The following is a 56281-nucleotide window of genomic DNA, read 5'->3' on the forward strand; positions in this document are numbered from 1 at the left end:
GCCTCGCCGACGGACCGGATGAGGTTCACAGGAACCAGATCGCGCGGCTGGAGCTGAAGAAGTATTCGAATGCCTGAGTGGGCGCTGGCTCGTCAGCGCCGCACTATGAAAGCATCGAATCCAAGGCAATGGGCCGGGTCTAATCGAAGCTCGGCGGCTCACGAGTGGACGCTGATACATTCTGCTTCGCAATTGCGTCGAGCATCGCTCCGAAGATTATGATCGGCAGGTAAAACACAAGCATGATCGCATTCCTCCTGTTGTGACAACCTCGCCTTTCACGGCCGAGTTCCTCGAATAGATACTCGCGGGCCTTGGAACACTCTCGCCGCTTACCCGACTACCGAGATGAAACCGGGTTCGCAGGAAGTATCAGGAGCGCATCGCGTCAATCGCATGAGCGATCAAAACCACTGCGCTCGCGGCGATGAGAAAAACAAACAACCAACTCACGTCCGCCTCCAATGCCGGGAGTGAACGCGCTCATCCATGCACAGTCAAAAACCATCCGAATGGAACCGCAATTCAGCGGTTCGCTGATGCTTCGCAGCAACAAGTGCATCCGCTGTCGGCCCTATCGGCAGAACGCCAAAAGGAGCAACGTGCCGACCACACAGGCCGCGAGGACTAAAAACCAAACGCCCAATGCAGCTCCCCCCGACTCACACACTTGAATCAGGATTAGCTCCGCCATTCGGCATTGAAACGTTTGTTACCGGTTTTTCCCCAAGGCAAACGCGACCCCTCTGCCGCCGCCGCGTAATCGCGTTAATCCAATACCTCCACCGTCGCCGAGCGGCCGGCGACGAGCGCCATGTTGTCGGGGACGTTCTCCAGCGCGATGCGCACGGGCACGCGCTGGGCGAGCCGCACCCAGCTGAAGGTCGGGTTGACGTTCGCAAGCAGGCTCGCGCCTTCGGCCCGATCGCGGTCCTCGATGCCGGCGGCGATGCTCTCGACGTGGCCGGTGAGCGTGGCCATCTCGCCCATCAGGCGGATCTGCACCTTGTCGCCGACACGGATGCGCGCGAGCTTGGTCTCCTCGAAATAACCCTCGACATGCAGCGTGTCGGTATCGACCAGCGCCATCACGCCCTTACCCGCCGTGACGTAAGCGCCGGGCCGCAGGTCCATGTTGGTGATCACGCCATTCACGGAGGCGCGGACCTCGCTGCGATCGAGATTGAGCTGGGCCACCGCACGGTCGGCGACGGCCTGATCAAAGGCTGCCTTGGCCTGGAGCTGGGTCGCCAGCACCTGCTCCTGCTTCTGCTGCGATACTGCATCGGTCGTCAGCGCGCTATAGCGCTTCAGGTCGGCGTTGGCCTGATCGAGAGTGGCCTGGTGACCGGCGACCGCGGCATCGGCCTGCCGCAATGCCAGCGCAAAACGCTCGCGGTCGATGCGAAACAGGACATCGCCGCGATGGACCTTCTGGTTGTCCTTGACCAGCACCTCCGTGACGAAGCCGGACACGTCGGGGGCGACCTGGACCACGTCGGCGCGCACACGGCCGTCGCGCGTCCACGGCGATTCCATGTAGTAGACCCAAAGCTCGCGGCCGACGGCGAGCGCTGCGATGACGATAATGACGGTCAACGCGAGGCGGCCCAGCCAGCCAAGATTCCCTTTCATGGCAGAAACTCCGAGAGATAGACGGCGCCGCCGAGAAGGCAGACGAAAATCGCGAAATCGAACAGCGCGCGATGCCAGACCAACCGGTAGAGATCAAAACGCTGCATGAGCCGGCGGAGCAGCGCGCTTAGTACATAGGCGACGATGATCCACAAGAGCAGCGCGGGCACCAGCACACCGTAGATGTCGATCTGATATCTCATGCAGCAACACTCTTGCCTGAGCTTGGCCGATAGGCCGGTGCGTCCGGAAACAGGCCACGCCGGATGCCGACGAGGCCAATCAAGGCATCTTCTCGCGCGCGGTCATTGGGATCCTTGACGGCGCGGGCCAGCGCCAGATCGATGCTCGTCAGCAGCTCGAACGGCATTCCACCGCCCGCATATCTGCGGCAGGCAATGGCGAGCTGATCGAGCATATCGTCGATGACGTGGATGGTCGTCGCGGCGAGACCATAACGGGCGCGGCGCAGGTCGATGATGTTCAGCCCGATGCGAAGTTGGACCAGGCTGTCGGCGTCGCGGCGATCGCTCTCGGAAAGGAAGGCGATGCGTTGTACCAGGAGTCCGAGCCGGTGCAGCATGAGGCCGGCAAACTCCGCGCGGTCGCGCTTGCCGCGACGCTCGGCGGCGACCGCGAGCGTCTTCCAGTTCGAGAGCACCAGGCGATTGGCGATCCACTCCGCCCCCACCCCGCGCGCGATCCTGGTCACGAGCTCGGCGATGACGACACCGACGAAGAAGGCGACGGCGGAATTGGCGTAAGACGCGAAATCCGCGTTGTAGGTCGATTGCAGCGCGAGCAGCGTCGCCGTGTTGGCCGCGAGCGCCATGCCCGTTCCCGCGGTTGCCGGTCGTGCGATCAAAAGACCATAGAGCAGGAAGGTCGGAGCCAGCGCGAAGATGAGGACCTCGATATGGGAGATCGCAGGCACCAGCGCGAACAGGTAGATCGCGACGACCACGATGGCGACCAGCGACCACAGGCCGAAGCTGCGGATGAAGCGCGCGGGCTCGTCCTGCGCGGCGAAGAACGAGCAGGCGACCGCTGCCATCATCGGCGCCGACGCGCCGTCCGGCCACCCGGTCCCGATCCAGAACGCGCAGCAGATCAGGATGGCGATGGCAGCACCGGCCGCCGACCACAATGCAAGGCCGCGATCCCTGTGGCGGACGGGCGCGGCGCCCGCCTCGGAATGGAACGCCAGATCGACGGTTGAGATGCTACGGCTCTCGGCGATCGCCTCGCTCAGCGCGCGGCAGTCGCGCGAGAGGTCGACGAGTTCGCGCAGCCGCAATAGGAGGCTCGTGGTGATGATCCGCTCCCAGGATGCGCCGCCATCGAGCGTCGCCTGCCGCTCGGCGATCGTGGCGCGGATCTGGTCGGCGGGCTTCCGCGCGTTGACGTCGCCGGCAATCCATTGCGCCAGATCCTCGAGAAGCCGCTTCAGCTCGGGCTGTCGCCGCAAGGCCTCCTCGCCGAGCGCAGCCAGCCGGTCTTCGAGCGAGGCGATCACCGGCAGCAGCATCAGCATGCGCAGCCGGATCTCACTGAGACCGCTTACGGCGTTGCTGTCGGACAACCGGTCATAGGCGAGATGGGTGGAGAGCGTGTCGATCTCGACGATGTCGGTCGCAAGCTGGAGGCGCCTCGCACGGCGCGTCTCGGTCGTGCCTTCGCGCAGCAGCACGGCCCGGCTGAGGCGGCGTGCATCCGACAGCCAGGCGTCGATGCGGCCGGCGACCGCGGGCGCAATGCTGCGTGGAAAAATAATGGTGGAGACGAGGCTGGCGCAGATGATGCCGAGGGAGATTTCCTCGAGCCTCGCCACCGCGGTATCGAAGATGTTGCCGGGCTCGGACACCGACGGAAAGCCGATCAGCGCAACCGTGTATCCGGCCAGCATGAAGACATAGCTGCGCGGCGTGCCGTCGAGCAGCGACAGATAGAGGCAGAGCCCGACCCAGAGCGCGATCGCGAGGCACAGGAGTTCCGGCGCATCGATGAGGTTGGGCACCAGCGCCACCGTCATCGTCGCGCCGACCAGCGTGCCCATCACGCGGAAGAACGCCTTAGAGCTGGTCGCGCCCGCCAGCGGTTGCGAGGTGATATAGACGGTCGCCATCGCCCAATAAGGCCGCGGCAGGTCCATCGCCAAAGCGATGACGAGCGCCAGCATCGACGCGGCAAACGTCTTCAAAGCGAAAATGAGGTCCGCGTGGCGGACCAGGAACGGCTCTTCGGCGCGCATGACTATTTCGCCTCTGAAGCAGTCTTGGCGTCATGCAGGCGACTGGCCCGCTGCTCGATCCGCTGGAGCGTCTCGAAGGTTACTGCAAGTTCTTCAGCTCCGATATCCTTCAACAGGCTCGCCCGCACCCGGCGCAGCACCCGATTGGTCTCCTCGACCTTGGCCTCGCCCGCTTTCGTGAGATGTAGCGTTTTGGCGCGCCGGTCGGTCGGATCCTCGCGGCGCTCCACGAGGCCCTCGGCCTCGAGCAGGTCGATCAGGCGGACCAGCGAAGGCCCTTCGATGCCCAATTCATCGGCGAGCACGCCCTGGCGGACGTTTTCGCCCTGGCGCGACAGCACCAGAAGCGGAATCGCGGTCGCATAGGACAGGCCGTGATCGGACAGCGCCTGGTCGGACTCGCGCCGCCAGATGCGGCCAAGGCGTGTGATGAGCCGGCCGATCTCGGCGTGGATATGGGCCTGCGAGGGAGCCATGCAAAATTAGATAGGACACGAACTATTAGCTTGCAACTATATAGTCCGACATAGGTCGGACGATCACGAGAAAGCGAACGAGACAGCACGATATGGGACCGGGTACCGCGACAGAGGCACGGGAACTGATTGCGGGCGAAAGCGCGCTGACGCTGATCCCGACCTTCGTCGTCGTGGCCGTGGATGCCACGGGGATGGGAATCATCCTGCCGCTCCTGCCGTTCTATTCGCAGCGGCTCGGCGCCACGCCATTCCTGGTCGGCGCGCTGATCTCGGTCTATGCCGTCTGCCAGCTCATCGCCGGCCCCGTGGTCGGCATGCTCTCGGACCGCTATGGCCGCAGGAAGGTGCTGGTCGTGAGCCAGATCGGGACCTTCGTCGGATTCGTGCTGCTCGCGCTCGCGGGCAACCTGACGCTGGTGTTCCTGGCGCGCATCATCGACGGCCTCACGTCCGGCAATATCTCGGTCGCTCACGCCTATGCCGCCGAGCACAGCGCGCCGGCGACGCGCAAGCAGGCGCTCGGCATGACGAGCGGCGCAATCGGAACGGGATTGCTGGTCGGCCCCGCGCTGTCGAGCCTCCTTGTCCACTACGGCGAAACTGCGCCGGTGTGGGCCGCGGCCGCGCTCTCATTGATCAGCATCCTCGCGACAATCGCCCTGCTCCCGCCGGATGATCCGGCCTCCGAGCCGCTCTACCAGCACCGCGTGCCCGAGCCGACGCTGACCCGCTCGATGCTCGGCATGCGTTACGCCTGGCGCCTGCTCGGCCTGCTCATCGTGTTCTTCTTCGTCAACTCGATGTTCCTGTCGCAGATCGGCCTGTTCCTGTCGGCGCGGTTCTCCTGGGACGGACACCCCTTCGGCGCGCGCGAGCTCGGCTGGATGTTCGCCTATGCCGGCTTCATCAACATGGTGGTCCAGGGCTTTCTGATCACGCGCTCGAACCTGATCGCCTCCGACCGCAGCATCGTAGTGGCGGCGTTCGCCTGCATGGGTCTCGGATTTGCTGGCCTTGGGGCCGGCAACAATATCAGCCTGCTCGCCATCTACCTGACGCTGATCATCGTCGGCGCCATGTTCGCCCGCAGCACGCTGACGGCGGAGCTGTCGCGCAGCACCGCGATCAACCGCCAGGGCATGATCATGGGCCTCAATCAATCCTTGATGTCAGGCGCAAACATCAGCGCGCCGCTCGTGAGCGGCGCACTGATCGGCCATCGGCTCTTCGTCGCCTGGGCGCTGGCGATGGCCGCGATTGCGGCGATTGGAGCGGCGCTGGCGGGCCAGTTGCTCGACACGCCGCGGACGCGATAGCGGAGACGAAATCGCGTGTTCACCTCTCCCCATCGGGGAGAGGTCGGATTGCGAAGCAATCCGGGTGAGGGGCCGCAGCGATCAGTGAGACCGTAACCCCTCACCCGGATCGCCTCTATCGATGCGATCCGACCTCTCCCTACGGGAGAGGTGAAGCGCACTCCTCGGCCCCCACCGATTCAACCAGTACCTTAGCGCCCTCGCCTCAATTCACCACGTACACGTCCGGATCGAAGCTCGAGCTCGGCTGCTTGAAGGCGTTGCGCAAGGCCGGAGACATCTGGACGTTGTAGTTGAGGCCGTTCGGCGGCGTCGGCGATTGCAGCCACTTCTTGTAGAGCACCTCGATCTCCGGGCTCTGGTAGAGCTCCGTGGTCGCGCGGTCGGCGAGCGCCTTGAACGGCGCATCCTCCCTTCGCAGCATGATCCCGTAGGGCTCGGGCTTCGAAAAGGTCTCTTCGCTGATCATGAACAGCGCCGGCTCCTTCGACCGCGCGATCGCGACCGCGAGCTGCACGTCGTCGAGCGCGTAGGCCTGGGCGCGGTCAGTCTCCAGCATCAGGAAGGCCTCGGCCTGGTCCTTGGCCGGCAGGATGTTGATGCCGAGATTGCGCTCGGTGTTGACTTTGGCGAGCTGCGTCAGATTGACCGATCCCGCCACCGCCGTGACCGCCTTGCCCTTGAGATCGTCGATGGTGTTGATCTTTGCAGCTTTCTTGGCGGCGAAGCGCGTTGCGCTCAGGAAATGCGTGTTGGTGAAGGCGACCTGCTTCTGGCGATCGGCATTGTTGGTGGTCGCCGAGCAGTGCAGATCGAGCGTGCCGTTGACCATCAGCGGAATGCGGTTCGACGACGTCACCGCAATGTAGTCCACGGCGATATCGGGCGTGCCGAGCTGCTTCTTCACGGCATCTACGATCTTGAGACAAATATCCATGGCAAAGCCGACCGGCTTCTGGTTGCCATCGAGATAGCTGAAGGGAACGGAGGCCTCCTGATAGCCGAGCGTGATCTTCTTCGTTTCCTTGACCTTCTGGAGCGTACCTGAGAGATCTTCGGCCGAGGCGGCGCTCGCAAGACAAGTCAGGGCTAGAACAACGGTAGGTAAGCGCATCGGGGGTCCTCAAGGGGGTCATTGCCTGCGCCTTCATGCCGGGCGCCGCCATCAAGTTGATACCGCAGCCGCAGACGGGCTGCCAGACCAGCCTGCGCCTATCAGCTATCGCGACTTTTTATACATCGTGACGGCGGTTGGTCTCCGCCGACGCGAGCGGCCCTTGCTCCACCCCGTGCTGCGGCGCGAGGTCCGGAAATGCATGCACACATTTTGACCATATCCCCGGCTCCGCTGCTGCCAAACTGGAGCTGCCGCACGTGGGCAACTTGCTATAAGTTGGCCCACGAAAGCCATGGCCATGACTGCGCAGACCGCCTTTGACCTGATCATTCGGAACGTGTTGTTGCGCGGAGCCGCCACACCCGTCGATATCGGCGTGAAGGGCGGCAGAATCGCCGCCATTGAACCTAAGCTCGCTTGCGAGGCCGCCGAGATCTATGCCTACGGCCAGCTCGCCCTACCCGGCTTCGTCGACACCCATATCCATCTCGACAAGGCCTGCCTGCTCGGCCGCTGCGGGCACAATCACGGCAGTCTCGGCGATGCCATCCGTGCCGTATCGGCGATGAAGCGCGACTTCACTGTCAAGGACGTCTATGCGCGCGGCGCCAAGGTGATCGAGCGCGCCATCGTGCAGGGCACGACGCGCATGCGCACCCATGTCGAGATCGATCCGCGCATCGGTTTGCGGAGTTTCGAGGCGGTGAAGGCGCTCAAGCGCGACTATGCCTGGGCGCTCGACCTCTCGCTCTGCGTCTTTCCGCAGGAGGGCCTGACCAACGATCCCGGCGCCGAGGAGCTCCTGGTCCAGGCGCTGCGCGACGGCGGCGAGGTGATCGGCGGCTGCCCCTATACTGACACCGACCCGAACGCGCATCTCGAACGCATTTTTGATCTCGCGCGGGAATTCAACGTCGATGTCGATCTTCATCTCGACTTCGATCTCGATCCATCCTGGTGGCACCTCGACGAGGTCTGCCGGCAGACCGAGCGCCACAACTATCAAGGGCGCGTGGCGATCGGCCATGCGACAAAACTCTCCGCGCTGCCGCCCGAGCGCCTGAAGGCGGCCATCGCACAATTGGCGAAAGCCGGCGTCGCCGTCACTGTGCTGCCCGCCACCGATCTCTATCTGATGGGGCGCGAGGCCACGCACAACGCGCCGCGCGGGCTGACGCTCGCCCACAAGCTCGCAGGCGATGGCGTCGTATGCTCGGTCGCCACCAACAACGTGCTCAACCCGTTCACGCCATTCGGCGATGCCTCGTTGCTGCGGATGGCGAATTTCTACGCCAATGTCGCGCATGCCTCCGTCGCCGACTTCGACACCTGCCTCGATCTCGTCACCGAGCTGCCCGCGCGGCTGATGAATCTCACCGACTACGGCATCAAGGTCGGTAATCCCGCCGACCTCATCGTGCTCGATACGCAGGACAGCCGCTTCGCCATCGCCGAGCTCCCGGACATCGTGATGGGCTTCAAGAACGGTCGCCAGACGTTCGAGCGGCAGAGGCCGGTCCTGTTTGGTCCCTCTGGGCCCAGCGCTCCACGCGCCTGATCTGCGCGCGTATTGCGTGGCGGCCAGGGCTGCGCGACTATTGCACTCACGACAAACGGAGGACGAACAGGATGGCCTTCGATACGATGTTCCTGAATGCCCACTTCGACGGCGGCTCCCGACATCACATCGCCGTCAAGGACGGCCGTATCGCCGCGATTACCACCACTGACGAACCTCCAGCCGCGACCGAGACGGTCGACCTCAACAATGCCCTCGTCGTCCCCGGCTTTGTCGAGGGTCATATCCATCTCGACACCAGCTTCTATGGCGACGCCTGGCGGCCGCACAAGCCATGCACCCATGGCTTCGACGTGCGCGAGCGCGTGGCCTTTCAGGCCCAGAACATGGCGGAAGCAGCTCCAATGGATGTTCGGGCACGCAATCAGCTCGACCTCTGCATCGGACACGGCTCCACGCAGATGCGCAGCCATGTCATGGTCGACGGCTCGGTCGGCCTAAAGTCGCTCGAGACGATCTTGCGGGTGCGCGAGGAATACAGAGGGCTGATCGACATCCAGCTCGTCGCCTTTCCGCAGAGCGGCATTCTGGCGAGCCCGGGCACGCCGCAATTGCTGGACGACGCCATCAGGTTCGGTGCGAATGTCGTCGGCGGGCTCGATCCCGCGAGCTTTGATCGCGACGTCGAGAAGCATCTCGATGTGGTGTTCGGCGTGGCCGGCAAGCACGGTGTCGATGTCGACATTCACCTGCACGACAGCGGCACGCTGGGCGCCTTCGAGATCGAGCAGATCGCGGCGCGCACGCGGGCGCTCGGCATGGAAGGCCATGTCGCGATCAGCCACGCTTACGGGCTCGGCGACATCACGCCGGACCATCTCAAAGGTGTCGCAGATACCCTTGCGCGCTCCGGCGTCGCCATCATGACGAACGCGCCGGGCGCACGTCCCTTCCCGCCGATCCTTGCCTTGCGCAATGCCGGCGTGACCGTCTTCAGCGGCAACGACAACATTCGCGACTCCTGGTGGCCTTACGGCGATGGCGACATGCTGCGTCGTGCAACGACCATCGGATATCGCTCGGGCTTCAACGTCGACGAAGAACTGCGCGTCGCATTCGATCTCGTCACCCAGGCCGGCGCGAAGGCGCTTCGGCTCGAGGATTACGGCCTGCGAGTCGGCGCCAAGGCCGATTTCGTAACGCTGAATGCGGAACATGTGCCCGAGGCGGTCGTCGGGCCGCCGCAGGCGCGCTCCGTCTACAAGGAGGGTAAGCTCGTCGCATCAAACGGTAAGATTGTCGGGAGACGCAGGTGACGGTCAGGCCGGACGGCCGCATCGTACCGTTGATCTTCCACAGAGTACCACTCCCGGTAGTTTCCCGGACCGTAGACTCTCGCCGAATCCCGATAGAACTGCGCGTTGCAAGTCCGGCGGCGCGGATCATACTTGGGCCTGCACTGACGTCTGCATTCAACGAGGAAGCATCGACATGTTCAGCGCATTCAGCAGCATCGACTATGATTCCATCCGGACGATGACTCCGGTCGATGCGGCCGTGAAACGGCTCGACGGCATCGGGCATGTGCTGTCGGGCCTCGACATTTCCGCGATCCACACGCAGGACGACATGACGCGCGCACTCTGGACGCTGGACGCAGCCGACAAGTGCGTCCGCGCGGTTTTGGCCGAATTCCGCACCGAGCCCGACACGGAGCAACTCGTGCGCAAGTCCAGGAACCTGATCGACCTGATCGAACTCGCCCGCGACGAGGTCACGAGCTATCGCGGCAGCGAGGTGCTGAGCTGAAGGCGCGTCACGTCTTTCGATTGATTTTCGCCAGGATGCGGTCCGCCTCGGTACGCCAATCGGCGCTGCGGGCGAATTCCTTCGTTCCCTTCCTGCCGAACAGGCCGTCGTCGGCGAGATCGGCGACCCAGGCCTGGCGCTCGGCGGTGCCTTGCGCCGACCACGGCGTCAGCCCCGCCTCGCGCACGGTCTCCGCGACCTCCCGCACCTCCTCGGCACGGCGGCGGCCGTGCTCGATCACGCGCTGGAAGAAATAGGCACCCTGCTTCTCCCAGTTGATGCCGGGAAAGGTCTCGGCGAGCGAAGCGAACACCGCATCCTCCACGCCATAGGCGCGCGCGGTGGTGAAGCTTTCGATGACCATGGCCTCCAGGCCCTTGATCATGATGCTGCGGCACATCTTCACCGCCGAAGATACGCCCAACTTGTCGCTGGCGACCTTGGCTGCGAAGCCGATCGCATTCAGGAGCGGCTCGAGCTCCTTCGCGCCGGGACCGCCGAGCAGAAGCGGCACCTTGATCCGATAAGGCGGCACCGAAGTCATCACCGCGCCCTCGACATAGCGCCCGCCGGCAGCGTCGATCGGCGCGGCGGCGCGCTGCTTGGCGCCGGGCGAGGCCGAGTTGAAATCGAGGAACCAGGTGCCCTGGTTGACCGCGGCCGCGCAGGCCTTGGCGACCGGCACGGCCTGGCTTGCGGTGACGGCCGAAACGATGAAGTCCGATTTCGCAGTCAGCTCGGCATGGGAGCCTGCGAGCGCCACGCCGAATTTAGCCGCGTGGTCCTTCAGCGGCGCGCCCTGTTCGCCTCCGAGCTTGATGTCATAAGCTGCGACCTTGATGTCCTGCTGGCGCAGGTCCTCGGCCAAAATCCTGCCGACCTCGCCGTAGCCGACCAGCCCTATCTGCCATCGCCTCGGATCCGACATCAGCTCAGCCTCTTGGTGGTCTCGTCAAAGAGCTCGTCGACGGTGAAACGGCGCGGGATCAGCGCCTGCTGGAATGCGTAGTCGATGATCAGCTCCAGCGGCTTGCGATTGGCCTCGACCCCGAACGGGACAAGGTCGGGTGTCGCCGCGGGTCCTGCCCGCTCCTTGTTCCGCTTGAGAAGATCATAGACGCCGGCGACCACGTCGGGATGAGCTATCGCGAGTTGCTCGGTCACGACCACGAGATGATTGACGGGAACGACGCCGCGGCGCGCGTACCATTTCGCCGCCTCCGCGGCCGGATTGGGGAACAGCGGCTTCAGGCGCGCATCGTTCGAGGTCTCACCGAGAACGGCGTCGAGCTCACCGTCAAGCAGCATCTGCAGGATCTTCTTGTCCTTCGGCGCGCGCTCGGTCGTATCGACATATTCGGCGACATGCGGATCCTCGAACGTCACCCAGCGAATGTTGTCAAGTTTCACGCCATAGTCGTTGGCAAGAATGCCCCTGATCCAGGCGCCCGTCGTCGTCGTGAACGAGCGGATGCCGACGCGCTTGCCTTCGAGATCGGAAGGCCCAAGCGTTCCGCGCTCCGGATTGTACAGCGCGTAGGCATGCTGGAAGCGGCCGAGCATGGTCGCCGGCAGCAGCACCACCGGCTTGCCGTGCGCCTTCGCCATCAGGTAGGTGACGATCGCCATCTCGCAGACGTCGAAGGCCTGCTCGCGCACCATCGGCTTGAACGCCGTGTTAGTCGGCGTGTACTCGATGAAGTCGAGATCGAAGCGGTCGGAGCGGAGCTCGCCGCTCTTCACGGCCTGGACATGGGGGTGACTGCCAAGCACAGCCCGCAGCTTGAGACGATCCATCCGCCCGCTCCGCTTCTCTTTCGTAGCTTTAGACGTCCTCAGGACTATCGACATAGACGAGCCCGGCTTTCGCCAGCGCCTCGCGCATATTGTACATGTCGAGACCGAGTTCGCCCGAGGCAAGCCGCTTGCGCTTGCCGCCCTCGTCCGCATTGCGCTTCTTCGCCTTCTCGGCGACCTCAGCGGCGTAGCGCTTCGGCACCACCACCACGCCGTCGTCATCCGCCACGATGATATCGCCGGGATCGACATTGACGCCGGCGCAAACCACGGGGACGTTGACCGAGCCGAGCGTCGCTTTCACCGTGCCCTTGGCCGAGACCGCGCGCGACCACACCGGGAACTTCATCTCGTGCAGCGCTTTGACATCGCGGCAGCCGGCGTCGATGATCAATCCCTGCACGCCGCGCGCCTGGAGCGAGGTCGCGAGCAACTCGCCGAACATGCCGTCGGTGTTATCGGTGGTGCAGCCGACGACGAGAATGTCGCCCTTTTTGCACTGCTCGACGGCGACATGGATCATCCAGTTGTCGCCGGGCTGCGCCAGTACGGTGACGGCGGGACCCGCAATCGCCGCGCCCGGCAAGACCGGCCGCAGATAAGGCTTCATCAGGCCGATGCGGCCGAAAGCTTCGTGCACGGTGGAGACGCCATATTCCGCCATCCCGGCGGGATCGGCGCGCTTGATGTTGCGAACGACGACCGGCTTCATGCCAGGACCTCCTCGACCGTCGGGAACAGGCGCTGATAGGCCTCGCCATAGGTCATCGGCACGCCGGTGTTGCGGCTGCCCTGGATGCCGCGGTTGAGTGCGACGCGCTCGTAATAACCCCAGAGATGCTTTTGCGCGGCGAGTATCTGGAACGCCTCGTACTTCTCCTTCCAGACCTCGTCGATCTTGAGGATCAGGTTCGGCTTGAAATTGCACATCTCCGGCTGGTGCGGCTCGAACAGGAACACCGGCGGCGCGGAATATTTGTACTGCGCACCGGGCTTGTGGCCCATGGCCTGCGCCACGACACGAGTCTCCTGCGCGAAATGCGCCGCGTTCGGATGGTCGAAATTATAGGGGTCTTCCAGCGCGTGCGTCAGCACGAAGCTCGGATTGAGCTCGCGGTAGATGTCGACCATGCGGTCGAAATGCGCCTCTGTGAGTTTCAGCGGATAGTCGCCGCAGTCGAAGAACTCGATCTCGGCGCCGAGCAGTTTTGCCGCCCGCTCCGCCTCGTCCTTGCGGCCGGCCTTGACCGATTCCAGCGTCGCGCCCGTCTCCTTCCAGGCGAACTGGCTCTCGCCGCGCTCGCCGAAGGACATGCACACGATCTTCATGCGAAAACCCTTCTTCGCATGCAGCGCGATGGCGCCACCGGCACGCCAGACGAAATCGCCCGGATGGGCGGTGATCACGAGACCTGTTTTCATGGGACAAACTCCCCTCTTTCTTCGTAAGCATCATAGGCTGCTTGCGTCATGCAAGCAGCACGTTCGTCAGACGGCTGCTTCCGCGGGTTCCTCTTCGTCGAGCGCACGCCTCAAGCGCTCGCCGTCGAGCGCGCCCTCCCATTTGGCAATCGCGATGGTCGCAACCGCGTTCCCGATCAGGTTGGTCGGCGTCAGCCCCTGCGACATCAGGCGATGGATACCGAGCACCAGCGCAACGCTCGCAACTGGAATGGTGCCAGTCGCTGACAGCGTCGCCGCCAGCACGACGAAGGCCGCGCCCGCGATTCCCGCCGCGCCCTTGGAGGTCACGAGCAGGATCAGCAGCAGCTCGATCTGCTCGGCAAGGCCAAGCGGCGTGTTGGTCGCCTGCGCCAGGAACACCGAGGCGGCAGCGAGATAAAGGCAGGTGCCGTCGAGATTGAAGGAATAGCCGGTCGGGATCACCAGCCCGACCACGCTGCGTTCGCAGCCGGCCTTCTCCAGCTTGGTCAGCATCCGCGGCAACACCGTCTCCGACGATGTCGTGGCAATGCAGATCAACAGCTCCTCCCAGATATAGCGGATCAGCTTGAGCAGCGAGAAGCCGCAGAGCCGCGCCACCGGGCCGAGCGCCACGATGATGAAGACCACGCAGGTGAGATAGAAGCCGCCCAGGAGCTTGCCGAGGGACGCGAGCGAGCCGACGCCGAACTTGCCGACCGTGAACGCGATGGCACCGAACGCGCCGATCGGCGCCGCCCACATCACGAAGCCGACGACGGCAAACACCATCCTGGCGGCGATGTCGATCAGATTGACCAGCGGCGCCGCGCGCTCGCCGAGCTGCACCAGCGCAAAGCCGCAGAGGACCGAGGTGAACAGGACCTGGAGAATATTGCCCTCGGCGAACGCGCCGATGAAGGTTGCGGGCACGATGTTCATCAGGAACGGCACGAAGCCGATGGCGCCGGTCTGCCTGACGTAAGGCTCGATCGCGCCGGCATTGATGGTCGCGGGATCGATGTTCATGCCGACGCCGGGCCTGAGCAGGTTGACGGCAATGAGGCCGATCACCAGCGCGATCGTGGTCATGATCTCGAAATAGACGATCGCCTTGATGGCGACGCGCCCGACACGCGCCATGTCGGCCATATGGGCGATGCCGTGCACGACGGTACAGAAGATGATCGGCGCGATCAGCATCCGGATCGCCTTGATGAAGGCGTCGCCGAGCGGCTGCATCTTGGCGCCCGCCTCGGGATTGACGATCCCAAGCGCGATGCCGGCCGCCATGGCGATGAGCACCTGGATCCAGAGCTCCTTCCACCAGGCGCGCGCGCGGTTTGTCGATCGCGAGCGCCGTCATTCGTCGAACCCGAACAGGCGTGCCGGATTGCTGACGAGGATTTTTTGCTGGAATTCGGCTTCCGGCGCGAACAGCGGGATCAGGTCGACGAGGTCGCCGTCGTTCGGCATCACCTTGACGTTTGGATGCGGCCAGTCGGTGCCCCAGATGACGCGATCCACTGCCGTCTCGACGATCTTGCGCGCAAACGGCACTGCATCGGTAAAGGGCGGACCGGCCGAAGAGACTCGCTCGGAGCCGCAGATCTTGACCCAGCACTTCTCGTCACGCTGCATCAGCTCGGTCAGGATCTTGAACGGAAGCTGATCGAGCCCGTCGGCGGCCTTCACGCGGCCCATGTGGTCGATGGTGTAGCTCAGCGGCAGCTTCGCCAGCATGTCGGCATATTCGGGCAGATCGATCGCATCAAAATGCAGGTCGATGTGCCAGCCGAGCGGCGCAACCATGGCGATGACGCGGTCGAAGACGCGCTTGTCGGGAACGCCGCCGAGATGGCGCACGAAATTGAAGCGACAACCGCGGAAGCCGCCCTCGTGCAGCTCGCGCAAGTCCCGTTCGGTGATGGTGTCGTCGATGTTGGCAACCGCGCGGTAGGCGCCGTTGCTTTGCGCAATGGCATCAAGCGCGACGGTGTTGTCGGTGCCGTGCACGCTGGCATTGACGATGACGGCGCGCTCCACCCCAAGCTTGGCATGCAGCGCGCGAAAATCCTCCAGCGGCGCGTCGGGCGGCGTATAGGAGCGATCCGGTGCGTACGGGTATTTCGCCCCGGGCCCGAAGATGTGGCAATGCGCGTCGCAGGACAGCTTCGGCAGCTTGAATTTTGGCGTGCGCGTGTTCGGATCGGGCGGCGGAATGGTCGGCGTGTACATCATCGTCATCAGGTGAACTTGAACAGCCGCGCCGGATTGTCGACCAGCAGCTTCTGCCGGACCTTCGCATCGGGCGCATACAGGGGGATCAGGTCGACGATCTCGCCGTCATTCGGCATGATCTTGACGTTGGGATGCGGCCAGTCGGTGCCCCACAGCACGCGGTCAGGCGCGTTGTCGATCAGCGCCTTGGCGAACGGCACCGCGTCGTGGAATGGCCTGCCCGCGCTGGAGGCACGCTCGAGGCCGGTGATCTTGACCCAGCACTTCTCGTCCTTCTTCTGAAGGTCGAGCGATGCGGTGAAGCCGGAATCGTCGAGCCCCTTCCCGGCCTGGACCGTCCCCATGTGATCGATCACATAGCGCGTCGGCAGCGCGGTCAGGATGGGCGCGAATTCGGCGATCGTGCCCGGCTCGAAATAGACGTCGACGTGCCAGCCGAGTTCGGCGATGCGATGCACGATGCGCTGGAACTTGGTTATGTCGCCGACACCGCCGAGGCGCTTCAGGAACGCAAAGCGGCAGCCGCAGATGCCGCCCCTGTCCAGCGCCGCGAGCTCCTTGTCGGACATCTCGTCATTGACGTTGGCGATACCCTTATAGGCGCCTTCGCTCTGCGCAATCGCGTCGGTGACGACGCGATTGTCGGTGCCGTGCACGGTCGCATTGACGATCACGCAGCGCTCGACGCCGATCTTCTCGTGAACGCTGCGGAATGCTTCCAGCGGCGCGTCCGCCGTGTTGTAGGGCCGGTTCGCCGCGAAGGGATAGCGGGCCGCGGGTCCGAAGATATGGGTGTGGGTGTCGCAGGATTTCGGCGGCAGCTTGAAGGAAGGTATCCTGGGATTCGGATCGGGCGGGGTAATCGTCGGGATCACCTTCTCGGCGCCTTGCGCGTGCGCCTCACCCGCCCACGCGGCGCCGGCGATCCCGGTCAGCAGTTGCAAGCATTCCCGCCTGTTCATTTCCTCAATACCCAGTCAAATCGTCCGCTTGCGAGCGGAAACGCGACCCGCGTCTCCCCTCGACGGTTTCTTTCAAGTCTTGCTGCTTGCAACAGCGCGCCGTCGTGCCGGCGCGGTCTGATCGAGCGCCGGCGCCTGGAACGCGGCGACGGTGGCCTGCACCAATTGCTCGATGGCACTGGCGGCATCGCTGCCGTCGGCCTCGCCGCGCGACAGGCGCGCGACGCGTTCCGGCGTCACCAGCGAATAATAGAGTGCGCCGAGCAGGAAGTGGCTGCGCCAGACGATCTCGGTGCGCGGAATGTGCGGCAGGCTCTCGTGGATGGCGTCGATGAAGGCGTGGCTGGTGTCGTCGAAGGTCTGCGCGATGATCCGCCGCGCGACCTCGTTACCCTCGGCCGACATCACGGCGCGCAAGCGCGTAAAGCGCGCGCCGCCGCCGGCGAGATCGCTGCCCGAGGTGAAGGCGGGCACCACATAGGCCCGCACGATCGCTTCCAGCCGGTCCTGGAGATCGCGCACGCGCTTGGCGGCCGCGAGAAGCTCGGATCGGCGCAGGTTCATCGGTCCGCAATGACGCCGGTAGATCTCCAGCAGCAGGCCGTCCTTGGTCTTGAAATGATAGGTCACGCTGCCGGGATTGGCGCCGGCGGCCTGCGCGATGTCGCGCACCGACACGGCGTTGAAGCCGTTGGTGGCGAACAGCTCCTCGGCCGCCGCGAGGATCGCCTCGCGCATGTTCGGCTTGCGGGCCGTTTCCTTGCTGGTGGGCTTGCGTACCATGTGATTTGTACTATCGTACAAAAGATCAGGTCTCGTCAACAAAAACCATGGGCAACGTCCGGGCGGCTCGAAAAGACCGCCGCAGGAACGCGAACGCCCTTAAGGAGTGCTGGGAAATGCTGGGTTTGAACAAGAAGATCGGCGGTTTGCTGCTCGGTGCCGGCCTGCTGCTGGGAAGTGTCAGCGCCCAGGCCGACAACTATCCGAGCAAGCCGGTCCACATCCTCGTGCCCTACGCGGCCGGCGGCGCGGTCGACGTGCTCGCGCGCACGCTCGGCCAGGCCTTGGCGAAGACCTGGGGCCAGCAGCCCGTGGTCGACAACCGTCCGGGCGCCGGCGGCATCGTCGCCTCGCACGCGCTGACGCAGGCCGCGCCCGACGGATATACGCTGATCCTGGTCGCGAGCGGTCATCCGCTCAACCAGTTCATCTATCCGAGCGTGCCCTACGACACGTTCAAGGATTTTACGGCGATCACCGAAGTGGCGTCCTCGCCGCTCGCGATCGTGGTGGCCAAGGACAGCCCGTACAAGACGCTCGGCGATCTCCTGGCCGCCGCCAAGAAGGAGCCCGATAAGCTCTCCTACGGCATGTCCGGCAACGGCACCTCGGCGCATCTTGCCGGCGAGCTCCTCAAATACATGTCCGGCACGAAGATCGTCGCGATCCCCTACAAGGGCGGCGCGCCGGCGCTGACCGCGGTGATCGCCGGCGAAATACCGCTCAGCATCAATCCGCTCGCGGAAGCCATCGGCCAACTCGAAGGCGGCCCGGTACGCGCGCTTGCCGTGACCTCGGCCGAGCGCTCCAAGGCGCTGCCTGACGTTCCGACCGTCGCTGAATCCGGTGTGCCCGGCTATGACGTCTCGGTTTGGTGGGGCGTTCTTGGTCCCGCAAAGATGCCGCCGGAGATCGTAGCGAAGCTCGAGGCCGACCTGAAGGCGGCGCTGCAGGACCCGAACGTGCTGTCGACGCTCGGCAAAATCGGCGCCGCACCGGTCGGCTCCTCCACCAAGGACTTTGACGCCTACATGCACGCCGAGGCGACCAAGTGGGAGCCGTTGGTGAAGGCCGCAAACATTCGCGCACAGTGAAGCGGAGCCGACGCATGACGATCGTCCCTTCTTCGCGGCGCCTTGCAGGCGCCGCCCTGCTCGCGCTTACGTCTCTCGGCCTGCTCGGCGCGCCCGCGAGGGCTGATGGCGAGGCAAAAATCCTGGCGCCGAGCGGCACGTTGCGCGTCGGCATCTATCCGGGCAGCCCGACCTCGATGGTGACGGACGCGGCCGGCAAGCCTCACGGCCTGAGCTATGATCTTGGTGCCGAGCTGGCAAAGCGGCTCGGCGTTGCCGTCGACTACATCCGGTTTCAGCGCGTCGCCGATATCGTCAGCGCGGTCCATGACGGCCAGGTCGACTTCACCGTGACCAACGCTACGCCGGCCCGCGCCAATGAGGTCAGCTTTAGCCAGCCCGTGCTGGCGATCGAGCTCGGCTATCTCGTTCCGGCGAACTCGCCGATCAAGGAGGTGAGAGACATCGACCGTCCCGGCGTGAAGATCGGCGTCACCAAGGGCTCGACCTCCGAGCGCACCCTGCCGGCGAAATTCAAGAACGCGACCATCGTTCCCGCCGAAAGCGTCAAGGTCGCAATCGCGATGTTCGGCCGCGGCGAGATCGATCTCTATGCGACCAACAAGCCGACGCTGTTCGAGATGTCCGACCAGATGCCGGGCGCGCGGATCCTCGACGGCAATTGGGGCCTGGAACACATGGCCATTGCGATCCCGAAGGGACGCGAGGACGCACTCCCCCTGCTCAACCGCTTCGCCACCGAGGAGCAGTCATCCGGCGCGCTGGAAGCAATCCAGCAGCAGGCCGGCTTGCGCGGCGCAACCAAGGCCACGCGCGAATAGCGCCTGGCCCGCGGCCCGGCCTTGCAAGATCGGCCGCTCCGTCAATTGTGCGCACTTGCCCGCGTCTTCTCCGACGCGGCGGGGCGCCGCAGGAAGTCGGCATCGTCGTCGCCTGACGGAATCAGGATCGCGCGCTCGCGCGGCAGGGCTTCCGGCCTCGTCGCGAAGGAAGGCCGCCAGCTTCTCCCTCATCTCGCAGCGCAGGTCCCAGGACTGCGGCGCGTTCCTGGCACTGACCAGCGCGCGAAGCTCGATGGTGCGCGAATCCGCATCGATCACCTGGAGATTGACCACTGCGCCATCCCAAAGCTTGGATTCTTTCACTGCCTCCTCCAGCCAGCGACTTATACGCGATACATCGGCGCGGTGATCGACGTGCAGCGCGATCCCCCCGGTGCAACCGTCGCTGAACTGCGCTAGCTTAAGGCGGTTATGACTCGACGTACCGGCAGCGCCGATCTTCCCTTGCACACTGGGCGGGTTCCCCAGTGGCTTGCAAACCGCATGGCGTCGCTTGGCGCGATCGTCACGCAGACGATCGTGCACCATTACGGCCGCGATGCCTTTCTTCAGCGCCTCTCGCATCCCTTCTGGTTCCAGTCGTTCGGCGCGGTAATGGGGATGGACTGGCACTCCTCCGGCATCACCACCTCCGTGATCGGAGCGCTGAAGCGCGGGCTCGGCCCGCTCCAGGACGAGCTCGGCATCTATGTCTGCGGCGGCCGCGGGCAGCATTCGCGCAAGACGCCGGACGAGCTGCTGCAGCTCGGCGACCGCGTCGGCTTCGATGGCGCGAAGCTCACGCGTGCCAGCCGCCTGGTGGCGAAGGTCGACAGCGCGGCGGTCCAGGACGGGTTCGACCTCTATCTCCACGGCTTCTTCGTCACCGCCGACGGCAAGTGGACGGTGGTGCAGCAGGGCATGAATGGCGACAAGCGCCAGGCCCGTCGCTATCACTGGCACTCCGAGGCTCTGAAGAGTTTTGTCGATACGCCGCATAGCGCGATCGACGGTCCGCAGCAGGGCGAGATCGTCAATCTCACCGACCATCGCGCCGAACTCTCGCGCGCCGCCCAGCTCGAGCTGCTGACGGACCTCGGCCCCGACCGCCTCGTCTGCGAATTCGAGCGAATCAGCGGCATCGAGCCGGCGCAGGCCATGCTGCCGCATCTGATCATGCCGGCGCATCACGATGTGCGGCCGAAGGATGTGTTCGCGCGTCGCCTGCATGGCACGCTCGCAGCGGCCGCCGAGCGCGGCCCGGTCGATTTCCCCGAGTTGTTGCTGACGCCCGGCGTCGGCGCACGCACCGTGCGCTCGCTCGCAATGGTCGCCGAGGTCGTGCACGGCGCGCCCTATCGCTTCAGGGATCCCGCGCGCTTCTCGCTCGCCCATGGCGGCAAGGACCGGCACCCCTACTCCGTGCCGATCAAGGTCTATGACGAGACCATTCGCGTGCTGAAGGGCGCGATCCAGAACGCAAAGCTCGGGCGCGAGGAGGAGATGCAGGCGATCAAGCGTCTCGACGATCAGGCGCGGCGGCTGGAGCGGACCGCGCGCGGACCTTCAGTGGAATCGTTCATCGCAGGCGAACGCGCAGTATCTCCAGACCTCGATGGCCGGTCCGTGTTCGGCTGGGAGCGCGATCTCGTCTCGACAAAAAAGCGGACCGGCTGAGCACCGGTCCGCAGTTTGTCGGGAGGAATCGACCTTCTCCTCAGCTTTCACCAGTCTCCGTTCCCTCATCCCCGAGCCGGTTGGCCGCGTGGTCCTGATACTGCTCGGTCTGGATGAACTTGCCGTCCATGCCGCGGATGTCCGAGTGCTGGGCCTTGTCGCGGTTGGACAAGATCATGTTGTCGCCGATCTTGTCCTTGGACACCTCAGCGAAGGCGCCGGTGCCGTCGCTCTTTCCATGCATGCCGGATCTGAAGTGCGTCTTGCTGCCATTCCCACCTGGCATCGATCTCTCCTCTTGCAGTGATCGCTCTGACATTGAGGATTCAGCGCCATACTCGGCCGCTGATCATTCTCGCGGTTCGTGACCACCCTTCTCGTTGGGACCACGGGCGCGATGTACGGTGTTCTCCTCGGAGCGCAAAGCCTGATCCAGCTCACGCGCGTCGGGTAAATCCGGCTTTCGCTCGAGAATGCGCATCTGCTGTTCGTGTGTCTTCTTACCTTGCATTTGCGGTCTCCGACCTCTGCGAGCGGCTCTGCTATATGCGACATCGTTGTCGATGCCGCCGTTCTCCAAATCGCCTTCGATGGTATTCTCGCCGAGCGCATCCTCGACGTCATCAGGCGATGCGGCCGCCATATTCGCGCCCCTAGATCCGCCGATCAGCGGATTGTCCCGAAGATTCTTGCCGGTCGGCGGCTTGCTGCCGCCAGTTCCCTTGCGGCTCTGATTGTCCGGCGGAACAGGTGGCATTCTGCTGGTCATGATGCTGCCTCCTGAAGAGATGTGAAGACCTGCGGTGCGGTGACAGGGAACTCGTGCCGAACTTCGTCGCCGCGAGGTCTCAGAGACAACCGCCGCCACCGCGCACCGTTCCGGACTAATCACGTGAAGCGAAGATTTTCCGAAGAACAGGAAACATCAGCTCGCCTGAGCGAGCGAACGATCGACCATCGCTTGCTCAGCAACGATCGCTTGTGTTCCGCGGGAGTCCGCAATGACGGGCAGTTTCGCGATCGCGCGGAGACCCGGCCGTTTGCGCCAATGAATCAGCGAGGGCTCGACAGCGAGACCAAGCCGCGGCCATCGCACAAACAGCGCCTCCAGTGCGCAGGCCGCCTCAATACGCGCAAGCTGATGGCCGAGGCAGAAATGGATTCCCGTGCCGAAGGAGATGTGGCGGTTGGGTTTGCGCTCGAGATCGAGACGATCAGGCTGATCATGCACTGCCGGATCCATGTTCGCCGCGGCGAGCATGACCATGACGCGGTCGCCCTTTTTCAGGCGCACGCCTTCGAGCTCGACATCGCGCCGAACATAGCGCGGCTTGGAGAACTGCACCGGCGAGACGAAGCGCAGGAATTCCTCGACGGCCAGCCCGACGCGGCTCCAGTCCTCCTCCAGCCAGTCCCGGAGGCCGGGGCTCTTGAGGAGCTCGTAAACCGAGCCGCTGATGAGATGCGTGGTGGTCTCGGAGCCGGCCGCGAGCAGCAGAAACACCATCGACACCATTTCGTCCGGCGTGATCTGGCCGCCCTCGCGTTCGACCTGGACCAATTCGGCGATCAGGCCCTCGCCGCCCTGCTTGCGTGCGAGCTGCAACTGTTCCTCCAGGTAGCTCCGCATCTTGCGGAACGCGAACAGCAGCCGGAAGAAGCTGAGGACGTTGGTCAGCGAGGACATCGCATTGGCCCAGGCGATGAACCGCGGGCGATCGGCTTGCGGCAGGCCAAGCAGCTCGGAGATCACCGAAAGCGGCAGGATGCGCGCGTAGCGCTGGACGAGATCGGCCGGGCTTCCCTGCGCGAACAGCTCATCGGCAAGATTATCTGCGATGGCCCGAATGCGCGGCTCCATCGCGACCATCGCGCGGCGGCGAAAGGCCTCGTCCACGATGCTGCGCAGCCGGGTGTGATCCGGCTCGTCCATGGTCAGCATGTTCTTGGCGATGGTTCTGACGAGCTTTGGCATCCACCAGCGCAGGCCAGCGACGTCGCCATCCTCCTTGCGGAGCGTGAAGGTAGCGCTGTCCTTCAGCACCTGCGCGGTGACGTCATGGGCCGTGGTGATCCAGACCTCGCCAACGAGCGGAAATCGCGTCGCGACCACGGGGCCGGACGCCCGCAAATCCGCGATGGCCTTGGGCGGACCGCGGAAGAAGGCCTCGCTGGTGAAATCGAGGCGCGGTGCCATGGGATCACCGGAATGGTTGGTGGCGCCCCACCCAAATGGTGAGCGGCGCTGCCGGCGCAAGGGGCTGGAACTTGCGTCCGCCCTCGCGGTTCGAGCGACGGAAGAGAGCTTATCCGCGTCCCGGCGAGCGCGGGCCGGCCTTGCGCTGCTGCTGGTTGGTGTAGGCGTCCCAATGGCTCCAGCTGCCGTTGCTGAGGCTTCGCAGGTCGGTGGCCAGCGGACGGCGCGTGCGCTTCTCGTAGTCGGCGATCACGCGCTCGGACTGCGCGATCTTGCGCTTGAGTTCCGCGATCGCCTTCTGGGTCTGTCCGTCCCGCTTCGACGTCGCGATCTCGCCCATCGTGAAGCGCGCGGTCTCGAGCGCCTTCAACTCGGCGCGGTTCTTCTTCAACTGAACCCGGTGCCAGGCGATATTGCTGTCACTGTCCGCAACCATGTGGGAACTCCGCTGATTCGTAAGCACATAGTATCGTGCGCCGAATCGGCGGAGCAACGGGTGCCCGGCGGCGAAAATGCGGCCTTATTGCGCTGGAATTCCGCGAATCAGCGTTCGGCAAATGCCTTTTCGACCACGAACTGGGCCGGCTCGCCATGATTGCCCTCGACGAAGCCGCGCTCGGTCAGGAGTACGCGGGTGTCGGCGACCAGCGCCGGGCTGCCACAGATCATGACACGGTCATGCGCTGCTTCCAGAGGCGGCAGGCCGATATCGCTGAACAGCTTGCCGGAGGTGATGAGGTCGGTGATGCGGCCGCGGTTGCGGAAGGGATCGCGGGTCACGGTCGGATAATAGATCAGCTGGTTGCGGATGTACTCGCCGAGCAACTCGTCGTTCGGCAGCTCCTCGGTGATCATCTCGCCATAGGCGAGCTCCCTCACGTGACGGCAGCCGTGCAGGAGCACGACCTTCTCGAAGCGCTCGTAGGTCTCGGGGTCCTTGATGACGCTCAGGAACGGTGCGAGCCCCGTGCCGGTACCGACGAGGTAGAGATTGCGCCCCTCCTCAAGGTTGTCGATCACGAGCGTGCCGGTGGCCTTGCGGCTGACGATGATCTCGTCGCCCTCCCTCAGGTGCTGGAGGCGCGAGGTCAGCGGGCCGTCCGGCACCTTGATCGAGAAGAACTCCAGCGTGTCCTCGTAATTGGCGCTGGCGACGCTGTAGGCCCGCAACAGCGGCTTCTCGCCGACCTTGAGCCCGATCATGGTGAATTCGCCGTTGCGGAAGCGGAAGGTCGGGCTGCGGGTGGTCTTGAAAGAGAACAGCGTGTCGGTCCAGTGGTGGACACTCAAAACGCTTTCCTGATTGAAATTGCTCATCTCACCTTCCCTGTCGCTTCCTTGCGGTTCCGAGGCGGTCAGCTATGCGTCGTTTGTACACAATCATTCGTATACTAATGAATAATCCTGCTTGATCCCGCGGTCAAGGCTGCCCAAGATCGAAAGCGTTGCAGCTAGGATTAAGGAGCCCTTCCATGGCGCATGACGCACCCCAGGCCGCCGGACCCTCGAAGCTCGTGATCCGCAATATCGGCCTGATCCTGTCCGGCGCTTTGGAAAAGCCGATCCTGGACGGCGACACCATCGTCGCCGAGAACGGCAAGATCACTGCGATCGGCCGCTTCAAGGACGTCAACACGGAAGGCGCGACCACGACCGTCGACGCCAACGGCACCACGGTCGCGCCGGGCCTGATCGACAGCCACGTCCACCCCGTCGCCGGCGACTGGACGCCGCGGCAGAACCAGATCAGCTGGATCGACAGCTACCTCCACGGCGGCGTCACCACCATGATCTCGGCCGGCGAAGTGCACATGCCCGGCCGCCCCCGCGACGTCGTCGGCCTGAAGGCCATGGCGGTGTTCGCCCAGCGCGCGTTCTGGACCTTGCGGCCCGGCGGCGTGAAGGTTCACGCCGGTGCGCCCGTGATCGAATGCGAGATGGTCGAGGAAGATTTCAAGGAAATGGCCGCGGCCGGCGTCAAGCTGCTGGGCGAGGTCGGACTCGGCGGCGTCAAGGACGGCCCGACCGCACGGAAAATGGTCGGCTGGGCACGCAAATACGGCATCCAGAGCACGATTCACACCGGCGGCCCCTCGATCCCCGGCTCCGGCCTGATCGACAAGGACGTGGTGCTGGAAGCCGACACCGACGTGGTCGGTCACATCAATGGCGGCCACACCGCCCTGCCCGACGACCAGATCCGCTGCATCTGCGAGGGTTGCAAGCGCGGGCTCGAGCTTGTGCACAACGGCAATGAGCGCTCGGCCCTGTTCACGCTGCGCACCGCGCGCGAGATGGGCGATTTGCACCGCGTCATCCTCGGCACCGACGCGCCCGCCGGCTCCGGCGTGCAGCCGCTGGGCATTCTGCGCATGGTTTCGATGCTGTCCTCGCTCGGCGATCTGCCCGCCGAGATCGCCTTCTGCCTCGCCACCGGCAACACTGCGCGGATGCGCGAACTCGATTGCGGCCTGATCGAGGTCGGCCGCTCCGCAGACTTCGTCATCATGGACAAGGCGCAGCACTCGCCCGGCAAGAACATTTTGGAGAGCGTGCAGCTCGGCGACCTCCCCGGCATCGGCATGACCATCATCGACGGCATCGTGCGGACGCAGCGCAGCCGGAATACCCCGCCGGCGGGGAAGGTGCCGGAGGTGGTGGCGAAGTAAGCGAGCCCGTCATTCCGGGGCGCGACGCAGTCGCGAACCCGGAATCCAGAGATTGTGGCGCGAGATTCCGGGTTCGCGCTGATGCGCGCCCCGGAATGACGTTCACCGCAGCTTGTTCAACAGCACCATCAACAGCTCGCGCTCTTTGGCATCGAGCGGCGCCAGCGTTTCGCGGGTAATCGCGAGCGCATTGGGCGCGACCTTCTCCGCTAGCTGCTGACCGGCGCGCGTCAGGCTGACCACCAGCCGGCGTCCGTCCTCGGGATCCTGGCTCGTTTCCGTCAACCCGCGCGCGCTGAGCCGGTCGATCACGCCCTTGATGGTAGCGACGTCCATCGCCGTCAGCCGACCGAGCTGGTTCTGCGAGCACGGGCCGGTCTCGGCGAGCTTCGACAGCGCCGCCCATTGCGTCGGCGTGAGGTTGGTGCCGATGTCGCGGGCGAAGATCGCGCTGTGGCGCTGCCAGACCTGGCGCAGGATAAAGCCGACCTGCTCGTCGAGCACGTAAGATGGTTTTGCCGGTTTGACGCTCTTCTTTGCCGCGACGCTTCTCGCCATCCGTTCCCCGCCCCTCACAACGACAGATGCGCGTCGCGGATGTCCGGGCGCGCATCGAGCTCGGCCATCGTGCCGCCGAAACAGATGCGGCCGCGCTCGATGATATAGGCGCGATCGGAGATCAGCCGCGCAAAGTGCAAATTCTGCTCGGAGACGACGATGCTGACGCCCTCCTTCTTCATGGTCAGGATCGCATCGACCATCTGCTCCACGATCTTGGGCGACAGGCCTTCCGAGGGCTCGTCCAGCAGCACCAGCGACGGGTTGCCCATCAGCGTGCGCGCGATCGTCAGCATCTGCTGCTCGCCCCCGCTCATGCGGCCGCCCGGGCGATTGCGCATCTCGTTCAGATTCGGAAACAATGCGAACAGCTTTTCGCGCGTCCAGTATGGCGCGTTGACCCGCTTAGGCTGGCGGCCGACCTCGAGATTCTCCTCGACCGTAAGGTCGGTGAAGATGCGGCGCTCCTCCGGCACATAGCCGAGGCCGCTCCGCACGATCTCGTGCGTCGGCCGTGCCGAGACGTCCTTGCCCTCGAACATGATGCGGCCCGAGCGTTGCGCCACGAGGCCGACGATCGAGCGGAACGTCGTCGACTTGCCGGCGCCATTGCGCCCGAGCAGCGCCACCACCTCGCCGTCGCCGACCTCGAAGCCGATGTCGAACAGGATATGCGCGGGGCCGTAATGGCTGTTGAGGTCCTGCACCGTGAGCTTCATGCGGACGTTCCCTCGCGGTGGCGGGCGTCGTAGACGAGGCCCTCGCCGAGATAGACCGCCTGCACTTGCGGATTGCCGCGCACCTCGGCCGGCGAACCCTCGGCAATCAGCGTGCCGCGGTTGAGCACGATGATGCGGTCGGCATGCTCGAACACGACGTCCATGTCGTGTTCGGTGAAGAGCACGCCGATCGATTTCTCCCGCGCGATGTGTGCGGTGAGCCGCATCAGGTCGACGCGCTCACGCGGCGCCATGCCGGCGGTCGGCTCGTCCATGAGCAAAAGCTTTGGCTCGTTGGCGAGCGCCACGGCGAGCTCGAGCCGCTTGAGATCGCCATAGGCGAGCTCGCCGCAGGGCCGATCCGCGTAGCCGCCCATACCGACGAGTTCCAGCAGGCGACCGGCCTCATCGCGATCGAAGCGCGGCGCCGAGCCCCATAGGTTGAACAATTGCTTTTGGTGCGAGATCAGCGCGACCTGCACGTTCTCGCGCACGGTCATGGTCGCGAACGTCGCGGTGATCTGGAAGGTGCGCCCCACCCCGAGCCGCCAGATCTCGCGCGGCTTCTTGCCGGTGACGTCCTCGCCGTTGAGACGGACATGTCCGGAATCCGGCTTGTTCTGGCCGTTGAGCATGTCGAAGCAGGTACTTTTGCCCGCGCCGTTCGGCCCTATCAGCGCCAGAATTTCGCCGGCGCGCAGCGAGAACGCGACGCCGCGCACGGCATGGATGCCGCCATAGGATTTGGTCAGACCTTCGACCGCGAGAAGTGGGGGTGCGACGCTCATTCGGCGGACTCGATCGGCTTGGCAAGCAGGGCTGACCCCGGCGGCGATGCATTCCCGCGCCGCTGCGCGAGCATCTCCAGCATCCCGACAATGCCCTTGGGGAAGACGACCACGATCAGAACGATGAAGGCGCCCAGCACCAGCTTCGACAGATCTGTCTGGCTGACCAGCCAGATGTTGAGCGCCTTGTAGACGATCGCGCCGATCACCGCGCCCGACACCGTCTCGACGCCGCCGAGCAGCACCATCACCAGCGCATCGACCGAGAGCGAGATGCCGAGATTATCCGGGAAGACGCTGCCCTTGAGGTAAGCAAACAGCGCACCGCCGATGCCGGCGGTCGTTCCGGCGATCACGAAGGCGGTCCACCGGATACGCTTGGCATTGATGCCGATCGCCTCACTGCGCAAGGCCGAGTCGCGCGTTGCCCGGAGTGCATAGCCGAATGGCGAGAACACCGCGATCCGCAGCGCGATCGTCACGAGAGCCGCGACACCGAGCGCGAGCCAGTAGAAGTGTGACGGGCTCGCGGCCCATTTCTCCGGCCAGACGCCCAGAATGCCGTTATCGCCACCGGTCACGCTTACCCATTGGAACGCGATCGACCAGACGATCTGCGCGAAGGCGAGCGTCAGCATGGCAAAATAGACGCCGGAGAGCTGCACGGCGAAGAAGCCGAACACGGCCGCGCCGAGGCATCCGAGCAGCGGTCCGAGCAGAAGGCAGACGATCATCGGCAGCCCTGCCATCTTGGCGAGGAAGGCGATGCCGTAGGCGCCGAGGCCGAAATACGCCGCGTGGCCAAAGGACGCAAGCCCGCCGACCGACATCAGGAAGTGCAGGCTCACGGCGAAGATCACGAAGATCGCGATCTCCGAGCCGACGGTCAGCACATAATTGCCGGCGACCAGCGGCAGCATCGCCGCGACGACGAGCACGGCAAGCGCCGCAAGCCGCTCATTCGACGTCAGCGGGCGCCAGGGATTGACCGTGAGACCGGGCGTCTTGCGCGCCGGCGCCTCGGGCCGACCGAACAGGCCCCAAGGCCGCACGATCAGCACCACCGCCATCACCAGGAAGACGAGGATGATGGAGATCTTCGGGAAGATCAGGATCCCGAACGCATTGAGCTCGGACACCAGCACCGCCGCGACGAAGGCGCCGACGATGCTGCCGAGACCGCCGATCACGACCACGACGAAGACCTCGACGATGATGCGCAGGTCCATGGCGTGATGCACGGCGTCGCGCGGGATCTGGAGCGCGCCGCCGAGCGCGGCGAGGAACACGCCGACCGCAAACACGCTGGTAAACAGCCATTTCTGATTGACGCCGAGGGCTGCGACCATGTCGCGATCCTGCGTCGCCGCGCGCACCAGCACGCCCCAGCGCGTGCGCTGGAACAGCAGCCAGAGAATGCCAAGCACGACCGGCCCGAGCACGATCAGGAACAGGTCATAGCTCGGGATGTTCTGGCCGAAGAAATCGACCGCGCCCTTGAAGCCCGGCGCGCGCGGGCCGAGCAGATCGTCGGGACCCCAGATCAGGACCACGAGGTCCTCGACCATCAGGGTCAGGCCGAAGGTCGCTAGCAGCTGGAACAGCTCGGGCGCATGGTAGATGCGACGGAGCAGCACCATCTCGACCACGACGCCGATCAGCGCCACCGCGAGCGCAGCGGCGACAATGCCGCCCCAGAAGCCGAACGCGCCGGCGAAGCGATCCGTCAGCGTGAAGGCGATGTAGGCGCCGATCATGTAGAAGGCGCCGTGCGCGAAATTCACGATCCGCGTCACGCCGAAGATGATCGACAGGCCCGAGGCCACCAGGAACAGCGACGCTGCGCTGGCGAGACCGGTCAGAAACTGTACGACATAAAAGGCCATCGGCGGTCCGGGTTGGGTTTCAATGCGCCCCCCGTACGGGGAGCGAGAACTTCGTAGGGTGGGTTAGCGAAGCGTAACCCACCTCTTCTCCCGCCGTGGCATGGTGGGTTACGCCTTCGGCCAACCCACCCTACGGCAGTGGAGCGCGGGAGAGCCTTAGTCCTTCGGACGCAGCTTCTCGACTTCGGCATCGCTCGGCAGGTAGTCCGAGCCCTTCTTGTAGGACGAGTCCACCATGATGCCCTTGCCGTCCTTGACCGAGGTCTTGCCGACATAGGCGCCAAGCGTCGACTGGTGGTCGATCTTGCGGAAGGTGATCTCGCCAAAGGGCGAACCGACCGAGAGGCCTTCGGCCGCCGCGATCAGCTTCTCCGGATCGGTCGAGCCTGCCTTCGCAAGAATCGCGGCCGCCGACTTGATGGTCTGGTAGCCGACGATCGAGCCGAGACGCGGATAATCGTTGTACTTGGCCTGGTAGGCCTTCAGGAACGCATCATGCTCGGGCGTCTTGATCGAGTACCAGGGGTAACCGGTGACGATCCAGCCTTCCGGCGTCTCGTCCTTGAGCGGATCGAGATATTCCGGCTCGCCGGTCAGGAAGGAGACGACCTCACGTCCCTTGAACAGGCCGCGGGTGTTGCCTTCACGAACGAGCTTCACGAGGTCGGCGCCGAAGGTGACGTTGAGGATCGCTTCCGGATTGGCCGCGGCAACGGCCTGCACCACCGGACCCGCGTCGATCTTGCCCTGCGGCGGCCACTGCTCGTCGACCCACTGGATGTCCGGGCGCTTCTCCGACATCAGCTTCTTGAACACCGAGACCGCAGACTGGCCGTATTCATAGTTCGGCGCGATCGTCGCCCAGCGCTTGGCCGGCAGCTTTGCCGCTGCTTCGACCAGCATCGCCGCCTGCATGTAGTTGGAGGGACGCAGGCGGAAGGTGTACTTGTTGCCCCTCGACCAGGTCACGGCGTCCGTCAGCGGCTCGGCCGCGAGAAAAAACACCTTCTTCTGGTTGGCGAAGTCGCTGACCGCAAGGCCGATGTTGGACAGGAACGTGCCGGCAAGCATCGCGACGCCCTCGCTCGAGACGAGCTCGTTGGCCGCGGTCTGCGCATCCGCCGGCTTGCCGCCGTCGTCCTTGGAAATGACGACGAGCTTCTTGCCATTGATGCCGCCGGCCGCGTTGATCTCTTCCACCGCGAGCTGCCAGCCCTTGCGGTAGGGTTCGGTGAAGGCCGGCAGCAGCGAATAGCTGTTGATCTCGCCGATCTTGATCTCGGCCTGCGCCATCGCCGAACTGGCCATGCCGCTCGCCAACAGCGCGAACGCCGCGCCAACGAAATAATTCTTAGCTCGCATCCCAACCTCCACTGTTAAACTCTATTTCTTGAGCATGATCTTATCGAAAAACCGGTTCCCACTTTGCGCTAACGCGGCCCTCCGGGTCCGGATCACGCTCTAACGCAGGCCGTCTTCACCCTTGATCTCCGCAACCGTGAGCCCGCCGACGCGCGGCAGCGGACGGCCGCTGTCGGTAACGGCCACCGCAACCATGATTTCGTTGGCGCGCGGCGCGTCGTTGATCTGCACTTCCATGCCGTCGAAATGGCTGCGCACGAAGGCTGCATCCTTGTGACCCAATGGAATGTCGAGCGTCGTGCCCGGACCGCTGCGCTTCTTCGACGAGGGGATCAGCGCGGCGCCCTTGCTCAAGACTTTCCGCACCGGCGCGCCCATCTTGGGGTGGAGGATCGCGGCCGCATGTTCCAGCTCACCATTCTCGCCGACGGCCGCCGCCTTGCCGTAACTCTGTACCTTGGAACCCTCGATGCCAAGCGCAGCCACCGCGCGCTTCGACAGGAGATCGCCGAGTTCCTCGCCGATCGCGATCAATGGCGAGAGATCCTCGACATATTTTCCGGCAAAGGGATTCTCGATCACCGCAATCGCCGCCGCGCGTCGCGTCGGCGGCGACACCTGCCGGCCCATCTCCAACTGCGTCTCTTCGACGACGGTGACGATCTTGCGGATGATCGCGGTCATGTTTCACTTCCCTGTTCAGGCATGGACCGCATTCTCCAGCACAAGCGGGCGCGATCGTTGCCGTTCTATATCCTTGGTTCCGATGACAAGCATATCACCACAAAGCCGCAGCACAGCCCCCTCGATCAGTCCGCGATCGCACAATTGCCGTGCACATTCCGCGCCAGATTCGAGCGCTGTCGCGACCTCGGCCTGTGACAATCGGCCGACAGCGCGGGTGACGAGGCGCGCGCCGAGATCGCTATCGGGCTGAAGCTCGTTGGCCGGATGCCTGATGATGGCGGGATGTCCGGGCAAATCCGCAGCATTGGCGATGACCGTCGCAGCCGCGTCGGCCTGCGACGCCGACCTGGCCAGCACCGTCACCGCATCGGCAATGCCGAGCGAGAAGCTGCGGCCGTGCCGGCCGCTGGTCGCGATCCCCCGCGCGGCGTCATCGGCGTCAACCGTCATGGTCCGCATCACGCCATCACGGTCGGGCCGATCCATGAGGCCGATCGAAAAATGCTCAGCCCGCCCGAGATGCAGTGCGATGTCGCCGCCATTATTAACGTAGGCCCGATCGAGCGACGCAGCGTTCAGCATCGCGCCCAGAATTTCCTCCGCTACGCTGCCGGCAACCGCCGCCATCGGCGTGATGAAGCAATCCGCGGCGTAGGGCACGACAGCGGCATGCATGCGACGCGCCACGACGCCCTTGAGCGAGGTTCGCGCCGGATCTGCGGCTTCGCGTAATTCCACCAGTTCCGCGCAGAGCTCATCGAGTAGGCCGGTGAAACGCCGCGCCGCTGCCTCATAGGCTGCGCGCACCTCATCCTCGCGCCCCCTCGCCTCCACGATCAGATCAATCGGTCCATCCTGCAAATGCAGCCGCCGGGCATCAGACAGCAATGCGATTTGCGGGAGCCTCATGCGCGCCTTCCCGGGATCGGATTCTGCCACGGCAATTGGCGAACATCGTCGCCATCCTTAACCTCGGAGAGCGGCTTCACATAATCCATGTGCCCGCCGAGCGCGGCATAGTCGGACAGCTTCATGGTGAACTCGATCGGCGCGACCAGCGCCGGGGTCGGCACATAGCCGAACGCGCCGGCGGGCATTTGCGTCACGTCGACCATGTAGGTGATGCCGCCGCCCGGCCAGACATAGACCGGCGCGCCGCCGCTGGTGACGCGAGTCAGCGCATCCTTCACCGATCGCGTGAGCCGCACCGGATTGTCGGTGACACCGGCGCGTAGCGAGCCGCCGGCACCGGCCATGAACAGCACCGTGCACAACGCCGGCTCGCAGTTCTCCTGAATGCGCTCGACCGAAAACTTCAGATCGGCCGGCATCTCCGTCTCGACCGGCTTCAGGGCCTCGTCGAGCACATAGTAAGATGAGTGCTCGCCGGTCGTGGAGACCATCAGCATGGTCAGACCGGGCTTCGCTTCCTTCGCATCGAAGGGACCAAGGATCGCCAGCGGATCAGAGATGTTGGTGCCGCCCCAGCCCGTGCCGGGATCGGCGACCTGGAAGTAGCGGCCGGGCGTGGAGCGCCGGCCCTTCATCTTGATGCCGGTGTCGGCGATGTCGAGCAGCTTGCCGGCCTGGTGCTCGCTGAGCACGCCGGTGATGTGATCGTCGACGACGACGACTTCATCGACCTTGCCGTGCCACTGCTTTGCGAACATGCCGATCGTCGCGGAGCCGCAGCCGACGCGCATGCGTTCCTCCTTGACGCCGTTGACGATCGGCGGCTGCCCCGCCTGCACCACCACCGTCGCGCCGCCGTCGATGGTGAGCTCGACCGCCTTGCAATTGGCGAGATCCATCAGCGTGTCGCAGGTGACGCGGCCCTCCTTCTTCGAGCCGCCGGTGAGATGATGCACGCCGCCGAGCGACAGCATCTGCGAGCCGTATTCGCTGGTCGTGACATGACCGACCGCCTCGCCTTGCGCACGAACGGTCGCGGTCTCCGGGCCGAGATAGCGGTCGGTGTCAATCTTCACCTTGATGCCGCAGTAGGAGAAGATGCCCTCGGTGACCACGGTCACCGTGTCGACGCCATCAACTTCCGCGGAAACGATGAACGGCGCCGGCTTGTAGTCGGGATAGGTGGTGCCGGCTCCGATCGCGGTCACGAAGGTCGAGGGCTCGTGGACGATCTTGCCGTCCCAGTCTTCCGTGCGATTGAACGGCACCAGCTTGCCGCCCTGTGACACCGTGCGTTCGAGGATGATGTGCGGATCAACGCGAACCAGCTTGCCGTCGTGATTGGCGTAGCGGTCGCAGGCGCCCGCCGCGCCTGGCTTGATGTAGCACATCACCGGACAGGCATCGCAGCGGATCTTGTCGGTGGCGGTGCTCGTCGTTTCAGTCACCATGTCAGAGCCAGCGGATCACGACGGTTATCATTCGTATACGAACGATGTTGCGCGCGCCTTTGAAAGCTGTCAAGCGGCGGCGCGGGCGAAAAGGCGCCGCTGCCGAATAAAACCTCATTTGCCTCCCGCCTCTGTCCACAAAGCGGGCAATCGCGCTGCACTGCGGCATGCGCCGCTTGCACGTTTGTGTACAAACGGTATCGTCGCGACGTAGAATTTTTGCGGCCGCGTGGTCGCAAGGTTGGGAACGAGGATGACGCAGACACCGATCCGCCTCACTGTGAACGGCAGGATCCACGACGTTACTGCGGCGCCGCAGACGCCGCTGCTCTATGTGCTGCGCAACGATCTCGAACTCAACGGCCCGAAATATGGTTGCGGCCTCGGCGAATGCGGTACCTGTACTGTCCTGATCGACGGCAGCGCCGCGCGCTCCTGCGTCATCCCGATCAGCGGCTGCGCCGGGCGCGACATCGTGACGCTCGAAGGCCTCGGCACACGCGATCGGCCGGATCCCGTGCAGCAGGCCTTCATCGACGAGCAGGCAGCGCAATGCGGCTATTGCCTCAACGGCATGATCATGACCACCAAGGCGCTGCTCGCCATCAACCCGCACCCCAGCGAACAGGAAGCACTGGCGGCGCTGCGCTACAATCTTTGCCGCTGCGGCACGCATGTCGAAATCTTGCGCGCCGTGATGCGCGCATCTAGCCAGCTCGCCGAGGCCGGTGATTGATGGCCTCGCCTCTCTCGAACGAATCCGCGCGGCATTCCGGTTCGCTCGTCGTCGCCCGCACGCTCGACACGGGTGCATCCGAGACGTTCGTCCGGATCACCGCCGATGGTTCGGTTAGCGCCTATAACGGCCATGTCGATCTCGGCACCGGCATTCGCACCGCGCTCGGTCAGATCGTCGCCGAAGAGCTCGACGTCTCCTTTGCGCGCGTCGTCGTGGTGCTCGGTGACACCGCAGTTGCGCCGAACCAGGGCGCGACCATCGCCAGCGAGACCATCCAGATCACCGCCGTTCCCCTGCGCAAGGCCGCCGCGCAAGCGCGACACTTCCTGATCGCGCGTGCCGCTGAACGGCTGGAGCTGCCGGTTGCCGAGCTGAGGATCGAGGACGGCCTCGTCCGCGGGCACAACCGCAGCGTCAGCTATGGCGAACTGATCGGCGATGAGACGATCCGTCTCGAACTCGCCGACGACGTCGTTGTCAAACCGGTCGGCGACTATGCCATCGTCGGCCAGTCCGTGCCGCGCGTCGATCTGCCGGCGAAGGCAACCGGCGAGCTGACCTTCGTCCACGACATCCGCGTGCCCGGCATGCTGCACGGGCGCGTGGTGCGTCCGCCCTATGCCGGCGTCGATGCCGGCCCGTTCGTCGGCACCAGCCTGATCGCGGTCGATGAATCCTCGGTCCGCGACATTCCCGGTCTCGTCGCCGTCGTACGCATCGGCGACTTCGTCGGCGTGGTTGCAGAGCGCGAGGAGAATGCGATTCTGGCGGCGACGCAGCTCAAGCTGAGCTGGAAGCCGACGCCCACCCTGCCCGATCTCGCAGATGTCGAGAAGGCGCTGCGCGCCAATCCGTCGGCGCCGCGCACGCTGATCGACAAGGGCGACGTCAATTCGGCAATCGCCGCCGCGGCCAAACCGATGCAGCGCACCTATGTCTGGCCCTACCAGATGCACGCCTCGATCGGTCCGTCCTGCGCGGTCGCCGACTTCCAGCATGGCAACATCCGCGTCTGGTCCGGCACCCAGAACCCGCATCTGCTGCGCGCCGACCTTGCGCTGCTGATCGAGCGGCCGGAGAGCGAGATCGAGGTGATCCGGCTGGAGGCTGCCGGCTGCTATGGCCGCAACTGCGCCGACGATGTCACGGCGGACGCGCTGCTGCTGTCGCGCGCCGTTGGCCGCCCCGTGCGCGTGCAACTGACGCGCGAGCAGGAGCACGCCTGGGAGCCCAAGGGCACCGCGCAGCTGATCGACGTCAATGGCGGGCTGAACGCCGATGGCGGCATCGCCGGTTACGATCTTGCCACACGTTATCCGTCGAACGCCGCGCCGACGCTTGCGCTGCTGCTGACCGGGCGGATTTCGCCGGAACCCGACGTACTGCAAATGGGCGACCGCACCGCGATCCCGCCTTACGACTACGACCACATGCGCGTCGTCGCCCATGACATGGCGCCGATCGTGCGCGCGTCCTGGTTTCGCGGCGTCTCGGCACTGCCGAACACGTTTGCGCACGAATCCTATATCGACGAGCTCGCGACCGAGGCCGGCGTCGACCCGATCGAATATCGCCTGCGCTATCTGAAGGAACAGCGCGCCGTCGATCTCGTCAATGCGGTCGCCGAGCGCGCGGGCTGGACGCCGCGGCCGGTGCGGCAGGACAAGGACGGCGAAGTCGTGCACGGGCGCGGCTTTGCCTATGCGCTCTACGTCCACAGCAAGTTCCCCGGCTATGGCGCGGCGTGGTCGGCCTGGGTCGCCGACGTCGCGGTGAACAAGACGACCGGCGATGTCAGCGTGACGCGTGTGGTTGCAGGCCAGGACTCCGGATTGATGATCAATCCGGACGGCGTGCGCCACCAGATCCACGGCAACGTCATCCAGTCGACCAGCCGCGCGCTGATGGAAGAGGTCTCCTTCGAGCGCGGCGCGGTGGGAGCGCGCGAATGGGGCGCCTATCCGATCATCCCCTTCCCCGACGTGCCGAAGATCGACGTGCTGATGCTGCCGCGGCCGGATCAGCCGCCGCTCGGTGTCGGCGAGTCCGCGTCCGTGCCGAGCGCGGCGGCGATTGCGAATGCGATCTTCGATGCCACCGGCGTGCGCTTTCGCGAGCCGCCGTTCACGCCGGAACGCATCCTCAAGGGGTTGCACGGCGAGGCGGCGGTCGCGCCGCAAGCCTTGTCGGCACCTGCGGCGACACCGCCGTCACGGACCCGGCAGAATTCATTCGCCAAGCGCGCCGGCATCTTCGCGACGATGGCCGCGCTCTGCACGGCCGCGATCGGCATCGGCGCGGCACTACTGCCCGGCCGCGCCATCGCGCCGATCGCGCGGCCCGATGCGTCAGTCTATTCGACCGCGACGATCGCGCGCGGCCAGCAACTGGCGGCGCTCGGCAATTGCGCTGAGTGCCACACCACAATCGGTGGCACGCTCAACGCCGGCGGCCGCGCGTTGGAGACGCCGTTCGGCGTGATCTACAGCACCAACATCACCCCCGACGTCGAGACCGGCATCGGCGCCTGGTCCTATCCGGCCTTCGAACGCGCGATGCGCGACGGGCTTCATCGCGACGGACGCCAGCTCTATCCCGCCTTCCCTTACACGCATTTTGCCAGGACGAGCGACGCCGACCTCCAGGCGCTCTACGCCTACCTGATGGCGCAGCCCTCGGTGCGCGCGACGGCGCCGGCAAATACACTCGCCTTCCCGTTCAATCTCCGCCCACTGCTCGCCGGATGGAATGCGCTGTTCCACCAGACGCGCGAATTCAAGCCTGATCCAGCGAAGTCCGAGCTCTGGAATCGCGGTGCGTATCTCGTCGAAAGTCTCGGCCATTGCAGCGCCTGCCATTCGCCGCGCAACTCGCTCGGCGCCGAGCAGCGCAACGCCTATCTCGCCGGCGGCTTTGCCGAGGGGTGGGAGGCGCCGCCTCTGACCTCGCTCTCGCATGCGCCGATTGCGTGGAGCGAGGACGAACTTTACGCCTACTTGCGTACCGGCCAGTCGCGCTTTCACGGCGTGGCGGCCGGCCCGATGGCGCCGATCGTCAGGGATCTCGCCGCCCTGCCCGACCAGGACATCCGCGCCATGGCCGTCTATCTCAATTCGTTCAACGACACCGCGATCAATACGCAGACGCAGGATGCACTCGCCGCGAAGCTCGAGAGCGCGACGCAGGTCACGATCGCCTCATCCACCGGCGCGCGGCTCTACCAGGGTGCCTGCGCCGTCTGCCACGAGGTCGGTGGCCTGCCGCTGTTCGGCAGCCGGCCCTCGCTTGCGCTCAACAGCAATTTGCACAGCAAGGCGCCGGACAATCTCGTGCAGGTCATCCTGCACGGCATCGCCGAGCCGGCCTCCAGCGATCTCGGCTACATGCCCGCCTTCAAGGACAGCATGAGCGCCTCGCAGGTCGAGGAGCTCGTCACCTTCCTGCGCAAGCAGTTCGCGCCGGACAAGCCGGCTTGGACCGGCGTGACGGAGACGATCGCACGCGTGCGATCGTCTATCCACTAAACTAGGGGTGCTTCTTGACCTCCACCGGCGGCGTGCCGTGGGTGTGGAAGGACTCGATCGTCTTCAGTCCCCATGCCTGGCCCTTCTTGCGCTCCTCCTCCGTCCACACAATCGGCTTCCAATCGGGAGCGAGGATGAGGCGTGCGCCGGCATTGGCGACTTCGACGCGGTTGCCGCCGGGCTCATAGACGTAGAGGAAGAAGGTCTGCTGGATCGCGTGCTTGTGCGGGCCGGTCTCGATATAAACGCCGTTTTCGAGGAAGATGTCGGCGGCGCGCAAGATCTCCTCGCGGCTGTCGAGCGCGTAGGTGACGTGATGGAAGCGGCCGGGCACGCCGGAATGGTCGAGCGAATAGGCGAAATCGTAGCTCTTGTTCGACATCGTCAGCCACATCGCCGCTTCCCGTCCGTCATTGAGCACGATCTGCTCGGTCAGGCGACAACCGAGATAGTTCTCGAAGAACTCGCGGTTCGCCTTGATGTCGACGGCGAGGCAGTTGAGATGATCGAGACGGCGGACGTTGACGCCGCGCGCGGGAAAACGCTGCGCCTGGTTCTTCAGCGCCGGCTTCAGCGCCGGCGGAGCCTGATACCATTCGGTCTCGTAATAGAGCTCGACGATGTGACCGTCGGGATCGCGGCAGCGGAAGGTCGGCCCCTGCCCCATGTCGCCGTCGATCCAGCCGATATCGAAGCCTGAACCTTTCAGCGCCGCGACGCGGCGTTCCAGCGCCTGCTGGCTGCGCGCGCGCAGCGCCATGTGGCCCATGCCCGAGGTCTTCGACGCCGTCAGCTTCAGCGAATAGCGCTCATAGTCGTCCCAGCCGCGCAGATAGACCGACTCGCCCTTCTGTCCGCTGACGGTCATGCCCATGACGTCGATGAAGAATTTCAGGCTCTCGTCGGGCTTGGGCGTCAAGAGTTCCATGTGGCCGAGATGAGCGAGATCGAAAATCGGTTCGGGCTGCATGGTTTCCTCCAAGGCAAGACGTGCAATCCGCAGCATCGGATCGCGCAATCGGGCGCAGGGCGCAACGACAATGCGCGCACACCCGGGGCGGCGTGGTCGCCGGCTCATTTGTACTAATGTACAAATGATTAGGTCCCGTCAACAAACAGAACCGCCCTCCGCGATCCCGCCGGCCGCGCCAGCTCGGCACGCAAGGCCATCGGCCGACTGCTCGAATGGTAAAATCTTCCTTAACGTCTTCGGAGCGGCCGGCCTGGAAAAGCAGCATTTTCCGGCCGATTCTGCCGACAAGTATGCATTGGGAACAAATGTTTTGGCCGAATTGTCGCAGATTTAACGAAGCGCCCGCGCCTACCGTTTAACAGTTTGTCCAGTGACCGCTCGCATAGTCGGGGGCAAACCCTTGTTCTTGCCAGGTTCATCCATCGTGACATCCTTTGGACGCGTGATTTCGGTTCGCGGATCGCTCGCCCGGGTCGGGCTTTTGGCGGCCAACCAAATGTCGATCTCGGAGGTACGTGCGACCGTCGGCCGCTTCGTCAGCATCCGCTGTGGGAACTCGATCATTGTCGCCATGATCACCGAAGTCTCCTGCGAGAATTTGTCGAGCGCCAACAACTACATCGCGATCGCCTCGGTCGACCTTCTCGGCGAAATCCTCAACGCCAGCGACAAGCCCAAATTCCAGCGCGGCGTCACCAACTATCCGACCATCGGCGATGCCGTCGAGCTGATCACGAGCCAGGAGCTGCGCACGATCTACGCGCCGACCGGCTCGGACCAGATCAATGTCGGCTTCCTCCAGCAGGACCGCTCCGTCGTCGCCTATGTCGACGTCGAGGAAATGCTGTCCAAGCACTTCGCCGTGCTGGGATCGACCGGCGTCGGCAAGTCGACCGGTGTGTCGCTCTTGCTCAACGAGATCCTGAAAGCACGCCCGAACCTGCGCATCTTCCTGCTCGACGTGCACAACGAGTATGGCCGCTGCTTCGGCGACCGCGCGCTGGTGCTCAACCCGCGAAACCTGAAGCTGCCGTTCTGGCTGTTCAACTTCGAGGAAATCGTCGACGTGCTGTTCGGCGGCCGCCCCGGCGTGCCCGAGGAGCTCGACATCCTCGCTGAAGTCATCCCGATCGCCAAGGGCGTCTATACGCAGTACCAGAACGCCGATCGCATCGGATTGAAACGCGTCGATCCCAAGCACGTCGGGTTCACCGTCGACACGCCGGTGCCGTACCGCCTGGTCGACCTGATCTCGCTGATCGACGAGCGCATGGGCAAATTGGAAAACCGCTCCTCGCGCATCGTCTATCACAAGCTGATCTCGCGCATCGAGGCGGTGCGCAACGATCCGCGCTACGCCTTCATGTTCGACAACGCCAATGTCGGCGGCGACACCATGGCCGATGTGATCAGCCATCTGTTCCGCCTGCCCGCCAACGGCAAGCCGATGACGGTGATGCAGCTCGCCGGCTTCCCGGCCGAAGTGATCGATTCCGTCGTCTCGGTGCTCTGCCGCATGGCCTTCGATTTCGGCTTGTGGAGCGACGGCGTCTCGCCGCTCTTGTTCGTCTGTGAGGAGGCCCACCGCTACGCCTCCGCCGATCGCAACATCGGCTTCGGGCCGACCCGCAAGGCGGTGTCGCGCATCGCCAAGGAAGGGCGCAAATACGGCGTCTATCTCGGCCTCATCACCCAACGCCCCGCAGAGCTCGACGCCACCATTATCTCCCAGTGCAACACGCTGTTCACGATGCGTCTTGCCAACGACCGCGACCAGGCGCTGCTGCGCGCCGCGGTGTCGGACGCGGCTGCGAACCTGCTCTCCTTCGTGCCCTCGCTCGGCACCCGCGAAGTGCTGGCGTTCGGCGAAGGCGTCGCGCTGCCGACCCGGCTGCGCTTCAAGGAGGTGCCGCCGCACCAATTGCCGCGCGGCGAAGCCACCATCAGCAGCGTGCCCTCCGTCACCTCCGGTCACGACATGCATTTCGTCAGCGCCGTGCTCGAACGCTGGCGCGGCGCCACCTCGCAGCGCGACGCGCCGAATGATCCGGTATTCGCGGCGCCGCCCGCGAAAACACTGTCCAGCTTAGATGCCCCGATGCTGCAACCGTCGATGGGCCTCGACCCGGACCGCTTCTCGCTGTTGAAGAAGCCGCTGCGGTAAGGGAGCGGCGCGGTTTCTGCATTCCCTGCTGTCATGCCCCGCGAAGGCTGGGGCATCCAGTACGCTGCAGCTTCTCCGTATCCCATCGCTTTCTCTGGAATACTGGATCGCCCGCCCCAGTGCGCAATTGCGCACAAGGCGGGCGATGACAGCCAGAGTGAGGCACGCGCGTTCCCCAGTCTCGTCATTGGGAGCCCGGTCCCATCGACCGGCCACGTTGAGCACGGTGCCCGCATCGACTATGTTTGCCGTCCCGATCCGGAAAACATGCCAATGACAAAGCCCCAACGCTTTCCCGCTCCCGCGCTTAACACCCTGCCCGAGGATATCCGGACGCGCCTGCTCGCCGTACAGGAGAAGAGCGGCTTCGTGCCGAACGTGTTTTTGACCCTGGCCTATCGGCCCGACGAGTTCCGCGCGTTCTTCGCCTATCACGACGCGCTGATGGAGAAGGACGGCGGCCTCACCAAGGCCGAGCGCGAGATGATCGTGGTGGCGACCTCGGCGGCCAATCAGTGCCAGTATTGCGTGATCGCGCATGGCGCGATCCTGCGCATCCGCGCCAAGAACCCGCTGATCGCCGACCAGGTCGCGGTGAACTACCGCAAGGCGGACATCACGCCGCGGCAGAAGGCGATGCTCGACTTCGCGATGAAGGTGTCCGCCGACGCGCAGCGGATCTCGGAGGACGATTTCGCCGCGCTGGGACCCCACGGCTTCAGCGACGACGACATCTGGGACATCGCCGCGATCTCCGCCTTCTTCGCGCTGTCGAACCGCTTGGCCAACTTCACCGGCATGCGGCCGAACGAGGAGTTCTACTTGATGGGACGCCTGCCCAAGCAATAATCGACAAGAAATGACCGACGAGCAATGACCGAGTTCGACTGGTCCGAGATCCTGCTGCGCCTCGGCGTTGCCACGCTTGCAGGCGGCGTGATCGGGCTGGACCGCGACCTGCACGGCAAACCGATCGGACCGAAGACGCTCGGCATCGTCGGCCTCTCCACCGCCACCGTCGTGCTGCTGGCCGTGCAGTTCGCCGAGCCGGGCAAGATCTCCGACGCGGCGAGCCGTATCATCCAGGGCATCCTCACCGGCATCGGTTTTCTCGGCGCCGGCGTCATCGTGCGCGAAAGCCAACGTTTCCGCGTCCGCGGGCTGACGAGTGCAGCCTGCGCCTTTCTCGCCGCCTGCCTCGGCATCGCCTGCGGCGTGGGACAATGGAAGATCGTCCTGATCGCGCTGGCCCTCGCCCTCGTGCTGCTCACGGTCGGCCGTCCCATCGAGCGTTGGGTGCACCGCCTGTTTGGCGGCAACGATGATCCCATTTGAGTCCGAGGCATCACCGCCAGAGCGACGCGAGAGCAGACATTCCAGAACGACCGGGCTCCACGTCGTCACCGGCGCTCGAGACGATGAGATCGGGGATCCTCCTCGCGCTTTAGATTATTGTTGGAGCACGACCTTTTCGAAAAGCCGTCGCATGCGTGTTCGCATCGCGCGCCAACAATCACGCGCCGACATCGCCTCGATGTAATCGCTGCGACGTACACGTGTCGCCGCGGCGTCACATGCGCGTCGTCGGCGACGCTCGATAATCGCCCCCGCGTTGCAAACCACATCCGCGCTGGAATCGCGCTGCGAACATTGGGGCACCCATATGAAGAAGAGGACTTTTTTATCCCTGATATCGGCGATATCACTCGCCACATTGCTCGCCAGCGTTGCGGCGCCGGCGCGCGCCGACGACAATGATCGCGACCAGGACTTCGGCAACTCCCGCAATCAAGACCGCGGCGGCGGCCATCATGGCCGCAAGTCGCCGCAAGTCGTGCTGATCTCGCTCGACGGCGCCAAACCCGATTTCATCAAGCAATTCATCGAAGAAGGCGTGCTGCCGCGTGACGGCGGCCTGGCGCGGCTGAGCCGCCACGGCGCGGTGGCGCTGCAAAACGTGACGGCATCGCCGTCGCTCACCGCGGTGTCGCACATCGAGATCGCCACCGGTTCGACTGCCGTCCACAACGACATCCCGTCGAACACCTTCCAGGCGACCGTCGCACCGATCTCATCGAGCCTCAGTGGCTTCGCAGCTCCGATCGGCGGCTATCAAGAGAGCCCGCTCGGGCCCACGCCGTACCCGACGGCGGCGCCGCTGTGGGTGCAACTCCGCCAGCAGGGCAAGAAGGTGGCCACCGCGACGTGGCCTGGCGGCGACGGCGCCGATATCGCGATCAACGGCACGGTGGTGCAACCGGCCCAGCCGACCCGTGTCACCAATTACACCGTGCCGTTCGGCGCGTTCGGCGGCATCGGGGCCCAGGGCTTTTCGCTGTCCCAGTCGGACTTCGCGCCCGATCCGGCAGTCGTCGCGGGACTCCAGGCGGCCGGCCACTTCTCGTTCAGCCCGGTGCTGGCGACGTCGACGCCGATCGAGACGTTCTCCTGCTCCGCGGCGCCGACTGCGACCTGCACCAGCGCGTCGACGCTCGACGTCAAGTATGCGATCCGGGTGGCGGCGATCGACACCACCAATGACAACACGGTGAACTACGATACCCTGGTGTTCTTCGACGCGACCAAGGGCATTACGCCTGGACCGTTCCACGCGCCGTCGACCGGACCGGCCTACGCCAAGTTCGGCGGCGAGAATGCGCCGTTCTTCTTCGAAGGCAGCGGCGCCAAGGTCGGGGCCGCCTACTTCGTCTCGCAGCTTTCGCCCGATCTTTCGGTCGTGCGTTTCGCCCGCTATGGCGCCAACTTCATTCCGCGCAACACGCCGGTGCTGGCCGACGTCGATGACATCAACAACAATATCGGGTTCTGGCGCCCACAGGCCGATTTCCGCATTCCGGAGCGGCTGAGCCCGGGCTTCACCAATTTCCCCGACGTCGAGATCGAGACGATGTTCGAGGACATGGTCAAGACCTTCGTGCGCTACCAGGCCGAAATCGGGGTGCGCGCGATCGAGAACAATCCCGACGCCGACCTGGTCATGGTCTATATCGAGCAGCCCGACGGCTCCGAGCATCAATTCCTGCTCACCGATCCCCGCCAGGGCACCAACCCGAAGGATCCGAACTCGATCGGCGCCAACCAGGATCCCGCAAAGGTCGCCCGTTACGCGTCGTACGTCCGCTTCGCCTATCAGACCGCCGACAAGGCGGTGAAGCGGATCGCCGATGCGGCCGAGCCGGACAGCAACGTCATCGTGGTGTCGGATCACGGCTTCGCGCCGTTCCACACTTCGGTCAGCATGACCAACATCCTGCGCAATGCCGGCATCGACACCAGCAAGGTGGCGATCCGCACCTCGGGTCCGGCCGCCAACATCTACATCAACCTGCAGAACCGCGAACTGGGCGGCACCGTCGATCCGGCGACTTATAAAGCGCTGCTTGCTCAGATCACCGACGCGGTGAAAAACGCGGTCGATCCGAACCCGAAGTTCAACTTCTCGCTCGACAGCGGGAAGATCTTCACCGTGGTCGAGACCCGGCCGCTGCAATGCGAGGCCGGGACTGGGCTGTGCATGAGCAAGACCATCGGCCAGGATTTCGGCGATGTGTTCGCGCTGATGGCGCCGGGCTATAATTTCGACGGCATCCAGAGCCCCGGCGTTGCCCGCCTCGGCGATGCTCCGTTCAATGCGGCCACGACCACGCTGTCGATGCCGAACTTCTACGGGGCCCATGGCCATGATCCCGAACTGCCGGTGATGAGCGCGACTTTCATCGCCGCCGGCCCGCAGATCGAGAAGACGACAATCCGGCGCATGCACAACCTCGACGTGGCGCCGACCATCATGCGGATCCTCGGCGTCAAGCCGCAGCAGGTCGACGGCGAGGTGCTGCGCGAAATCCTGCGCTGAAACAGGCCGCGATCCTTCAAGCTCAGCCGATGGGCGCCGACCCGCGCCCATCGGCTTTTTCCAAGCCGCAGCGCCAGCAAGACTCCACGCTCGCGCAGCGTCGAAACTATCGCCGGATAATCAACTGCGCCCGGAGCGGCCCCCAGCCTATCACCCCTCCCAGGCTGGAGCCGGCCTCATCGGCTCAGAGTCCTAGTCATCGTCCGCCGGTCCGCACCAGCCGGGCAGATAGATCGCGTCCTTGCTCTTGGCGGCCGCCATGGCCTTCTCGAGCGCCTTGTCGAAATTGGCATCCACCGCCTTGCGCGACAGCTGTCGGCGCAAGAAGTCGGCCCACAGGAATTCGGAAAATGGCGTGGTGTCCTTGGCGAAGCCGCCCATGCGGCGGAGCTCGCCGGCGAGGCTGCGGTAGGGATCGTCCTTGAGGTCGGCGACGGATTTCGGCAGATCGCGGAACGGCCGCCGCTCGCCCTTGGCATCGTACGGATAGACCCAGCGCTTGTTGTCCATCACGCCCCAGAAAGCTTCGCGCTCGACCATCCTGAGGTCGCCGATGACCGTGACCAGCACATCCTTGACGCCCTCGTCGTGCAGCGCGCGACCGAGATGGTGGTGGTCGACGACGTAGTAGCGCTCGTCCGGCCCGTGCACGACCGGGATCATGTGGGTGCCGAGCATCTCGGACTGCTTCTTCTTGGCGTGCTCGCGCCAGCGCTTGCGCTTCTCCTTGACCTCGCGCATGCCGACCGTCATCTGCGTCGGCCGAAGCGACAGGATCGGCACCGGATGCACTCTGGGCTCGCGCGCGTGGGTGGTGGTCATGATCGAAGGCCCCCTTGGATGGTTGCGATTGGCCGCTTGGGATACGGCGGACTATGCCATGAGCCCCGCGGCGGCAAAATGCGTAAGGCCTGCGCAGACTGATCAAAAAGCCGATGTTCACGGGAATGACAGGCGCAGCTTCGTGTTGTTGCAACGCAACCGTGTATCCGTGGCCCCAGGACGGCGGCGGGTTCCGCGTACGTTCGAAGTCTGATGAAGGATAATGCGAACGCACAAATGCACGTGCGCGTTGAGAAGATTTTCTGCAACGTCTGAAGTCCCTGTGCTATCTAAAATCGCTGCTTCGGAGTGATCCCCCGCGCCATGAAAACCCAGCGGCCCATAAGCTCGGACGAGGAGCACCGGGTGCTCCAGTTCAGGCCGCGCACCTCGCCCTCTCCGTCGGTCCGGCGAGGCAATGGGACGGTGCAGCCGCTGCGCGCAGCCACACCCGAACCGCTCGACCTGTCGCGCTACGAGCAGCCCCGCGAGGAGCCGGACGACTTCCGCCATCGCATGCTCGCCAACATTGCGGCGCTTGCCTTCACGATCGCCCTGACCGCGATCGGAATCTGGCTCGCGGTGAGCATCGCCGACCTGCGCCGGACCCAGGACTGCGTGCTCATGGGCCGGCGCGACTGCGTCAAGATCACGACGCCGCATATTTAGGCGCCCGAACACCGCTCCGGCCCCGGTCTGGACCCCTGTGACAGGCATCCCCAGGGGGAGCCCTCGGCCCTGCCCGGCTCCATTGAACTCGGGGCGGCGCTCCGATATACGGGCAATCGACCCGGCCAGAGGGGGGTTTGAGGGCGTCATCTGGGGCGCGATGCCCGCCCACCATGCCACTCTGGAACAATCTGACAAATACCGCAATATATCAAAGGCTTAGTGATGTCCTCCACATTCGATCAGGTCGCCACGATCATCGCTGAAACCTGCGACATCCCGCGCGACACGATCACGCCGGATAGCCACGCTATCGATGACCTCGGCATCGACAGCCTCGATTTCCTGGACATCGCGTTCGCGATCGACAAGCAGTTCGGCATCAAGCTGCCCCTGGAAAAGTGGACGCAGGAGGTCAACGACGGCAAGGCGACCACTGAGCAGTATTTTGTGCTGAAAAACCTGTGTGCGCGCATCGACGAACTGGTTGCGGCCAAGGGCACGAGCGCCTAATCGCGCAGCCATGCAACTCGAATACTTCCACATGATCGATCGCATCGTCGACCTCAACGTCGACGAGAAGAAGATCGTCGTCGAAGCGCAGGTTCCGAAGGAGAGCACCATCTTCGAGGGGCACTTCCCGGGCTATCCCTTGATGCCCGGCGTGCTCCTGATCGAATCGATGGCGCAGGCTTCCGGCTGGCTCCAGCTCGGCGTGTTCAAGTTCGAGCGTATGCCGATCCTTGCCGCCGTGAAGGAGGCCAAGGTCCGCGGCTCCGTCTTCCCCGGCGATCTCATGAGCATCGAGGCGAGCCTTGCCCATGAAGGCTCGGGCTACGCCATGACCGAAGCCAAGATCAGGGTCGGCGGCAAGCTGCGCGCGAATTCGACGCTCACCTTCACGCTGATCCCCTTCCCCAATGCGGATATGCGCAGATATATGGACGCGATCGCAAAGCGCGTCGGCTTTCCGCAACAGGCCGATTCGCCATGACTGAGAACTCCGCTACGAAGCCCGGCCAGACGGAAGTCTGGATCACCGGCATTGGCCTTGCCACCTCGCTCGGCGAGGGGCTGGACGCCAACTGGGCCGCTCTCGAGGAGCGGCGCATCAATGTCGACGAGAAGGGCTTTGCCCCCTACGTCGTGCATCCGCTGATGCCGGTCAGTTTCGACAGCCAGATTCCGAAGAAGGGCGACCAGCGCCAGATGGAAGCCTGGCAGCGCATCGGCACCTATGCCGCCGGGCTGGCCCTGGATTCTGCTGGAATCAAGGGCAACAAGGACATTCTCGCCAAGATCGACATGGTGGTCGCCGCCGGCGGCGGCGAGCGCGATCTCAACGTCGACAGCGGCGTGCTGACGGCCGAGGCCAGGGGCGCCAATGCGCCCGGCTTCCTCAACGAGCGGCTGATGAGCGACCTCAGGCCGACGCTGTTCCTGGCCCAGCTCTCCAACCTGCTCGCCGGCAACATCGCCATCGTGCACGGTCTCGGCGGCACCTCGCGCACCTTCATGGGCGAAGAGGTGGCGGGCGCGGATGCCGCGCGCATCGCGCTGGCGCGAATCGCCTCGGGCGAGAGCGACATCGCGCTGGTCGGCGGCTCGCACAATGGCGAACGCAAGGACTTGCTCGTCCTCTACGAATTCGGCGACTTCAACCTGAGGGACAAGTTCGCGCCGGTCTGGGCGCGCAAGGACCACGCCGGCTTCGCACTCGGCTCGGCCGGCGCGTTCCTGGTGCTGGAGTCCAGGGCGCACGCCGAGGCCCGCGGCGCAAAGCCGTTCGCAAAACTCACAAGCGTGGTCGCCGATCTCGCCAGGCGCAAGCAGCCGGGTGACATGGCCGCAACGCTGGAGCTGCTGTGGTCGAAGCTGCCCAAGCGTGAGGGCAAGGGCGCGATCATCAGTGGCGCCACCGGCGCGGAGCCGGCGACGTCGGAGGAGAGAAGCTTCCTGAAGGCCCACGCCGACTTCCCGGTGCGTGCGACCGGCACGATGTTCGGCCACACCATGGAAACGCAATTTCCGCTCGGCATTGCACTCGCCGCGCTGTCGATCTCGCGCGGGGCGCTGTTCCCGCCCAACGATTCCACCGGGACCGAGATTGAAATGCAGGGGGCGCCCACCCAGATTGTGGTGGTGGGAGCCGGACACTGGCGCGGCGAAGGCATGGCGCTGGTGGAGGCGGTCAGCTAACTCAAGCGGGGGAAACATGACTGCACCACGCGACAAACTCGGACGTCCCGTCGTCGTCGTTACCGGCATGGGCATCATGACCTCGCTCGGCGCCGGCAAGGCCGACAACTGGTCGAAGCTGGTCGCCGGCGAATCCGGCATCCGCACCATCACGCGCTTTCCGATCGACGGCCTGAAGACCACGATGGCCGGCACGGTCGATTTCGTCAGCGTCGATCCGTTCTCCTCCACCGCCCTCTCCGAGCGGATGGCTGAGATCGTCACGGAGGAAGCGCTCGAGCAGGCCGGCATCGGCGCCAAGGGCGATTTCCCGGGTCCCCTCTTCCTGGCGGTCGCGCCGGTCGAGGTCGAGTGGCCGCAGCGCTGCGAACTCGGCCGCGCCGTCGGCAAGCAGGACATCAACTACGACGATCTCCTGCGCATCTCCGGCGGCGGCAAGTACAGCGCCTATCATCACCGCTTCATGTTCGGCTCGGTGGCCACCCACCTCGCCGAGGCTTTTGGCACCAAGGGCTCGCCGATCTCGCTGTCGACGGCCTGCGCCTCGGGCGCGACCTCGATCCAGCTCGGCGTCGAGGCGATCCGCCGCGGCGAGACCGATGCCGCGTTGTGCGTGGCGACCGACGCCACGGTGAACCCGGAAGCGCTGGTGCGCTTCTCGCTGCTCTCGGCGCTGTCGACTCAGAACAATCCGCCGCAGGCAGCCTCCCGCCCCTTCTCGAAGAACCGCGACGGCTTCGTCATGGCCGAGGGCGCCGGCGCGCTGGTGCTGGAAAGCTATGAAGCCGCAACTGCGCGCGGCGCAAAGATCCTCGGCGTGATCGCCGGCTGCGGCGAGCTCACCGATTCCTTCCATCGCACCCGCTCCTCGCCGGACGGCAAGCCGATCATCGGCTGCATGAAGAAGACGCTGGCCGACGCCGGCATGGAGCCGGGCCAGATCGACCACATCAACGCCCACGGCACCGCGACGCCCGAAAACGACAAGATGGAATTCAACACGACCTCGGCCGTGTTCGGCGAGCTCGCGCAGAAGATCCCGGTCACCTCGAACAAGTCGATGGTCGGCCACACCATCTCAGCGGCCGGCGCGGTCGAGGCGATCTTCTCGCTGCTGACGCTCGAGCATCAGCGGATTCCGCCGACGATCAACTACGACAATCCGGATCCCACGATCCTGTTCGACGTCGTCGGCAACAAGGCGCGCGATGCCCGCGTCGCCGCCGTGATGTCGAACTCGTTCGGCTTCGGCGGCCAGAACGCCTCGCTGATCCTGACCCGCGAACCGGCCTGACCGGACGCATGGCGCGGCTTCCGGCGAGCATGAAGGCCCGCGCGCGGGAGGCTGCCAAATCGCTCAGCGGAAGCCTGATCGGCGCGGCGACCGTCGCCATGCTGCGCACCACGCGCTATTTCGATCCGGTGAAGACGTCGGATTTCTTCTCGCGCGTCACCCGCCTGATCGGCCCGCTCCTGCGCGAGCACCGCATCGGCCGCGCCAACCTCGCAGCCGCGTTTCCGGAAAAATCACCCGAAGAGATCGAACAGATCCTGATGGGCGTCTGGGACAATCTCGGCCGCGTCGGCGCCGAATTCGCCCATATCGACAACGTCTGGAACTATGATCCTGACCGTCCGGAAAAGACCCGGATCGAGCTGACGGAGCGCAGCGTCGAGCTGTTCGACCAGATCAGGAACGACGGCAAGCCGGCGCTGATCTTCACCGCGCACCTCGCCAATTGGGAATTGCCGGCGCTCGCCGCGGTGGCGCATGGGCTGGATACCGCGATCCTCTATCGCCGGCCGAATATCGCCTCCGCCGATCGCATCATCCAGGAGATGCGCCAGGTCAACATGGGCGCGCTGATCCCGGCGGGGCGCGACGCGCCGCTCCGCCTTGCGCAGGCGCTGAAGGACGGCAAGCACGTCGGCATGCTGATCGACCAGTATCTGACCGCCGGTGTCGAGGTCACCTTCTTCGGCCGCAAGACCCGCGCCAATCCGATGCTGGCGCGCCTCTTGCGCCAGGTCGAATGCCCCATCCACGGTGTGCGCATCATCCGCCTACCCGGCCACCGCTTCCGCGGCGAGTTGACGGAAGAAATCCCGCCGGTGCGCGATGCCGACGGCAAGATCGACGTCCAGGGCACGACGCAGGCGATCACGAGCGTGGTGGAAGGCTGGGTGCGCGAGCATCCGGAGCAGTGGCTCTGGCTGCACCGGAGATGGCGGTAGTTACTCCGTCATTGCGAGCGCAGCGAAGCAATCCAGGATCTTTCCGCGGAAACAGTCTGGATTGCTTCGCTGCGCTCGCAATGACGAGATTGGGGCACGTGCGCACCCCATATTCCGCTGTCATCGCCCGGCTTGACCGGGCGATCCAGTATCCCAGAGACGGTGACGAATACGGAGAAGCCGCGGCGTACTGGATGCCCCGCTTTCGCGGGGCATGACAGCGAGGGTTAGGAAGTGGCTTGCACTCCTGACGCACGCTTCGCATCGAGAGCTGTGTTAGGCCTGATTGCCACGATGCAGTTTTGCCGGTGTTTTGCCCGACAAGTCAAATGACCGGAGCCTGACGAAATCAGGCTCGATCGTTGCCGTGAAGGAAGTGCGCTCCCTCTCCCGCTTGCGGGGGAGGGCTGGGGTGGGGGTGCTTCCGCAATCGAGATTCCCAATGTGGAGAGAGCCCCCACCCGACGCTTCGCGCCGACCTCCCCCGCAAGCGGGAGAGGTTGAGCGAGACCGTGGCCAGATCAATTCAGCCCAAAGCTATTCCGGCTCGTCCGGGCGGTTCACTTCTCGCCGCTCGCGAGGTGCTTCAGGTTTTTGCGCCTGCGGGTCGATTAAACCAAACCCCATCCCGACTTAGGCACCGCCACCGGCGGTAACCCGCAGGTGGCGGTTCTACTTTGCATGGGGTTGTTTTGCAGAATTTGGTTGCCGCGTTGAATCAGGGATGGCGGCCGCCCCTCTACCGCCCCGTCTTCACCTTGGTCCAGAGCCGGTTGATGATCCGCTGCGTCGCCGGATCGCGGGCGGTGATGACGAACAGTTTTGCGAGCGTCGCCTCGTCCGGATAGATGTTCCTGTCATTCAGGATTTTTGCATCGACCAGCTTCTGGCTGGCGAGGTTGCCGTTGGCGTAGGACAGGAAGTCCGAGTTCTTGGCGGCAACGTCCGGTCGGTAGAGATAGTTGATCAGCTCGTAGGCTTCCGCGACGTTCTTGGCATCCGCTGGGATTGCGAGATTGTCGAAGAACATCTGCGCGCCCTCCTTCGGAATGGCGTAGCCGATCTCGATGCCGTTCTTGGCCTCCGTGGCACGGGCGCGGGCCTGCATGATGTCGCCGGACCAGCCGACCACGAAGCAGATCTCGCCGGTCGCGAGCGCGCTCAGATATTCGGACGAGTGAAACTTGCGCACGGACGGGCGGACCTTGGCGACGACGTCGGCAGCCTTCTCCAGGTCGGCCTGCTTGGTCGAGTTCGGATCGAGCCCGAGATAGTTCAGCGCCGCCGGAAAGTTGTCGTCGGCGGAATCGAGCATGTGGACGCCGCAGTCTTTGAATTTTGCCAGGTTCTCCGGCTTGAAGACGATGTCCCAGCTGTCGATCTTGGCGTTCGGGCCAAGGATCTGCTTCACCTTGGCGACATTGTAGCCGATGCCCGTCGTGCCCCACATGTAGTTGGCAGCGTAGACGTTGCCGGGATCGTAGGTGGCAAGGTGCTGGTTCACCATCGGCCAGGCGTTGGCGAGGTTCGGCAGCTTGGACTTGTCGAGCTTCTGGAAGATGTTGGCCTTGATCTGGCGCTGCAGGAAATAGGCCGTGGGCACCACGACGTCATAGCCGGACTTGCCGGCCATCAGGCGGGTCTCCAGCGTCTCGTTGGCGTCGAAGGTGTCGTAGACCACCTTGATGCCGGTTTCCTTGGTGAAGTCCTCAAGGACGCCCGGCGCCATGTAGTTCGACCAGTTGTAGAAGTTGACGACGCGCTCCTCCGCCCCTGCGGGAGCGGAGAGCAACGTCAGCGCTGCGGCGATTGCAAGACCAAGGCAAAGCCTGGAGCGGCTGACGTTCGTCATCTCAGGTCTACCTCTTGCGCCCGCGCACCGCGTCCGACAGCCGCTCCAGTGCGGTGTCGAGCGTCTGGTCCTTCTTGGCAAAGCAGAAGCGCACCACCGACGTCACCGGGTCCTTCTCGTAGAAGGCCGACACCGGGATCGCCGCGACCTTGTAGTCTTTCACGATCCGCCAGCAGAACTCGGTATCGCTCTCGTTGAGCCCGAGCGGCGACAGGTCGACGGTGAGGAAGTAGGTCCCTTGCGACTTCAGCACGGGGAAGCCGAGGCTCTCTAGTCCCTTGGTCAGGCGGTCCCTGCTCCGCGTCAGATCCTTGCGCATCGAGAGGAAATAGTCGTCGGGCTTGCCGAGGCCATAGGCGACGGCGGCCTGCAGGTTCGGCGCGGTGGTGAAGGTCAGGAACTGGTGCACCTTGGCCGCGACGCGCAGCAGCGGCGGCGCGGCGCAGACGAAGCCGATCTTCCAGCCCGTGAGCGAGAAGATCTTGCCGGCCGAGCCGACCTTGATGGTGCGCTCGCGCATGCCGGGGATGGTGATCAGCGGGATGTGCTTGTGCTCGTCGAAGGTGACGTGCTCCCAGACCTCATCGCAGATCGCGATGACGTCGAACTCCTGGCAGTAGCGCGCCAAGAGCTCAAGGTCCTCGCGCGGATAGACCACCGCGGACGGATTCAGAGGATTGTTGAAGAGCACCGCCTTGGTCTTTGAATTGAAGACGCTTTTCAGCATGTCCTCATTCAGCCGCCAGCCGGGCGGCTCGAGCCGCACCAGGCGCGGAATGCCGCCGGCCTGGCGGATGATCGGCAGGTAGGAATCATAGACCGGCTGGAAGCAGACCACCTCGTCGCCGGGCTGAACCACGGCGAGGATGGCGGAGGTCAGCGCCTCGGTGCCGCCGGAGGTCACCATCACCTCGCTCATCGGATCGAGCTTGAGGCCGTGCCAGTGGGCGTAATGGGTCGCGATCGCATGGCGCAGCTCCGGGATGCCCATCATCGACGGATACTGGTTGTAGCCGTTGAGCGAGGCATCGGCCGCGGCGCGGCGGATGTCCTCCGGACCCGGATCGTCGGGAAAGCCCTGGCCGAGATTGATCGCGGCATTGTCGCGCGCGGCCTGCGACATCGCCTCGAAGATGGTGACGGGAAGGTCTGCGAAGACCTTGTTCAGCGAGGAGCTCTTGGTCGTCATCGGTCGGTTCAGCCGCCGACCTTGGTGGGAAGACCCACCGCCTTCCAGCCGAGTATGCCGCCCGCGAGATGCTTGTCGTAAGCAAGGCCCGCCGCCTGCGCCGCGAGCGATGCCGTCACCGAGCGCTTGCCGGAGCGGCAGGCGAACACAACCTCCTTGCCCTCCGGATCAGGAATCGCCTTGGGATCGAAGGTCGAGAGCGGCACCACGACGCCGTAAGGGTAGGCCTCGGCGGCGACCTCGTTCGGCTCGCGCACGTCGACGAGCAGATAGCGCCCTTCAGAAACACCCTTGGAGACCTCGTCCGGGGTCAGATCCTGTACCTGGTTTGCCAAATCATCCTCCAACGTGCGAGCGTCCGGCCGGGTCGATCCCGGCCGGCGGCAACCTTGCCTCTCGGCTCACGAAAATCAAGCGCTACAATGGCTTGAGCTGAGCCCTGCAGGTTAAAGCTAAATCGCAGGGACTTGAAGTATGGCTTTCAGGATGCCCGAAACTCCTGCTTCACCTCTCACCACTCATTCGGTGTCATTCCCCGCGAAAGCGGGGAATCCAGTACGCCGCGGCCTCACCGTATCCCCTCGCCGTCTCTGGAATACCGGATCGCCCGGTCAAGTGTGCGGACCGGGGACATGGGTAACACCGTTCGGAGACATGGGTAACACATCGACGGCATGGAAGGGCTTGGGAGGGCCGACATGCCGTGGCGCGAGGTGTCACTCATGGACCAGAGGAAAGAGTTCGTTCGATTGTTCCGGCAGGCGGACGTGAACCGGCGGGAGCTGTGCCGTCGCTTCGGGATCAGTCCGAGGACCGCGTACAAGTGGCTGGCTAGGGCGACCGCGGCAGAGGCCGTCGAGAAGGATTGGGCTCAGGACCAGTCGCGGCGGCCGCATGTCTCTCCGGCGCGAAGCGCGGAGGCGATCGAAGCGGCCGTCTTGGAGGTACGAGACGCGCATCCGACATGGGGCGCCCGCAAGATTCGCCGTCGCCTGGAGGATCGGCAGAAGAGCGTGCCTGCGGCCTCGACGGTCCACGCGATTCTAGCCCGGCATGAGCGCGTCCCGCCGCCTGCACAGCCGGCGCAATACATCCGCTTCGAACACCCGGCTCCTAACGACGTCTGGCAGATGGACTTCAAGGGACGCTTCCCTCTGGGCGACCGGCAGATGTGTCACCCGCTCACCATGGTTGACGACCATTCCCGTTATGCCTTGTGCCTGCAGGCCTGCACCAACGAGCAAAGTGAGACGGTCCAGCAGCATCTCGAACGGACGTTTCGCCGCTACGGCCTGCCCAATGCGTTCCTGGTCGATAACGGTGTGCCCTGGGGCACGTGCTCCGAAGTTCGATGGACCAAACTTCGTGTCTGGCTGCTCAAGCTGGGCGTCGACGTCATCTATGCCCGCCCCTATCATCCTCAGACCAAGGGAAAGAATGAGCGCTTCCACCGCACGCTGAAGACCGAAGTCCTGTCCATGACAACGTTCAGAACCACGCGCGACTTGCAGAAGGCATTCGACCGCTGGCGGCACGTCTACAATACCGAGCGGCCCCACCAATCATTGGACTACGACGTCCCGGCGAACCGGTATCGGCCAAGCTCCCGTTCATTGCCAAGCAAGCTGCCCGAGCCCGAGTACGAGGAAGGAGCAATCGTGCGCAGGGCCAGTCAGCTCAAGGCCAACTTACGCTTCGGCAAGCAGCGCTGGCGCGTTCCGGAGGCCTTCCGGGGCGAGCTTCTGGCCATCAGGCCACTCGCCACGGATGGTCAGTTCGGCGTCTACTTCGGAGCCCATCAAATCGCATCCATCGATCTTCGAGGTGATGCAAAATGAATGTGTTACCCATGTCTCCGAACGGTGTTACCCATGTCCCCGGTCCGCACA

52 protein-coding genes and 2 pseudogenes (1 of these 54 running past the window's edge) are annotated in these 56281 nt (G+C 64.5%); 22 read left to right on the forward strand and 32 right to left on the reverse strand.

From position 1 onward, the window contains the following. Positions 1-77: the end of an acyl-CoA dehydrogenase family protein gene (locus AYJ54_RS17305; protein WP_063700392.1), read on the forward strand. 1135 nt of this gene lie to the left of the window's left edge; only the last 77 of its 1212 coding nucleotides appear in the window; the start codon falls outside the window, past its left edge; its stop codon occupies positions 75-77. 691 nt (positions 78-768) lie between these two features. Here AYJ54_RS17305 and AYJ54_RS17310 read toward each other — a convergent pair. Genes AYJ54_RS17310 through AYJ54_RS17325 form a run of 4 tightly spaced genes read right to left on the reverse strand, consistent with a single transcriptional unit; the run spans position 769 to position 4362 of the window. Further along, positions 769-1635 carry an efflux RND transporter periplasmic adaptor subunit gene (locus AYJ54_RS17310; RefSeq protein WP_063700394.1) on the reverse strand — a complete coding sequence of 289 codons (867 nt, stop codon included), beginning with the start codon at positions 1633-1635 and terminating at the stop codon, positions 769-771. Next, positions 1632-1838, reverse strand: a complete 207-nt coding sequence (locus AYJ54_RS17315; protein WP_063700396.1) for a DUF1656 domain-containing protein — start codon at positions 1836-1838, stop codon at positions 1632-1634. The genes AYJ54_RS17310 and AYJ54_RS17315 overlap by 4 nt, the downstream gene beginning before the upstream one ends. Next, positions 1835-3886, reverse strand: a complete 2052-nt coding sequence (locus tag AYJ54_RS17320; RefSeq protein WP_063700398.1) for an FUSC family protein — start codon at positions 3884-3886, stop codon at positions 1835-1837. The genes AYJ54_RS17315 and AYJ54_RS17320 overlap by 4 nt, the downstream gene beginning before the upstream one ends. 2 nt (positions 3887-3888) lie before the next feature. After that, positions 3889-4362 (reverse strand): MarR family winged helix-turn-helix transcriptional regulator, encoded by a 474-nt coding sequence (locus tag AYJ54_RS17325; RefSeq protein WP_063700401.1) that lies wholly within the window; start codon positions 4360-4362, stop codon positions 3889-3891. A 92-nt stretch (positions 4363-4454) separates the two neighbouring features. Here AYJ54_RS17325 and AYJ54_RS17330 point away from each other — a divergent pair, with 92 nt between their 5' ends. Then, entirely contained in the window at positions 4455-5681 is a 1227-nt protein-coding gene (locus AYJ54_RS17330; protein ID WP_063700403.1) for an MFS transporter, read from the forward strand. A 205-nt stretch (positions 5682-5886) separates the two neighbouring features. Here AYJ54_RS17330 and AYJ54_RS17335 read toward each other — a convergent pair whose 3' ends face one another. Then, positions 5887-6795 (reverse strand): amino acid ABC transporter substrate-binding protein, encoded by a 909-nt coding sequence (locus AYJ54_RS17335; protein ID WP_063700405.1) that lies wholly within the window; start codon positions 6793-6795, stop codon positions 5887-5889. A 301-nt stretch (positions 6796-7096) separates the two neighbouring features. On the opposite strand from AYJ54_RS17335, the gene AYJ54_RS17340 reads away from it, so the two are divergent. The 3 genes from AYJ54_RS17340 to AYJ54_RS17350 all read left to right on the forward strand — a co-directional run bounded on the left by AYJ54_RS17340 (position 7097) and on the right by AYJ54_RS17350 (position 10126). Beyond that, on the forward strand, positions 7097-8356 hold the full coding sequence (locus tag AYJ54_RS17340; RefSeq protein ID WP_063700560.1) for an amidohydrolase family protein: 1260 nt from the start codon (positions 7097-7099) through the stop codon (positions 8354-8356). Positions 8357-8427: 71 nt separating this feature from the next. Continuing rightward, positions 8428-9633: an amidohydrolase family protein gene (locus tag AYJ54_RS17345; protein WP_063700407.1), complete on the forward strand. Its 1206-nt coding sequence runs from the start codon at positions 8428-8430 to the stop codon at positions 9631-9633. A 175-nt stretch (positions 9634-9808) separates the two neighbouring features. Continuing rightward, entirely contained in the window at positions 9809-10126 is a 318-nt protein-coding gene (locus tag AYJ54_RS17350) for a hypothetical protein (RefSeq protein ID WP_063700409.1), read from the forward strand. Between the two features lie 7 nt (positions 10127-10133). On the opposite strand, the gene AYJ54_RS17355 is transcribed toward AYJ54_RS17350, so the two are convergent. The 8 genes and pseudogenes from AYJ54_RS17355 to AYJ54_RS17390 form a co-directional block, all read right to left on the reverse strand. Continuing rightward, positions 10134-11057 (reverse strand): DUF1932 domain-containing protein, encoded by a 924-nt coding sequence (locus AYJ54_RS17355; RefSeq protein WP_201724204.1) that lies wholly within the window; start codon positions 11055-11057, stop codon positions 10134-10136. After that, positions 11054-11923 carry an ABC transporter substrate-binding protein gene (locus AYJ54_RS17360; RefSeq protein ID WP_063700413.1) on the reverse strand — a complete coding sequence of 290 codons (870 nt, stop codon included), beginning with the start codon at positions 11921-11923 and terminating at the stop codon, positions 11054-11056. Before AYJ54_RS17360 ends, AYJ54_RS17355 begins: the two co-directional genes overlap by 4 nt. A 28-nt stretch (positions 11924-11951) precedes the next feature. Next, positions 11952-12635 (reverse strand): 4-carboxy-4-hydroxy-2-oxoadipate aldolase/oxaloacetate decarboxylase, encoded by a 684-nt coding sequence (locus AYJ54_RS17365; RefSeq protein WP_063700415.1) that lies wholly within the window; start codon positions 12633-12635, stop codon positions 11952-11954. Further along, positions 12632-13345: a PIG-L deacetylase family protein gene (locus AYJ54_RS17370; protein WP_063700416.1), complete on the reverse strand. Its 714-nt coding sequence runs from the start codon at positions 13343-13345 to the stop codon at positions 12632-12634. Before AYJ54_RS17370 ends, AYJ54_RS17365 begins: the two co-directional genes overlap by 4 nt. 66 nt (positions 13346-13411) lie before the next feature. Then, positions 13412-14711: pseudogene (gene dctA / locus AYJ54_RS17375) on the reverse strand (C4-dicarboxylate transporter DctA). Continuing rightward, on the reverse strand, positions 14708-15592 hold the full coding sequence (locus AYJ54_RS17380; protein ID WP_063700418.1) for an amidohydrolase family protein: 885 nt from the start codon (positions 15590-15592) through the stop codon (positions 14708-14710). The pseudogene dctA and the gene AYJ54_RS17380 overlap by 4 nt, the downstream one beginning before the upstream one ends. Continuing rightward, positions 15592-16548, reverse strand: coding sequence for an amidohydrolase family protein (locus AYJ54_RS17385; RefSeq protein WP_063700420.1), 957 nt, complete (start codon positions 16546-16548; stop codon positions 15592-15594). The genes AYJ54_RS17380 and AYJ54_RS17385 overlap by 1 nt, the downstream gene beginning before the upstream one ends. Positions 16549-16620: 72 nt before the next feature. After that, positions 16621-17331 carry a TetR/AcrR family transcriptional regulator gene (locus AYJ54_RS17390; RefSeq protein WP_063700422.1) on the reverse strand — a complete coding sequence of 237 codons (711 nt, stop codon included), beginning with the start codon at positions 17329-17331 and terminating at the stop codon, positions 16621-16623. A 116-nt stretch (positions 17332-17447) separates the two neighbouring features. Between AYJ54_RS17390 and AYJ54_RS17395 the strand changes: the two genes are divergently transcribed. Both AYJ54_RS17395 and AYJ54_RS17400 read left to right on the forward strand, forming a co-directional pair. Beyond that, entirely contained in the window at positions 17448-18425 is a 978-nt protein-coding gene (locus AYJ54_RS17395; protein ID WP_063700425.1) for a tripartite tricarboxylate transporter substrate binding protein, read from the forward strand. A gap of 14 nt (positions 18426-18439) precedes the next feature. Then, complete coding sequence (locus AYJ54_RS17400) at positions 18440-19246, forward strand: ABC transporter substrate-binding protein (RefSeq protein ID WP_063700427.1); 807 nt, start codon at positions 18440-18442, stop codon at positions 19244-19246. 41 nt (positions 19247-19287) lie between these two features. Here the strand turns inward: AYJ54_RS17400 and AYJ54_RS47270 are convergent. Continuing rightward, positions 19288-19639, reverse strand: a pseudogene (locus AYJ54_RS47270) (mechanosensitive ion channel family protein); the annotation flags it as partial. 39 nt (positions 19640-19678) lie between these two features. Between AYJ54_RS47270 and AYJ54_RS17410 the strand changes: the two are divergent. Next, complete coding sequence (locus AYJ54_RS17410; RefSeq protein WP_063700431.1) at positions 19679-20923, forward strand: DUF763 domain-containing protein; 1245 nt, start codon at positions 19679-19681, stop codon at positions 20921-20923. Positions 20924-20963: 40 nt separating this feature from the next. Here AYJ54_RS17410 and AYJ54_RS17415 read toward each other — a convergent pair whose 3' ends face one another. From AYJ54_RS17415 to AYJ54_RS17435, 5 genes are all read right to left on the reverse strand, one after another. Then, positions 20964-21209, reverse strand: a complete 246-nt coding sequence (locus AYJ54_RS17415; protein WP_063700432.1) for a hypothetical protein — start codon at positions 21207-21209, stop codon at positions 20964-20966. Between the two features lie 63 nt (positions 21210-21272). Then, positions 21273-21791, reverse strand: a complete 519-nt coding sequence (locus AYJ54_RS52400) for a hypothetical protein (RefSeq protein ID WP_245329050.1) — start codon at positions 21789-21791, stop codon at positions 21273-21275. A 57-nt stretch (positions 21792-21848) separates the two neighbouring features. Continuing rightward, positions 21849-23120 (reverse strand): cytochrome P450, encoded by a 1272-nt coding sequence (locus tag AYJ54_RS17425; protein WP_063700436.1) that lies wholly within the window; start codon positions 23118-23120, stop codon positions 21849-21851. 109 nt (positions 23121-23229) lie between these two features. After that, positions 23230-23556, reverse strand: a complete 327-nt coding sequence (locus AYJ54_RS17430) for a hypothetical protein (protein WP_063700438.1) — start codon at positions 23554-23556, stop codon at positions 23230-23232. A 107-nt stretch (positions 23557-23663) separates the two neighbouring features. Continuing rightward, positions 23664-24437: a ferredoxin--NADP reductase gene (locus AYJ54_RS17435; RefSeq protein WP_063700440.1), complete on the reverse strand. Its 774-nt coding sequence runs from the start codon at positions 24435-24437 to the stop codon at positions 23664-23666. Between the two features lie 155 nt (positions 24438-24592). Here AYJ54_RS17435 and AYJ54_RS17440 point away from each other — a divergent pair, with 155 nt between their 5' ends. Continuing rightward, the gene (locus tag AYJ54_RS17440) at positions 24593-25789 is read left to right on the forward strand and encodes an amidohydrolase family protein (protein WP_063700443.1); all 1197 of its coding nucleotides are present in this window, start codon (positions 24593-24595) and stop codon (positions 25787-25789) included. 102 nt (positions 25790-25891) lie between these two features. On the opposite strand, the gene AYJ54_RS17445 is transcribed toward AYJ54_RS17440, so the two are convergent. From AYJ54_RS17445 to AYJ54_RS17480, 8 genes are all read right to left on the reverse strand, one after another. Continuing rightward, on the reverse strand, positions 25892-26347 hold the full coding sequence (locus AYJ54_RS17445) for a MarR family winged helix-turn-helix transcriptional regulator (protein ID WP_063700445.1): 456 nt from the start codon (positions 26345-26347) through the stop codon (positions 25892-25894). A 14-nt stretch (positions 26348-26361) separates the two neighbouring features. Further along, complete coding sequence (locus AYJ54_RS17450) at positions 26362-27066, reverse strand: ABC transporter ATP-binding protein (RefSeq protein ID WP_063700447.1); 705 nt, start codon at positions 27064-27066, stop codon at positions 26362-26364. Continuing rightward, positions 27063-27854 carry an ABC transporter ATP-binding protein gene (locus tag AYJ54_RS17455; RefSeq protein ID WP_063700449.1) on the reverse strand — a complete coding sequence of 264 codons (792 nt, stop codon included), beginning with the start codon at positions 27852-27854 and terminating at the stop codon, positions 27063-27065. Before AYJ54_RS17455 ends, AYJ54_RS17450 begins: the two co-directional genes overlap by 4 nt. Continuing rightward, positions 27851-29740 (reverse strand): ABC transporter permease, encoded by a 1890-nt coding sequence (locus AYJ54_RS17460; protein ID WP_063700450.1) that lies wholly within the window; start codon positions 29738-29740, stop codon positions 27851-27853. Before AYJ54_RS17460 ends, AYJ54_RS17455 begins: the two co-directional genes overlap by 4 nt. A 156-nt stretch (positions 29741-29896) precedes the next feature. After that, the gene (locus AYJ54_RS17465; RefSeq protein ID WP_063700452.1) at positions 29897-31102 is read right to left on the reverse strand and encodes an ABC transporter substrate-binding protein; all 1206 of its coding nucleotides are present in this window, start codon (positions 31100-31102) and stop codon (positions 29897-29899) included. Positions 31103-31201: 99 nt separating this feature from the next. Beyond that, entirely contained in the window at positions 31202-31786 is a 585-nt protein-coding gene (locus AYJ54_RS17470) for an amino acid synthesis family protein (protein ID WP_063700454.1), read from the reverse strand. A 15-nt stretch (positions 31787-31801) separates the two neighbouring features. Further along, positions 31802-32698 (reverse strand): UPF0280 family protein, encoded by an 897-nt coding sequence (locus tag AYJ54_RS17475; protein ID WP_063700456.1) that lies wholly within the window; start codon positions 32696-32698, stop codon positions 31802-31804. After that, positions 32695-34152: a 6-hydroxynicotinate reductase gene (locus tag AYJ54_RS17480; protein WP_136623752.1), complete on the reverse strand. Its 1458-nt coding sequence runs from the start codon at positions 34150-34152 to the stop codon at positions 32695-32697. Before AYJ54_RS17480 ends, AYJ54_RS17475 begins: the two co-directional genes overlap by 4 nt. 253 nt (positions 34153-34405) lie before the next feature. Between AYJ54_RS17480 and AYJ54_RS17485 the strand changes: the two genes are divergently transcribed. Continuing rightward, the gene (locus tag AYJ54_RS17485; protein ID WP_063700457.1) at positions 34406-34888 is read left to right on the forward strand and encodes a (2Fe-2S)-binding protein; all 483 of its coding nucleotides are present in this window, start codon (positions 34406-34408) and stop codon (positions 34886-34888) included. Beyond that, entirely contained in the window at positions 34888-38415 is a 3528-nt protein-coding gene (locus tag AYJ54_RS17490; RefSeq protein WP_063700459.1) for a molybdopterin cofactor-binding domain-containing protein, read from the forward strand. The genes AYJ54_RS17485 and AYJ54_RS17490 overlap by 1 nt, the downstream gene beginning before the upstream one ends. Before the next feature lies 1 nt (position 38416). On the opposite strand, the gene AYJ54_RS17495 is transcribed toward AYJ54_RS17490, so the two are convergent. Next, complete coding sequence (locus AYJ54_RS17495) at positions 38417-39385, reverse strand: catechol 2,3-dioxygenase (protein WP_063700565.1); 969 nt, start codon at positions 39383-39385, stop codon at positions 38417-38419. A gap of 427 nt (positions 39386-39812) precedes the next feature. Here AYJ54_RS17495 and AYJ54_RS17500 point away from each other — a divergent pair, with 427 nt between their 5' ends. The 4 genes from AYJ54_RS17500 to AYJ54_RS17515 all read left to right on the forward strand — a co-directional run bounded on the left by AYJ54_RS17500 (position 39813) and on the right by AYJ54_RS17515 (position 45426). Then, positions 39813-41552: an ATP-binding protein gene (locus AYJ54_RS17500; protein ID WP_201724202.1), complete on the forward strand. Its 1740-nt coding sequence runs from the start codon at positions 39813-39815 to the stop codon at positions 41550-41552. A 273-nt stretch (positions 41553-41825) separates the two neighbouring features. Beyond that, positions 41826-42401, forward strand: a complete 576-nt coding sequence (locus AYJ54_RS17505; RefSeq protein WP_063700462.1) for a peroxidase-related enzyme — start codon at positions 41826-41828, stop codon at positions 42399-42401. 24 nt (positions 42402-42425) lie between these two features. Continuing rightward, on the forward strand, positions 42426-42887 hold the full coding sequence (locus AYJ54_RS17510) for an MgtC/SapB family protein (RefSeq protein WP_063700465.1): 462 nt from the start codon (positions 42426-42428) through the stop codon (positions 42885-42887). Positions 42888-43215: 328 nt separating this feature from the next. Beyond that, complete coding sequence (locus tag AYJ54_RS17515; protein ID WP_063700467.1) at positions 43216-45426, forward strand: alkaline phosphatase family protein; 2211 nt, start codon at positions 43216-43218, stop codon at positions 45424-45426. Positions 45427-45618: 192 nt separating this feature from the next. On the opposite strand, the gene AYJ54_RS17520 is transcribed toward AYJ54_RS17515, so the two are convergent. Continuing rightward, on the reverse strand, positions 45619-46248 hold the full coding sequence (locus tag AYJ54_RS17520; protein WP_063700469.1) for a ParB-like protein: 630 nt from the start codon (positions 46246-46248) through the stop codon (positions 45619-45621). Positions 46249-46572: 324 nt separating this feature from the next. Here AYJ54_RS17520 and AYJ54_RS17525 point away from each other — a divergent pair, with 324 nt between their 5' ends. From AYJ54_RS17525 to AYJ54_RS17550, 6 genes are all read left to right on the forward strand, one after another. Then, entirely contained in the window at positions 46573-46917 is a 345-nt protein-coding gene (locus tag AYJ54_RS17525; RefSeq protein WP_063700471.1) for a hypothetical protein, read from the forward strand. Positions 46918-47142: 225 nt separating this feature from the next. Next, positions 47143-47430, forward strand: coding sequence for an acyl carrier protein (locus AYJ54_RS17530; RefSeq protein WP_063700473.1), 288 nt, complete (start codon positions 47143-47145; stop codon positions 47428-47430). Positions 47431-47440: 10 nt separating this feature from the next. After that, positions 47441-47911 (forward strand): 3-hydroxyacyl-ACP dehydratase FabZ family protein, encoded by a 471-nt coding sequence (locus tag AYJ54_RS17535; RefSeq protein ID WP_063700475.1) that lies wholly within the window; start codon positions 47441-47443, stop codon positions 47909-47911. After that, entirely contained in the window at positions 47908-49116 is a 1209-nt protein-coding gene (locus AYJ54_RS17540; protein ID WP_063700477.1) for a beta-ketoacyl-ACP synthase, read from the forward strand. Before AYJ54_RS17535 ends, AYJ54_RS17540 begins: the two co-directional genes overlap by 4 nt. A gap of 16 nt (positions 49117-49132) precedes the next feature. Beyond that, positions 49133-50410: a beta-ketoacyl-ACP synthase gene (locus tag AYJ54_RS17545; RefSeq protein ID WP_063700479.1), complete on the forward strand. Its 1278-nt coding sequence runs from the start codon at positions 49133-49135 to the stop codon at positions 50408-50410. An 8-nt stretch (positions 50411-50418) separates the two neighbouring features. Then, on the forward strand, positions 50419-51351 hold the full coding sequence (locus AYJ54_RS17550; protein WP_063700482.1) for a lipid A biosynthesis lauroyl acyltransferase: 933 nt from the start codon (positions 50419-50421) through the stop codon (positions 51349-51351). Positions 51352-52090: 739 nt separating this feature from the next. Here AYJ54_RS17550 and AYJ54_RS17555 read toward each other — a convergent pair. From AYJ54_RS17555 to AYJ54_RS17565, 3 genes are read right to left on the reverse strand one after another with little or no spacing between them, the layout of a single operon-like run. Continuing rightward, on the reverse strand, positions 52091-53203 hold the full coding sequence (locus AYJ54_RS17555; protein ID WP_063700484.1) for a polyamine ABC transporter substrate-binding protein: 1113 nt from the start codon (positions 53201-53203) through the stop codon (positions 52091-52093). Between the two features lie 7 nt (positions 53204-53210). Beyond that, positions 53211-54392 carry an aminotransferase gene (locus tag AYJ54_RS17560; RefSeq protein ID WP_063700486.1) on the reverse strand — a complete coding sequence of 394 codons (1182 nt, stop codon included), beginning with the start codon at positions 54390-54392 and terminating at the stop codon, positions 53211-53213. Between the two features lie 8 nt (positions 54393-54400). After that, positions 54401-54727, reverse strand: coding sequence for a rhodanese-like domain-containing protein (locus AYJ54_RS17565; RefSeq protein ID WP_063700568.1), 327 nt, complete (start codon positions 54725-54727; stop codon positions 54401-54403). 363 nt (positions 54728-55090) lie between these two features. Between AYJ54_RS17565 and AYJ54_RS17570 the strand changes: the two genes are divergently transcribed. Further along, positions 55091-56230: an IS481 family transposase gene (locus AYJ54_RS17570; RefSeq protein ID WP_063696331.1), complete on the forward strand. Its 1140-nt coding sequence runs from the start codon at positions 55091-55093 to the stop codon at positions 56228-56230. The last annotated feature ends 51 nt before the right edge of the window (positions 56231-56281 follow it).

Source organism: Bradyrhizobium centrolobii (assembly GCF_001641635.1).
GTDB lineage: Bacteria > Pseudomonadota > Alphaproteobacteria > Rhizobiales > Xanthobacteraceae > Bradyrhizobium > Bradyrhizobium centrolobii.

Coding starts and splice junctions, on each gene's coding strand:
- AYJ54_RS17440 (WP_063700443.1), top strand. CDS start 24,593: ATGGCGCATGACGCACCCCAGGCCGCCGGACCCTCGAAGCTCGTGATC.
- AYJ54_RS17505 (WP_063700462.1), top strand. CDS start 41,826: ATGACAAAGCCCCAACGCTTTCCCGCTCCCGCGCTTAACACCCTGCCC.
- AYJ54_RS17545 (WP_063700479.1), top strand. CDS start 49,133: ATGACTGCACCACGCGACAAACTCGGACGTCCCGTCGTCGTCGTTACC.
- AYJ54_RS17410 (WP_063700431.1), top strand. CDS start 19,679: ATGACTCGACGTACCGGCAGCGCCGATCTTCCCTTGCACACTGGGCGG.
- AYJ54_RS17385 (WP_063700420.1), bottom strand. CDS start 16,548: ATGAACAGGCGGGAATGCTTGCAACTGCTGACCGGGATCGCCGGCGCC.
- AYJ54_RS17510 (WP_063700465.1), top strand. CDS start 42,426: ATGACCGAGTTCGACTGGTCCGAGATCCTGCTGCGCCTCGGCGTTGCC.
- AYJ54_RS17460 (WP_063700450.1), bottom strand. CDS start 29,740: ATGGCCTTTTATGTCGTACAGTTTCTGACCGGTCTCGCCAGCGCAGCG.
- AYJ54_RS17345 (WP_063700407.1), top strand. CDS start 8,428: ATGGCCTTCGATACGATGTTCCTGAATGCCCACTTCGACGGCGGCTCC.
- AYJ54_RS17395 (WP_063700425.1), top strand. CDS start 17,448: ATGCTGGGTTTGAACAAGAAGATCGGCGGTTTGCTGCTCGGTGCCGGC.
- AYJ54_RS17365 (WP_063700415.1), bottom strand. CDS start 12,635: ATGAAGCCGGTCGTCGTTCGCAACATCAAGCGCGCCGATCCCGCCGGG.
- AYJ54_RS17475 (WP_063700456.1), bottom strand. CDS start 32,698: ATGAGGCTCCCGCAAATCGCATTGCTGTCTGATGCCCGGCGGCTGCAT.
- AYJ54_RS17400 (WP_063700427.1), top strand. CDS start 18,440: ATGACGATCGTCCCTTCTTCGCGGCGCCTTGCAGGCGCCGCCCTGCTC.
- AYJ54_RS17515 (WP_063700467.1), top strand. CDS start 43,216: ATGAAGAAGAGGACTTTTTTATCCCTGATATCGGCGATATCACTCGCC.
- AYJ54_RS17350 (WP_063700409.1), top strand. CDS start 9,809: ATGTTCAGCGCATTCAGCAGCATCGACTATGATTCCATCCGGACGATG.
- AYJ54_RS17485 (WP_063700457.1), top strand. CDS start 34,406: ATGACGCAGACACCGATCCGCCTCACTGTGAACGGCAGGATCCACGAC.
- AYJ54_RS17540 (WP_063700477.1), top strand. CDS start 47,908: ATGACTGAGAACTCCGCTACGAAGCCCGGCCAGACGGAAGTCTGGATC.
- AYJ54_RS17390 (WP_063700422.1), bottom strand. CDS start 17,331: ATGGTACGCAAGCCCACCAGCAAGGAAACGGCCCGCAAGCCGAACATG.
- AYJ54_RS17435 (WP_063700440.1), bottom strand. CDS start 24,437: ATGAGCAATTTCAATCAGGAAAGCGTTTTGAGTGTCCACCACTGGACC.
- AYJ54_RS17340 (WP_063700560.1), top strand. CDS start 7,097: ATGACTGCGCAGACCGCCTTTGACCTGATCATTCGGAACGTGTTGTTG.
- AYJ54_RS17335 (WP_063700405.1), bottom strand. CDS start 6,795: ATGCGCTTACCTACCGTTGTTCTAGCCCTGACTTGTCTTGCGAGCGCC.
- AYJ54_RS17480 (WP_136623752.1), bottom strand. CDS start 34,152: ATGGTGACTGAAACGACGAGCACCGCCACCGACAAGATCCGCTGCGAT.
- AYJ54_RS17570 (WP_063696331.1), top strand. CDS start 55,091: ATGCCGTGGCGCGAGGTGTCACTCATGGACCAGAGGAAAGAGTTCGTT.
- AYJ54_RS17490 (WP_063700459.1), top strand. CDS start 34,888: ATGGCCTCGCCTCTCTCGAACGAATCCGCGCGGCATTCCGGTTCGCTC.
- AYJ54_RS17415 (WP_063700432.1), bottom strand. CDS start 21,209: ATGCCAGGTGGGAATGGCAGCAAGACGCACTTCAGATCCGGCATGCAT.
- AYJ54_RS17330 (WP_063700403.1), top strand. CDS start 4,455: ATGGGACCGGGTACCGCGACAGAGGCACGGGAACTGATTGCGGGCGAA.
- AYJ54_RS17530 (WP_063700473.1), top strand. CDS start 47,143: ATGTCCTCCACATTCGATCAGGTCGCCACGATCATCGCTGAAACCTGC.
- AYJ54_RS17450 (WP_063700447.1), bottom strand. CDS start 27,066: ATGAAGCTCACGGTGCAGGACCTCAACAGCCATTACGGCCCCGCGCAT.
- AYJ54_RS17555 (WP_063700484.1), bottom strand. CDS start 53,203: ATGACGAACGTCAGCCGCTCCAGGCTTTGCCTTGGTCTTGCAATCGCC.
- AYJ54_RS17430 (WP_063700438.1), bottom strand. CDS start 23,556: ATGGTTGCGGACAGTGACAGCAATATCGCCTGGCACCGGGTTCAGTTG.
- AYJ54_RS17455 (WP_063700449.1), bottom strand. CDS start 27,854: ATGAGCGTCGCACCCCCACTTCTCGCGGTCGAAGGTCTGACCAAATCC.
- AYJ54_RS17380 (WP_063700418.1), bottom strand. CDS start 15,592: ATGACGATGATGTACACGCCGACCATTCCGCCGCCCGATCCGAACACG.
- AYJ54_RS17320 (WP_063700398.1), bottom strand. CDS start 3,886: ATGCGCGCCGAAGAGCCGTTCCTGGTCCGCCACGCGGACCTCATTTTC.
- AYJ54_RS17310 (WP_063700394.1), bottom strand. CDS start 1,635: ATGAAAGGGAATCTTGGCTGGCTGGGCCGCCTCGCGTTGACCGTCATT.
- AYJ54_RS17325 (WP_063700401.1), bottom strand. CDS start 4,362: ATGGCTCCCTCGCAGGCCCATATCCACGCCGAGATCGGCCGGCTCATC.
- AYJ54_RS17550 (WP_063700482.1), top strand. CDS start 50,419: ATGGCGCGGCTTCCGGCGAGCATGAAGGCCCGCGCGCGGGAGGCTGCC.
- AYJ54_RS17470 (WP_063700454.1), bottom strand. CDS start 31,786: ATGACCGCGATCATCCGCAAGATCGTCACCGTCGTCGAAGAGACGCAG.
- AYJ54_RS17560 (WP_063700486.1), bottom strand. CDS start 54,392: ATGACGACCAAGAGCTCCTCGCTGAACAAGGTCTTCGCAGACCTTCCC.
- AYJ54_RS17445 (WP_063700445.1), bottom strand. CDS start 26,347: ATGGCGAGAAGCGTCGCGGCAAAGAAGAGCGTCAAACCGGCAAAACCA.
- AYJ54_RS17315 (WP_063700396.1), bottom strand. CDS start 1,838: ATGAGATATCAGATCGACATCTACGGTGTGCTGGTGCCCGCGCTGCTC.
- AYJ54_RS17535 (WP_063700475.1), top strand. CDS start 47,441: ATGCAACTCGAATACTTCCACATGATCGATCGCATCGTCGACCTCAAC.
- AYJ54_RS17525 (WP_063700471.1), top strand. CDS start 46,573: ATGAAAACCCAGCGGCCCATAAGCTCGGACGAGGAGCACCGGGTGCTC.
- AYJ54_RS17425 (WP_063700436.1), bottom strand. CDS start 23,120: ATGGCACCGCGCCTCGATTTCACCAGCGAGGCCTTCTTCCGCGGTCCG.
- AYJ54_RS17370 (WP_063700416.1), bottom strand. CDS start 13,345: ATGAAAACAGGTCTCGTGATCACCGCCCATCCGGGCGATTTCGTCTGG.
- AYJ54_RS17495 (WP_063700565.1), bottom strand. CDS start 39,385: ATGCAGCCCGAACCGATTTTCGATCTCGCTCATCTCGGCCACATGGAA.
- AYJ54_RS17520 (WP_063700469.1), bottom strand. CDS start 46,248: ATGACCACCACCCACGCGCGCGAGCCCAGAGTGCATCCGGTGCCGATC.
- AYJ54_RS17465 (WP_063700452.1), bottom strand. CDS start 31,102: ATGCGAGCTAAGAATTATTTCGTTGGCGCGGCGTTCGCGCTGTTGGCG.
- AYJ54_RS17360 (WP_063700413.1), bottom strand. CDS start 11,923: ATGGATCGTCTCAAGCTGCGGGCTGTGCTTGGCAGTCACCCCCATGTC.